Below are 57,671 nucleotides of genomic sequence, written 5' to 3' on the forward strand. Positions count from 1 at the left end.
GAACGATCACTTGCACGGTTTCGGTTCCGGCAGCCGACGGCCCTTTCACGGAAGCGATCCGCAATACTGTTGCACTGACCAATCTCGTAGGAAAATTCAACCTCTCCACAGCGGCAGTCATTACCCCGCAGGACGGTGCTCCGACATTGGGTTCACCCGGTGATTTTTCTACCACGCGCAGATACCTGGTAAAAGCCGCCAACGGCACAAAGAAAGATTGGACAATCCAGATCACTGCATTGAATAAGTAACCTATATATTTATATCCTTAGATCTGAAATCCTGAGGCTGTCCGACCCTGTATGAGGACGGACAGCCTTTTCTCTGTAAACAAACGAATGTAAAAATGAAGAAGATGAAGAAAACTCAGTTATGGCTGGCATGTTTTGTGTTCATGCTTGCCAGCCAGTCCTTATTCTCCCAAGGCCTGTCGAAAGAGTCGTGGCGGGAGATCTCCGGTGAGAAATACGACTGGACGAAGACGATGCAACCCGAACAGGCTTACATGCATCCCTACCATCAGATGCAATTGATGAAGATCATGCTTTCGTACCCCGATGAAAAAGGAGACCCGGTGCTATGCTATACCTTCGAGCAAGTCTTGTCGCTCGTCAAGCAGATGGATGCCGTGACAAGGGGGCTACCGAAGACCCTCTATCTGGTAGGCTGGCAATATAAAGGGCATGACGATAAATACCCCGCCTGGTTTGAAGTGAACAACACCCTGAAAAGAGACTGCGACGCCACCGGCCGTGAATCCTTGCTATGGCTGGCCGAAGAAGCAAAGAAATACAACACCCATATCAGCGTCCACGTCAATATGACCGATGCCTACGACGACAGCCCGTTATGGGATGAATACCTCGCTAAAGGCTTTATCTCCCGCAACACCGATGGCACTCCGATGCAGATAGGTGTATGGAACGGACGCAAAGCCTATCAGATATGTTATAAGAACGAGTGGGAGAGTGGTTATGCCGTGAAGCGTATCGACGCCTTGCTGGAGCTGCTGCCTTTCCTGAAGGATGCCGGATCGATCATGATCGACGCCTTCTTTGTACGCGACAACCCCTATGAAAAGATCTCATGGGAAGAAGAAGAGAACTACCAGCGAAGGATCTTCCGTTACTTCAGGGGGAAAGGGATCGATGTCACGCACGAGAGCTTCAACCGTCTGCGGGAAGGGAAAGACCTCTTTATCGGCCTGACTCCGTGGTACCTCTGGTTTGAAGCCACAGAAGCGGACTATATGAAATACCCCGCTTACCTGACCACCGGAGGAGCTTCCTACCTCTTCGCCAAACAGTTTCCCGACCTGACCCGGGAACAACTTCAACTGGGCTTCCTGTTCGGCATGAGCGGCCGGGGAGAAGACTGCTTCGGCGGAGTTGACAACGACTTCCTGCCCGCACCCGACTGGATCGACAAATACCGCTACCAGTTCTATACCGGAACCCTCCCTTACGTCTACCTGAACCGTTACAAACGGGAGAACCTGACCGGAAAAGGAGAAAACCGTATCGCCTATTATAACGACGACCTCACCGTATCGCTGAAAGACTCGACCATCACCCACCATAAGCGGCTGTTGCGGGATCACGACGACCTCTTTATGCCTGTCCTCTGGCGTGCCGGCCGCGAATACATGGCCTATTCCGTCAAGGGATATACAGACAAGACCTGGCAACTGCCACCCGACTGGTCGGATGTGCACAGTGTGGATATCTATCGGATAACCCCTGCCGGTATCTCCTATAAAACAAGTGTAGCCTGCGAAAAAGGAACTGTCCGCCTCTCCCTCGAACCGGATGAAGCTGTCTCCGTTTTCCCTTCTACCGGCCGTTATAAATCCGAATTGTAACACCTTTAAATTATACCGAATGAAACACTCATTATTATCCGTGCTATTCGCCTGTCTGGGAATGTCCTGCGTACATGATACGCCACAGGCACCATACACCTATACCGTAGCCGAAACCCAATGGGAAGAAGCCCTGGGAAACCACCGTGCCGTACTGACTGTCGATAACCCCGCCGAAGCCGTGCAGCTCTCTTTCGACTGGCGGCGACCGGACAAGGACGTTGAAAACCGCCGTCTCCTGATCGTACAGGCGGAAACCGGCGACACCATCCCCAACATCCGGCGGATAAAGGTCGACAACGAACAGTGCCAACTCGTCTTCGGCCCGGTCAAAGCGAAAGGAACCTATTATTTCTATTATCTCCCTTACCGTGTGCAGGAAGGGTGGGGGAACTATCACCGGGGTTATTACCCGCAGGAGGAAGCTCCCGACCCGCAATGGCCAGCCGTTTCAGAAGGACTCCCGCAGGCAAAAGTAACCCGTGTGGAGTCGCGTACCGCCTTCGACAGCTTCTATCCGATGGAAGTGATCGCAACGGCAAACGAGAAAGATAACTATCGCAAGGCCAACCCCGGCCGCTTCCTCGTCTTTCCCGAAGACCGTACCCACCCGATACGCATGAGAGCCCATATCCCTTATAAATGGCTGCAAAGCCCGGATCATTCCACCTTCAGGGGAACGGCCATGCCGAACGAATACTACGCTTTCCAGTTGGGTGTCTGGGCAGGAAAAGAGGAGCTCAAAAGCGTCATCTACGAAACATCCGGCCTGAAGAGCGGCAATAACATCATCCCGGCGGAAGCAATCACCTGCTTCAACCGCAATGGGGTAAACCCGTTAGGCAAACCTTTCACCAAGGAGATAAGCGTCGCCCCGGATGCCGTGCAGCCCCTCTGGTTCGGTATCGACCTGAAAGAAGACCAACCCGCTGGCACCTATAAGGGAGTCATCGTGATCACGGACGAAACCGGTTACGCCGTCCCTGTCGACATCGAACTGAAAGTGTCCGGCAAAGCCCTGGCCGATAGGGGAGACAACGAACCCTGGCGGCACAGCCGTCTGCGCTGGCTGAACTCGACACTGGGCATCACCGATAAACCGACAACCGGTTACAGCAACCTCTCGCTCGAAAGCAACACGATCTCCTGCCTGGGACGTACCGTCAGTCTCGACATGCCCACCGGCCTTCCGTCCTCTATCGACTCCTGGGGACATGAGTTGCTGGCTTCCCCCGTGCGCTTCATCATCCGGACGGATGCAGGTGAGAAAAGGCTGAACGGTACGGTCGAAGTCACCGGCCAGTCCGCAGGCAAAGTCACCGGACGCTGGAGAGCCGAAGACACCGACCTGTCGCTGACCTGCCACACGACGATGGAGTTCGACGGCTGGATCAACTACGTCTATTCCATCTCCCCCAAAAAAGATTTACAGATCAAAGACATCCGCCTGGAGATACCGATGAAAAGCGCCGCTGCCCCTTATTTCATGGGACTGGGCTTGCCGGGACAGGAAACCCCCGACAACTATACCGGCGGCTGGGAAACCCGGGGAAAGACCGTGCACGACTACGCCGTCTCCATCCCCACCTCTAAAAGCACTTCCTGGCTATGGCCTTTCGACAGCTTCTGGTGCGGTTCCGAGAAAGCCGGTATCCATTGCGAACTGCGTGGTGCTTCTTACACCGGCCCGCTGCTGAACCTCTACCGTCCGGCCTATCCGGCAAGCTGGTACAACGACGGCAAAGGCGGTTTCCGTATCAACCGCAGTGCCGGCCAGACCGTCGCCACCGCTTATAGCGGCGAACGAACCCTGAAGGCAGGCGAAGATCTTGCATTCGATTTCTCCCTGCTCATCACTCCGGTAAAAGAGATAGAGCCCCGCCGTCAATTCACCGACCGTTATTATCATAACAGTTTCGCACCCGCTCCGGAACAAGAGAACCTCGACGTCGGCGTCAAGATCATCAACGTACACCATGCCAACGCACTTAATCCGTTCATCAACTACCCGTTTATCACTGCGGATAAGATAAAAGACTTTACGAAAGAATGGCACGCCAAAGATTGTAAGGTGAAGATCTACTACACCATCCGTGAGCTGACGAACGTACTACCCGAGGTATGGGCATTGCGTAGCCTGGGCGACGAGATACTGCAAGGCGGCAACGGCGGCGGTTTCCCCTGGTGCCGGGAACATTACGTAACGGACTATACTCCCCAGTGGTACCAGCACCTCGACGGCCAGGGCTTCGGCATCGCCGCCGATGCATCCGTCCTGACGGCTACCGGCGATTCGCGCTGGTACAACTACTACATCGAAGGACTGGCCTGGCTGGTGAAGCACACCGACATCGACGGCCTCTACCTGGATGACGTCGCTTTCGGGCGCGACATGCTGAAACGTATGCGTCATGCGATGGACGACGTGAAGCCGGGTTGCATCATCGACCTGCATTCGAACACCGGCTTCTCCCGCGGCCCGGCTACCCAATATGCCGAATACTTCCCCTATGTGGATAAGGTATGGTTTGGCGAGAGCTTCATGTACGACGAGATGTCGCCTGCCAACTGGCTCGTGGAAGTCTCCGGCATCCCCTTCGGACTGATGGGCGATATGCTGCACGGTGGCGGCAACAAATGGCTGGGTATGCAATACGGCATGACCGTCCGCCAGCCCTGGGTTACGGAAGGTGTCTCCTGTGATCCCCGCTTCATCTGGAAGCTCTGGGACGACTTCGGCATCATGGACGCGCAGATGGTTGGTTTCTGGGAGGATAACCCGCCTGTCACCTCTTCCGACAAGGAGGTCAAAGTAACCACCTACATCAAGCAGGGCAAGACCCTTCTCTCGGTCGGTAACTATTCTACCGCCCCGAAGCAGGTTAAACTCAGCATCGACTGGAAGCAGCTCGGCCTCGATCCGTCGTCTGTCCGTATGGTAGCCCCGGCAATCACCGACTTCCAGGAAGCGCAGGAATTCGCCCCCGGTACCCCGATCCCGGTCGATCCGAAACGGGGTTGGTTGATTGTCCTTTCGGAATGATGCGAATAGTCCACCGTCTGCGGATAGGTCTCACCGCTACTGTATGAGAGGTGTCATCACCCTCGTGTAGGTAGTAGCACTATTTATATATACAAACAATTTATCATCATGAAAGCACTTTTTTATATTCTAACACTATTCCTCTTCCTCTCGTGCAGCACGCAGGGTACGCTGGAGAAGATAGACATCCAACTGGATAAGGAAACCCTGAACCCTGTGCGTAATCCCGGCGAACGGGGAACTATTCAGATCACAGGGCATTACTCCAATGGCAAGACGATTGACATCCCCTTGTCGGAAGTCGCTCTGGCTGTCCGCACGGTCAGTGCGAGTGGCAACGTGGAAGTCGTGGCACTGTCGGGCGACCAGTTGCTCCCGAAAGAGGGAGGCCTGGCCGAAGTCACCGCCATTTACCAGAAAGACGGTACGACTTACGCTGCCGCGAAGCAGGTCGTAGTGGCTCCTTACTACCGCGACTATCACCAGACACTCGTTATGAAACTCTTCGTGGCATACGACGGCGAACTCAACGAGCCCGACCCGAATAACGTCATCTTCCAGCACAAAGACCCTTCGCGCCTGTGCACCTTCAGCGAAGCTCTGGATGTGGTCAAGCGGATCGACAACCTGACGCGCGGCATTCCGAAGATCATCTATCTGGTGGGGTGGCAACGTGGCGGACACGATCACCTGTACCCCGACTGGAGTATCGTCAACCCCAACCTCAAACGGGAGGAAGATGCCACCGCCCTGGAAAGTCTCCGCTGGCTGATCCGCGAAGCACGGGCTTATAACACGACCGTCAGCCTTCATATCAATATGGTCGACGCCTTTGAAGAAAGTCCCCTCTGGGACACTTACATCAAGAACGACATCATCGCCCGCGATGCCAACGGCAACCTGAAGTCGATCTGGGAATACATCAAAGGCCATAAAGCCTATCACCTGAGCTATACGAAAGAGTGGGAGAAAGGTTTCACCAAACCCCGTATCGACCGGCTGATCGACATGATACCCGAACTGAGGGACGGCCACACCATCCATATCGACGCCTTCATGGCTTACTGGCAACCGGAAAACCGTCCGTTGAGCCCCTGGCATGCCAAGCCTGAGAACGGCGGGATCGACTGGTACAAGGAGGTGGAAACCCAACGCAAGATCTTCAAATACTGGCGGGAGAAAGGCTTCGACGTCACGGGCGAAGGCATCTTCTGGGCGCATCCTCCCGGCGAAGGTTTCGTGGGATTGCAACCTATGTCGTGGTGGTTCCCGGCGGATATAGGTTTCCAGATGCAGATACCCGAAAGGCTGTCGGCACGCGGACGTACGCACCGGGACGGACAGGGCGATTTCCGTTTCGGTTCGAGTATGCAGGGGGAAGAGATCCTTCAGAAAGATAAGGAGAATATGCCCGGTTTCTTGTCGCAGTTCTGCACGATGACGCTGCCCTGGTATTACCTGAGCCGGCTCGACCGGGTTGCTTTTATCGACGAAGCCCTCTATTACAGCAACGGTGTCGTGGCACGTGTGGAAGACGGGAAGAACATCATCCGCAAAGGTGATTTCATCCTGCGTGAGAACGACAACCTATTCGTCCCCGCCCTTTGGAACGACAACGAGATCATCGCTTATTCGGGCGACGGATACGAAGGCCGCAGCTGGCTGATGCCGGAAGGTTGGGAGAAAATATCTTCCGTGGATATCTACTCCATCTCCCTGACCGGTTCTACCCTGAAACAATCCGCCGTCCCCGTACGCAATGGCCTGCTGATGCTCACGCTGGGGAAGGAGGAAGCCGTTTCGATCGTTCCCGCCGGACAAGCGCTTCAATAGCATGGGCTGGGTTAATTTCCTTTGAAGAATTCTTCTTCCCTGTAATACTGCAGCCTCTCTTCGGCAGCGTCTTTCAGCTTTTGCATATAGCCGGATAGCTTTTCGCGCCGGCTGATGCTGTCGAGGAAGAGCTGGTAGTATCTGACCGCATTCTTGTTGTCTTTCAGTATATCGTAGGCATAGGCGATGTGGTTGAGGGTGACGGACGATTGCGGGTTGTAAGATAGCGATGTCTTCAGAGCCACGATCTCCTCTTTCAGTTCACGGCGCATCACGAACCCTTTGGCCAGCGTGTTATACAGCGAGAACATCAGTGTACTGTCCGGCATGATCAGCTCGATGGCCTTTTTCGTTGCCTCGATTCCCTCGGTGGCATATCCGGGCATTTCGATAGCTGTAATCCCCAGGTAAGTGAGTATCTGTGGGTTCTTTTCCTTTGCTTTCTTGTTGGCCATGTCCAGGCATTCGTAGGCTTTCAGCAGGCTGTCGTTTTTCAGGTAGCAGAGTCCCAGGTAATAGTTGGTGTTGGCCGTGTTATCTCCCAGTTGCGAGAGGTTCCGGTATTTGTCGAGGGCCGGCCGGAACTGCTCTTTCTGGAAATAGGCGAACGCATTTACCCGGTTGACGGGCAGGTTCAGGGAGTCCAGTGCGATATACTCGTCGGTGTACCGGATCGCTGCATCCACAGAGTCCATTTCCAGGTATAGGTTTGACAGGCGGAGCACCGCCGCATAGTCTGACGAGTCCCTTTCCAGTGCCCGCTTATAGATGAAGAGGGCGGAGTCCGGTTGTTCCGTTTTCCCGTAGCAATCGCCCAACAGGCGTAAGGCATATTGGGTGGTGTCGCCGGCCAACATGGTTTCGGCCAGGGCTTTGGCTTCTTCGTACTGCTCGTTGCGGAAATACAACTGTCCTATCTTTGTCCGGATGTAGGTGTTGCCGGGAGCCAGTTCCAACGCTTTTCCGTATTCTTCCAGTGCTTTGTTATCGCTGTTTTGCATCAGGTAGCAGTTGGCGCGTTCGATGTACAGGTGCGTGTTCAGCGAGTCGGCCGCGATCATTTCGTTGAGCAGGCGTACTGCGTCGCTATACCGGTTCAGTTCCTTGTAGGCGGCTAGCTTTTTCCGTTGCAGGTCGGGAGTCACTGAGTCAAGGCGGCCGATAAGGTCGATGGCCTGCCGGTAGTTGTAACTGTTTATTGCTTCCTCTATGGCCTGCAAAGATACATCCTGAGCCTGTACCGGAAAACCGTATGTGCACAGCCAGCAAAGGATAACGAATAAATAAGAGTTTCTTTGTTTCATATTCATGTTTTATCAGTTTTGAATATAGTGTCGTTGATAGGAGCGGTTCGCGAACCGCCCTTACAAGGCCTGTTATTTCAAGTCCCGAACCGTGACGTATCCACCGCCTTCACTTTCTTCTCCTTGAAACCGCCGAAGCTGTAACGGACTGTCAGCGATACCGACCGTACGTCCTGGAACAGTTCCATCCGGCTTTTCTGCCCCTGCTCGTCGATATGGGTGAGGGGCTTCTGGCTGTTCAGTAGGTCGGTGCCCTTGAGGGTGAAGCGGAGTTTCTGCCGGGGGAGCGTCCATACCAGGGCGGCATCGATACCATATAGCGGGTCGATATCGTAGATACCTTGTATGGCGGGCGAACTATAATCGCCGCTGATGTCGAGCGAAAGGTTCTTGTCGCGTGTCAGGAAGATCGTATTGGTCAGCATCGCCCGTCCGAACAACTTCTTCCGGTCGAAGGAGACGTCTATCAATGTGCCCTTGTCGTGAATGGCAAAGCCCATCAGCGTCAACCGCGAACTGAGCACTTCCCCCGCATGGAAGGGAACGACAGCCATCAATCCGAACATATTATGTACATCCAGGTTGATCGTATGGAATACCGATTGCAGGCGGTCGGGGCATTGGTACGACATCTGCAGTATCCTGTCCGGCTGGAAATTGGCGAAAGCCCCCAGCACGTATTTGTTCTTCATCACATAAGTTAGCTGCATCGAATAGTTCAGTTCCGGTTTCAGATTAGGGTTACCTTTTATCACACTATACACATTCATATAATAGGTATTAGGCGTCGTAGCCCAGTAGGAAGGATACTTCCGGTTGCTCGACAGCGAGAACTGCAACATATTGGATCGGTCGATCCGGTAGACCGCAGACAACGACGGGAACAGGTCGGCTTTGTCCCACAACGTACTTTCCATTCCCGCCGAGTCGACCGAAGCCTTGTAATACCTCACCGTCAGCGAAGCATCCAGCGAGAACTTCTTCCCGAACGCATACGATACCCCGGCGAAAGCACCCACGGAATATTCCTTCTGCTTCAGGTCGAACGTACCTTCACTTTCCTGCTCGTTGTCGAGAAGCGCGTTTGCCTCATTAGTCGTACCAGACAGCGAAGCTTCCAGGCCGTAGGCTATCTTCCATTTACCGGCTGTCGTGACGGAATGGTTCAGGTACATATTGGCCCGTTGTGCCTGCTGACGGCTTTCGTTGCGCCTGTTTTGCTTATCGGCATCTTCAAAATTGTTGACCAGCTCCTGCAAGGATTTATCCTTGTAGAACGTATAGTCGATACCCGCATTGAGATTCTTATGGCCGTTATAGTCGGCACGTGCACTGTGCAGGGAAGAAGGGCCGGTAGTCCGGCTGGTTGTGTTCACTGTTTCGATGTCCGTGAAATCCGTCCGTCCGCCCCGGTAGGAAGGGGGGGCGTCCTGTGTGTACCGTCCGGTGTAGGAGAGGGACAGCTTGTCTTTGTTGTCGAAATCATACTCGAAGGCAGCCCGCAGGTTGTGGGTTATGCTTTTGTTTTCCGACCAGTTCTTTTGCAGGATATCGTACTTCACACCGTTCACGGTCGGTTCGGCATGCATATCTTCCGTAGAACGCCCGTGACGGTAACCGGCCGAGTAGGAGAGGTCGGCCGCATATTTCTTTCCGGTGTACGACAGGTTCACCAGCCCCGAAGGAGAGAAATAATAAGCCTGCTTTCCGGTCAGCGACACTTCCCCTTTCAGTTGCTCTTTCAGGCTCCTGTCGTTTTCGATGATCACGTTGATCGACGCACCTCTTACGCCGTATTGGGGCGGGGTACTGTACATCACCTCCACCTTCTTCACCTTGCCCGAAGGGGTGGCTTTCAGCATATCGGCCAGCTGTTCCGTCGTCATGGAGCTTTTGCGGCCGTTGATAATGATGGTCGTCTCCGATGTACCCAGCAGGGTGATGTCGTCGCCGCTTTTGCCTACCCCCGGCAGTTCGCCCAGGATATCGAACGCGTTGTCTACCGGCTTGCTCTTTATCAGGTTGGGGATGTCGTACTCCAGTTTCCCGGCGGCCATCTTCACCAACGGGCGTTCGGCTTTCACGAATACTTCCGGTAAGTCCAGCGTGATACTGTCGTTCACCAGGAGGGTGCCGGAAGCGGTTTTCGTCTGTGCCAGCATCCCTTCATGCAGAGGGAAGAGGCCTGTAATTATCCATAAGTACCAGATCTTTTTCATGGCTTTGTGTTTTCCGGCGAATGTAGACGGGGGAAACGGAATATCCAAAAAAGCCCTTCATTTGGTAAGACTAAATAACATTCGCCCGAAACTGTGTTATTTTGGTTTAAAGCGGAGAGCGGCAAACCGGAGAATACCTATATTTGTTTGCATGAAATCATCGTTCAAATATATTATCCTCCTGGTGATCCTGTCGTTGTCGGGTATCTTCGTCTATCAGCTGTTCTGGATCAGCGGGCTCTACCGTTCCCTGCAAAGGCAGAACCGGGAATACATCACCCAGGCTATCCGCAATGCCGATCATGTCGAGTTGTTCAGCCGTGCCGACTCTATCGGCAAGTTGGCCAATAAACGGCGGGAGACGATTTCTTTTGCCGATGACTTGGGCGGTACCGCCTTGACTACCCGTTTCCGTGACAGGGACTCAGTAGTTCCTCCCGTCCGGATCATCGATGAGAGAGCCGGGATTCCCTATTCACAAGGTATAAGTGAGGAAATGAAGAAAGTCCTGCAAGACGGTAATGTCAAAGTGGGTGAAGACTTCAGTTCGCTGGGCGAGTTGGGATTGCAGATGCAGCGCAGCCTCCACGAAGTGCTCGACACGAACTTCCCGGTCGACCTTGTCCGGTTCGACAGCCTGCTGTCGGCCAACCTCCGGGAGAAGAACCTCCACCTACGCCATTTCACGGAGATACGGTCGCTTACCGACAGCACGGTCATTGCCAGCTCCGTTCCTGCCGGGGAAGACACCGGCCGTTACCGGTTATATACGTGGGAATATACCACCTACCATCCCAAGGCTTTCTACGTCTATGTGGAGTCCACCCGTATGGCTTCGCTGGCTGGGATGAGCGGGATACTCGTCTCCTCCTTCCTGATCCTGCTGATCCTGGCCTTGTCGTTCGCCTATATGATCTGGTTCCTGATTCATCAAAAGACCGTGGAGCAACTGAAAGATGACTTCACCCACAATGTCACCCACGAACTGAAAACACCGATCGCCATCTCCTATGCCGCCATCGAGTCGATCATCCATTACAACCTGCTCGACAACAAGGCGAAGGCCGACAAGTACCTGCATCTCTGCCACGAAGAGCTGGAGAGGCTGGGCGGCATGGTGGAACAGATACTCTCCATTGATCTCGAACCGGAGAAAGAAATGCGCTTGCAGAAAGAAACGATTCCGGTTGCCGGTATGCTGGACAAGATACGGGAGCAACAGAAGATCAAGTCGCCGCGTCCTTTCCGTATGGAGATCGATTGCCGCCCGCCGGATATCTCCCTGAAAGCCGACCGGATGCATCTGTTCAATATCCTGTCCAACATCATCGATAATGCCCTTAAATATACGCCCGGTGAGCCGGAAATACAGATACAGGTATCGGCCGAAGAAGGAAAGGTGCAGTTCCGTATCCGCGACAACGGCCCCGGCATTGCCGCAGAATACCAGTCGCATATATTCGATAAGTTCTACCGGATACCGGGCGAACGGCGCACGGCCGTGAAGGGATACGGGATCGGCTTGTTCTACGTCAGGACAATGGTGGAGAAGCACGGGGGAACCATCACCGTCGAAAGCGTGCCCGGGGAAGGCTGCTGTTTTATTATCATTTTACCTCAATAACCGGAAGATATGGATTATATATTATTAGTGGAAGATGACGCCTCGCTGGCGATGATCATAAAAGACGCCCTGGAGGAAGAGGGTTTCGGGGTACTTGTCGGACGCGACGGGTTAGACGGGATCGAGCAGTTCTTCCGTCAGTCGCCGGCACTGGTCATTGCCGACGTGATGATGCCGGAGATCGACGGTTTCGAAATGGTTCGCCGCATACGCCGTGCCGACAAAGAGGTGCCTGTCCTTTTCCTGAGTGCCCGGTCGAGTGTGGACGATATCGTGCAGGGGTTCGAATTGGGTGCGAACGATTACCTGCGGAAACCTTTCAGCCTGCGTGAACTGATAGTCCGCGTGAAGGCCCTGATTGCCAAAAACAACCCGGAGTCTGTTCCCGCCACTTTCCATGAGATCGGGTTGTATACCTTTTTCCCTTCGCGGCAGATACTGGAAATAGCCGGGGAGGAGACGGAGCTTTCGTTCCGGGAGTCGGAGCTGCTGAAGATGCTTTGCGAAAGCGGCAACCATCCGGTAGACAGCAAAGACATCCTGTTGAAACTTTGGGGCGACGACAGTTTCTATAATGCCCGCAGCCTGCATGTCTTCGTCACCAAGCTGCGTCATAAGCTGGAAAAAGACCCCCGGATCAAGATTCTGAATGTCCGGGGGATCGGGTATAAGCTGATCAGATGACAGGATGGCTCCCACTGCCGCCATCGCTACTTCCGTCTCCTTCAGGATCAGGGCTGTCAGGGCTATGATGGTCAGGAAGGGCGTGATCCGGATGGCAGTGCCTCCCGTTGCCTTTTCCGGGAAAGATGATCTTTACGACGGAAAGGATGAAATCGAAAATTACTTTGAGTGTTGACATAAAGAGGTTGATTTATCGGTCGTCAGACCGTAAAAAGGTTCTCGATAATTTGATTATCTGCTTGTTAATGAGTATATTTACGTATTGTAAAACAAGCAAAAACTAAGAGTTATGTCCGACAAGAAACAGAACTTCAAGCGTGTGTGGGGCTACCAGGAGCTGGCCCTGTTATACTTCCCCGACAGCAAGCCCGAATGTGCTTCCGTGCAGTTGCGGCGCTGGATCAAACTGAGTGACGAGCTGACCTCCCGGCTGACGGCCTGTGGCTGGAAAGCCGGAAGGAAGGTGCTTACCCCCAAGCAAGTGGCTTGTATAGTCGATCATCTGGGGGAACCTTAGGCTACTCGATCACCGGCCTGTCGTCTTCGCCACCGCCACCTGCCGGCGGGGTGGAAGGCGTTGCGCCGCTGGTGTAGCGCTCCGTCTTGAAGTTGTCCGCCATTTGCTTGAGCAGCTTGCCGGGACGGAAGAGGATGCGCCGGCTTTTGATCATATTGGCGGTGAAGTCCTTTTCGGTAGCCGCTCCTTTGCTTCCCAGCACAGCCTGGATATATCCCAGTTCGCCGAGTTGCACGGTCTGCCCCTCCGGTAGTTTCTGTTGCAGGACATGCATGATGCCGTCGAGCACGAGTTTGACATCACCCGCAGTAGCCGCCGAGCGGTCTGCAATAATTTCACACATCTGGTTGGTGTCGCACATACCTGTCGAACTGCTTACCGCATACACCAACTTGCCGTCTTCCGGCGCATCCTTACTCATGTCCTTCCTCAGGACTAAACGATATTTTACTGCCATGATTAGAAAAGTTTTAATAGTGAATAACTTTGTTGCCTGTTGTAATATTACACTACAAAGCTACGACATGGCCGATGCGGGCAGTTCGGGGGTGTTCGGGTGGGTTGGCTTGTGTTTGGATAATCGTGTTATTTAATGCGTTTAGCTAATTTAGCAGGTTCACGACGGGTATCCCACATATCTGCAATTTGTATGATACCTTTATTTGTTATGTAATATATTAATTTGAAGTGATCGTGTATGATAAGACCCCGGTAATTACGTTTACGGTTCTGAAGTAAAGGCTCGGGAGGGCCTAGTAAAGGATTTTTAGATAAACGTTTTTCATAGTCGCTTAGTTGCCTGTAAAAGCGTATCGCAATGCGTTCACCGAATAAATCGACACATTGGTTGATGATAATATCTAATTGTAGTAAGGCTTTGCGAGACCAGTTTATTTGCATAACCAGGGATATTTTTTCTCTAATATGTCATGTACCTGTTCGCTTGTATAAACCCTTCCGGCATCAATATCGTTTTCTGCTTCGTCTATGCGGGCATTTAATTCATCCAGGGTATATTGTGATTGTAAGAGTTGTTCCGCAGCATCACTTAATCCATAGGACACTATGGGTTCATTGATCGTGGAGCCGGAAGTTTCTTTCACCTTATGGGAGTAATTCTTTTTTGTCATGGATTTGGTTCCTTTCTTTATTTGAATGATTGTTTCCACAAAGGTAATCAATTATATGAATTTAATACTGTAGGGGAAGAAAAACTTTTCCCTTCCCTCAAAACCACCTCTCCCCAACCGCTGCCGTGCGGCAGGTCTGGCGGGTGATTTCGGTGAGGAGGCGGAGCTGGTTGCCGAAGGCGTGGAGGAGGGGCGGACGGGAGGATGCCGACTGGCAGTGGAGATGGTTGCGCAAACGACGGGCGGAAGCCATGATCCTTTCCTCGTAGTATTCGAGACAGAGGGTATGCAGGACGGCTTCGGGCGACAATATATCCTCCGACTCGAGCATCCCTTCCGGCACACCGGGCACGTCGGGCAGCGGAGGAAACAGGACGGGCAGGAGCGACCGGAGGAAGGAGGCGAAGACGGCTAGCTCCGACGGGAAACCGTATGAGGTGTCGTCTGTCGTCCCCGTGCCGCTGCGTAGCTGTGCGAGGGAGAGGTGGCGGAGCAAGTCGTTGTAGTCGCTGTCGGGGAAGGGCATGTCGTCCGCTTCGAGCATCCGCGTGAGGTGGGGAGCCAGCGAGGGGTAGCGCAGGCAATATCCTAGCAGGCGGCGGGCACAGAACCGGCCTTCCGCCGTGAGGTGGCGGATATAGGTGCGGAAATCCGTTTTCCCCAGGCGGCGGAACAGTTCGTCGGGATCTTCGGCGGTCGGGATCATGAAGGGGCGGACGGTGAAGCAACCTTTGCGTTCGCGGGTAATCTTTGCGGCGGCATTACGTCCGGGGAGGTCGCCGTCCAACAGGAGATAGAGGCCGGAGGTATAGCGGGCGAGAATCTCCGCCTGCCCGTCGGTCAGCGCCGTGCCGCAGAGGGCGACGGTGTTGCAGTAACCGGCCGCGTGCATGGCCAGCACATCCTTGTAGCCCTCTACCAGGAAGACGAAGCCCGCCCGGCGGATCGCCTCGGTGGCACGGTGGATGCCGTAGAGCGTGCGGCTCTTGTCGAAAAGCGCGTTGTTGGCGGTGTTGATGTATTTCGGGGAGTCGGAGGCGGTAGCAGCCGGGGAGTCGCCATCCTTTCGCCGTGCCCCGAAACCGGTCAGGACACCTGCTGCGTCGTAGATCGGGAAGATGATACGTCCCCGCATGGCACGGAAAGCGTCGGGCACGAAGGACGGGGCAAGCCCGACACCGAAGTCGAGCCAGGTAGGCGACAGTTCGCTGTGGCCGGAGGCGAAAGGGAGGAGGGAGCGGAGGAAAGTCCGTTGTTCTTCGGATAGCTTGTCGGGATGGCTGTGGCACACCTCCTGCCTCCTTTCGGGAGGGGAAACAGATACCTTTGCATCGCTATCGATAAGCTTATTTGTGCTGTGTGTTTCTCCCCCTAGCTTCTTCACCGCTTCTGCGAACGAGCACCTTTCCATCCCCATCACCAGCCCGATCACATCGCCGCCCGCCCCGCAGGCATGGCATTTGAAGAACTGCCTGCCCACATGCAGCATGAGCGAAGGATGGTGGTCGTCGTGAAACGGACACAGCATCTTAAAGTTTGCACCTGCCTTCTGAAGGCTTCCGTAACGTGCCGCCACCCGTTCGATCGGGTTGGCGGCTTTCAGTTGTTTAGTGTTCATAATGAATTGTTTTTATATGCATAAATCTGTGTCAGGCAATTATTGTAGCGGAAGCGGACTTCGCCGGTGGCTCCGTTGTGGTTTTTGGAGATGAAAAGCTGGCCGACGCCCCGCATATCTTCCTTCGTGGCCTTGTCGTAGTATTCCTGGTAATGCTCGGGGCGGTAGACGAACGCGATACTGTCGGCTATCTGCTCGATCTCGCCCGAGTTGCGCAGGTCGCTCATCACCGGGACATGGTCGGTGCGCGCTTCGCAGTTGCGATTGAGCTGTGCCAGCAGGAGACCCGCCACACCGGCTTCCATCACCAGGTTCTTGATGCGGCGGCACACGTCGCCCAGTGCCAGATCCATCGTGTCTTTCACCTCTCCCCGGGCTGCGGGGTTGATCTGTATCAGGTTCAGGTAGTCGATGACGATCAGGTCGAGTGCCGTGCGGCGGTGCAGCGCCATCGTCTTGGCACGTATCTCCTCGAAATTGCAGCCGCTGCAATAGTTCAGGAACAGCGGCAAGCGGTCGAGCTCCTCGCTGGCCGCACCCAGCCGGGCACGCTCGTCGGCATTGAGCAACTTAAACCGCAGCTTGTCGGGTTCCACCCCGCTTATCGTGCAGAGCAGGCGGCTTATCAGTTGGCGTTCGGTCATCTCGAGGCTGAAGAAACACACCCGTTTCCCTTTCCGTGCCGCCGCCAGTGCCATGTGGAGCGCCAGTGCCGTCTTTCCCATCGAAGGCCGCCCGGCCAGCACCAGTAGCTCCCCTTTGAAAAGGCCGCCCAGCCCGCGGTCGAACTCGTCGATACCCGTCGTCACCTGCAATTCTTCGCCGGCGGCACGCGCTTTTTGTTCACCGTAGATCTCTTCCAGCACCCGGCGGCTCACCTCTCCGGCCCGGCGGGTGGTACTGCTCACGGCAAAGAAATCCTCCAGCTTCTGCACCCCTTTGTGGATGCCGCCCAGGAGTGTCACCACGTCGACGGCCGGGTCGTGCGCCTTCAGGGTATGCTCCTGCATGTCCGCACAAAGGCGGCGCAACACCCAGCAACGGATCACCGAGGCGGCATAGGTGCGGATATGTGCCGCGTTGCGTACGGTCAGCATCCGGTCGGCGATGAATCCGAGGCCGTTGAGTTCCGCGGCCTGTGCGGGGTCGAGCAGGCGCATTTCGTTTTCGATGCTCAGCATGTCGATGTCGGCTTCGCGGTCGCGGAGGGCGGTCATGGCACGGTACACCAGGCGGTAGGCGGGGTTGACGAACATGTCCGGCAGCAGGCGTTCGGCCACGTCGGCAATGGCTCCGCTCTGGGCGATAACGGCCATGATGACGGCCAGCTCCATCTCTTCCGATGCAGGGATCGGGGCGGGTAGGGGTGGCTGGAAAGTGCTTTCTTGTTTCATAATCATACTTGTTTATGTGTTTGACATTAATCAGCGAGACGCGGGTAATAAATCCTTGCCGCCACCGGGGCGGACGGTTTGCCCGGCAAGACGGGCGGGAAAGTGAGGGGTGTTTTCATCATGTCATCGTAGCGGACGATGGTTATTACCGTAAAACGGGAAAAGCGTCTGACTGTTATCAGCTCCTTGTTGACCAATATGTCCAGTAACATACTGATACAACTTATCGAGATACCTGTTTTTTCTTCGATCGTCCGGTAGGTCGTCACCCATTCACCCCGTTTGCAGGGGACACACAGCTTGCCTATTGTAATCATTCCATCTGCGAAATAAGCATGATAGAGCAGGCAGAGATATAATTTGCCGCACAACCGTGTGATAACGTTATTTGAATAGATATCTTCCAGAACGTCATTCGGTACTTTCAGAAAACCTTTTGAAAGTATCTTAAGTGATTTAATTTTAGACTGTTTCATGACTGTATTTTGTTTAGGTTCCACATGCTGTTTATTTCCAGAACGATTCTCAGAACGAAGTCAGAACGCTGAAAAATGTTTGTAAATATCCGTTGATCAGTCTGTTATACCCGTCTCAAAAAGAGATTCAGAACGATCTTGGAACGATCTTTTGAACGCTCTCTTAATATAATAAGACTTATTTCTCTATAAAGACATAAAAGGGCATCTGCTTTTCGTTTTCAAAGATACAACGGGGGATAGCTACTCCGTATAACCCGATTTTGGAAAGGTAAGAGTTTGGTTGTTAGTTGTGTAGGTTTTGAAAACAGGCTCCTGCGTACAAAAAACGGTAATTATGGTCGGCAAAAAAAGTAAATAAACACCTCTCCCGGATTAAATACTAGATATTCTTTGTGATATGCTTTGCCAACTCTTCAACCTTTATGTAAATATCCCCATATTCCGGTTGTGGATTTTTGAGTCGGTTGACCATTCCTGCCTGGTCGTAGTCCGTATCGAGGATGCAGACCAGTATGCGTGCAAGCCGTTTGATGGTTATATCGCCCAGATAACCCGCTTTACGTGTGGCGTTCATCATTTCGATCAGGAATTGCTCCCACACCTTGGTTTGTATGCGCAGATGATCGGGTAGAACCTCACTGCATCCGGAGTTGGAAGCCAGTTCGCGGGCATAGGTCTCGAAAAATTTATTTTTAAAGGCTAACAGTCTCTTATTCGGATTCTTAAGGTGTAGAAGGTGGTTGGCCGTCTCGTTTAGTACCTTTTTTCTGTCTGTTTGATGCTTCAGATACTTCTGGAAAAGAGCGAACGTTGGTTTGCTCTCATTGAAAAAACTTATTGTTATTGTCTTTTTCATGATATGTAAAATTGAGGGAGAGGCGTTTGGTATGAATTTGTCATCTGTTGTCGACAGAAGCAAAATGCTCGATTTGATCGTGATAAATAGGTAATTAATACTACTGTGTCACCAATTTGTCACCAAAGTGATGGGGGCATAGCACTACTATGCTGAAGAAGTAAAGACCATATATTATTGTTTATAATTTGCGGAGTGGAGGGGTTGACATACGGAGTGTCAGCCGCAAATATAACTTATTTTTACTATCTGCAACAATAAAAACGAAAGATCGAAAATGACTGTTCGGGCGTTTTTTCAGCGTTTGAAAAGGGAGGCGGGAAGGGGTGAGTCTTGTAAGAACTACGATACTTTTCTATTGCAGGAAAAGATATGCGTATAACTTACTGATTACATATTGTTTAAATCATATATATAATTTCACAATAAAAATAGGGTATCAACCAGGTTTCTTTTATTGATATAGATTTAAAGAACAAAGGCTTAATAAGTGAGGTAAATGACCTTTTCACTCTTGAAAATGTCGGTAAAAGAATCTTACCTCAATGATTAATATTTTATATAACAATGCAAACATAAGTAAAAATTATGAATAAAACAATACTTGAACTAATTAATTTGTAACTATAATCAATTGAATACCCGACTTTAGCATTATTTGCGACCTCTTTATTTACGTACATTATATAGCATTCCGTATCTGTGAGTATATGTTAAATGCAGATGGATAAAAGGATCTCTCCTCTCAAATCGACGTAGTTCTTACAAGACTATGTTAAAAGACAAGCAATATAAATTTTCTATGTTAATCTGAATTAAACAAGTGTGTCTATGAAGAAGCGATTTACATTTATCATGCTATTCTTCTTTGCAAGTATAAGCATGGTGCTGGCCCAGACAATGAAGGTAACCGGAACGGTGACCTCGGGCGATGACGGAGAACCGATTATCGGTGCTACCATTCTGGTAAAAGGGACGAATATCGGTACTATTACCGATCTGGATGGAAAATTCTCCCTGGATGTCCCTGAGAAAAACAAAATTCTACAAATCTCTTATGTCGGTATGACGATGCAGGAAGTGGCCGTAAAACCGCAGGTTACGGTCGTACTTCAAGCAGATGTGACAGATCTGGACGAAGTGGTGGTTACTGCACTCGGTTTGACACGTGAAAAGAAATCACTCGGCTATGCCTTGCAGGAAGTAAAGTCCGACGAGTTGACCAAGGCCGGACAGCTGAATGTGGCAAGCTCATTGGCGGGTAAAGTGGCCGGTGTGCAGATTACTTCTGCCGGCGGACAGGTAGGTGCTTCGCAACGTATCGTGATTCGTGGTAACTCCTCACTCGGAAGTAATGAGCCGTTGATCGTTGTGGATGGTGTGCCTATAGCCAACGACCAGTACCGTACGGATCAGGCGGTAGATTATGGTAGCGGTTTGCAGGATATCAACCCGGAAGATATTGAGTCTATCTCTGTTCTGAAGGGGGGATCGGCAGCCCTTTACGGTATGCGTGCCGGTAACGGGGTAATCCTGATCACCACCAAATCAGGTAAGATGAAGGATAAAGGTATTGAAATACGCTATGACGGGCATTTTGCCGTAGACCAGATGTATAACCTGCCGAAGATGCAGAATAAATACGGCCAGGGTTACGAAGGTAGCGAATACGACTATTCGGTACGTCAGGCAAACGGTTTTACGGGATCTTATCAGGACTTTGCCTCCAAATACGGTTTTGCTTACGGTGGCGTGAACGGCGGTGCCGACGAGAGCTGGGGGCCGCGTTTGGATGTAGGCCTGATGTTGCCGCAGGTAAACAGTCCGGTTGTAGACGGTGTACGCCAAGCTACTCCCTGGGTATCACATCCTGATAATATCAAGGATTTCTTACAGTTGGGAACTTCAATGAACCATAATCTTTCATTTCTCAGCCAGACGGAAAAAGCTTCTACACGTGCTTCGCTCGGCTATCGTGACCAGACCGGTACGATCCCGAATACCGACCAGAGACGCTATTCCGCCCAGTTGAACACACAGTTGAAGTTCAACAAATATATCGATTATGATCTCTCTCTTAACTATACACGAACCGAAAGCGATAACCTTCCCCAGGGGGGATACAACGAAGGGAATCCGATGCAGTCGCTTATGCAATGGTTCGGACGCCAAGTGGATATGAAGGATTTGAAAGAAAACTGGGATAAGACCGACCCGGTTACTGGAAAACCTTATTCATGGAACCCGGACTATCATCAGAACCCTTATTATACGGTGAATAAAAACCTGAACAAATACCAGCGTAACCGTTTGTTCGGAAAGACTTCTTTATTTTATAAACCGTTTGAGTTCCTGAAATTTGAAGGACGCTTGGGATACGATTATTATGATACGCAGGCTAACCAGCATTATGTTTACAATACGGCATATCCCGACGGATGGTTCCGCCAGTATAATCAGAAGCAGACGGAGTTGAATGCCGACTTCATTGCTTATTTCAATAAGAACATAGCTGACTTCTCCATCAGCTTGCTGGCTGGTGCCAACTACCGTAATGTGAACTGGGAAAGAGAAGCGATCGGTGGTAACATGCTTACCGTACCGGGCTTGTTTACTATGGGGAATGTGAAAGGTAGCCCTATTACCGAACAAGATCATTCACATATCCGTTCGAACAGTATCTATGCCTCGGGATCGTTTGGCTATAAGAGCATGCTTTACCTGGATGTAAGCGTACGTAACGATTGGAGTTCGACGATTGAAGATCCGTTCTTCTACCCCTCTTTCAGTGCAAGCTGGATACCTACCGCCACATTCGAAGGGCTACAGTCGGATGTCCTGAACTTCCTGAAGATCAGAGGAGGATGGGCAAAAGTAGGTTCAGCTACTACCGCTTATCGGTTGGGTAAGTATTATGGTGCGGTGTCCGATCGGATTTTTGGCAATTCGCAGTTTGTGTTGCCGACGATTTTCCCGCCTTCCGGTTTGCGTCCGGAGTCGGTGAAAACAGGTGAGGCCGGTATCGAAGCCAATTTATTCGATCATCGCCTGGGGATCGATCTGGCTTATTATCATAAGATCACAACCGACCAAATCATGGAGGTTGCCACCTCTAAGGCGACCGGTTATAATAGTATGTTGATTAATGCCGGTAAATTAAGAAACAAAGGTTGGGAGTTGCAGTTAACCGGAACTGTGATCCGCGAAAAAGATTGGGATTGGACATTGACGGTGAACTGGTCGAAAGACAAGAGTAAGATTGAAGAACTGTATACTGATCCGGTAACCGGACAATCGCTTACACAATATACGATCGGCTCCGAATGGAGTACCTACCTGTATGCCAAACCAGGCGAATCATGGGGCTCTCTTTACGGAACGGGTATGATCAAGAACGATAAGGGTGAATATATTATCGGTGCGAACGGTCTGCCGAAGACGGAAAGTATGAAGATCGGTAGCGTAGCACCCGACTGGCTGGCTGGTTTCCGTAGCGAATTGCGTTGGAAAGACTTGACATTCGGCTTCCTGCTCGATTTTCGTAAAGGTGGCGATGTTTTCTCTGTGAGCCAGATGTGGGGTAGCTATACCGGTCTCCTCGACTATACCGCTGAAGGGGATATCCGTGAAAAACCGATCATTGTCGGAAAAGATGTACTGGCCGATATGGGTACCTTCGTGAAAGAAGACGGTACGCCAAACGACCTGACAACGGATGCTAAGTCTTTCTTTTACTCTTACTACTTGAGTAATCGTCAGTTAAACGTGTTCGAAGGATCTTACCTTAAGTTGCGCGAAGTGCACCTGACTTATACCTTCCCGAAAGAACTGATGAAAAAGACACGCTATATCAAAGGTGCAAACGTATCGCTAATCGGTAACAACCTGGCGATCCTCTGGTTGCATTCTTCAAATAAAGCGCATATCGATCCGGAATCAAGTACAAGAAGCGATAACAACGGAGTAGGTCTTGAGTCGGGCTCTTATATGCCTTCACGTAGTATGGGTATTAAAGTTGGTCTTACATTTTAAAAAATCAGAAGAGTATGAAAAGATATAAATTGAAACTTTCGATAATTACAGCCGGAGTAACTTTCCTGATGGGAATGGTAGGTTGTACGGATTCATTTGAAAGAGTGAATACCGATCCTGACAGAACCAATGAAGCTCCGATAACGAACCAGCTGGCGTACGTTATCCGTTATGCTTCGACAACATTGTTTGATCCATGGAATGATATGAACGAACCTAGTACCTATGGTGGTCATCTGACCAAGATACAGTATATCGACGAGTCGCGTTATGAATTTCGTACCGGGGTGGTGGAGAATAAATGGTATTATGTATACCTGACCCTCAATAACGTGAAGGATATCCGCAGACGTGCGGCAGAGGGGGAACTGGTCAATATGGAAAGCGTCGCCAAAGTTTGGGAAGCGATGCTGGTATCGATTGCTACCGATACCTGGCGGGATGTGCCATACTCGGAGGCGGCACGTATGGATGAAGGTATTTTGCTGCCGCGCTATGACAGGCAGGAAGATATTTATCCGGCTTTGCTGGAGATGCTGGCCACGGCTGCGGATGGGTTTGCCACGGGCGCTTCCGATCCACTGGGAGATGGTGATATATTGTTTAGCGGCGACGTGCTGAAATGGCAGAAGTATTGTAATTCGATGCGTTTACGTCTGGCGATGCGTATTTCCGGAGTAGATGCCGGACTGGCTAAATCGACTGTCGAGCAGATCATGGGAAATCCTGCAAAATATCCGGTTATGGAGGATAATAAGGATAATGCATTTTTTGTATGGCCGGGCGAAACACCTTATATCGAGCCTTGGGCAAATGATAGTCGTACACGTGACGACCATGCCGTGAGTGACGTGTTGGTAAACCTGATGAAATCGCTGGATGATCCTCGTTTGCCGTCCTATGCCCATCCGGCTTCAGACGGTGAGTTTCGCGGAGGTGTGATCGGTGCTGCTTCGGTAGAACCGGATCTAAGCCTTTTCTCGCGTATCGGAGCCCGTTTCCGTGATGAATTTAAAGGATTTACCCCGTATTATCGTTCGGCAGAAGTTTATTTCCATCTGGCTGAAGCGGCTAAGTTGGGATGGTCGGTCGGCATGTCTGCCAAAGAAGCTTACGAAAGAGGTGTGACTTTGTCATTGCAGGAAAACGAGGTGGAAGATGCTACGGCTTATCTTGAAGGTAAGGCTAAATTCAACGATACGTTGGAGCAGATTTACGAACAGGAATGGATCGCTTTGTTCAAACAAGGTATGGAAGGCTGGTCATTGTACCGTCGCACAGGTGTACCTGCAACCAATTATCATGCACCGGGCTCACATTATGTAGGCCATAATACTCCGCCTTTCAGATATCCGTATCCGATCAATGAATCGAGTCTGAACGGTGCCAACGTGGAACCCTTCAAAGCGGAAATCAAAGATGATTTCTGGGGTAAGCAGATGTGGTGGGATACACGTACAGGAGTTAATTGATAAATGACACTTTTTTATTTATAATATCAACAAGCTAAAATGAAGTATTAAAGCCAAAACCGGAGAGAACCTAAACAAGACACATCTTTTTTTTAAACCAGGATGGACAGGGATGTTCGTCCTGGTTTGTACATTATCTCCCGAGGTTACTCGTAAGATATAGAAACCGTCCTTTATAGAGGAGGTACAGGGCGCATAACCTCTACTTTTTTAGCATATGCTAGAGTTGTGGTACCATCCGCATTTTCTGCACTACATTGTATCCAAAAAACACCATATTGTGCAAACTTTACCAAAATCTTGGAGCCAAGGTTATAAATTATTGTTGCCGAAGAAGGTACAGTCCAATTATATGTTACTCCTGGTACACTAAAATCTAATACTGCCTCATAAAAAACCTCTTCTCCAACTTCTGGTCTTTGAGGACCATTTATGCTTATTACCCTTGGTCCATTTGTATCAACCGCATAACTTCCTTCTCCTGATGTGATAGTTAAACCTTCTTCACTACAGCCAAAGCTTGATATACTTGACGGTGCATTACCCTGGGCGTTTATTTGCAAAAATGCAAAAGACAACAACAAAATAAAGGTGATTTTCTTTCTCATGACGTTTGATTTTTTAGGTTAATAAATGAAGTTAAAACAACGCTGAAGATATAAAAAATAAAGTATGTGATAAAATTACCCCGTGTGTTCTATGGCATGTTTTTTATCATATTCTTGTCCGATGGGGAAATACTATTTTGGTAATTATTTTGGTGTTGCTGGGTGTTGTCTGTTGGGTGATTGTAAAATGAAGCCGGGATAATCAATTAACAATTGCAGGCTTATTAAGGTCTTCTTTGAATGTTACCGGAATAGTGTATTTAACTATTTGGTATTCACGGTACTGTCTTTTGTTGTATCCTTCCGGAACATCCTCGAATTTCCAGTCGGTTGTTTCACGTGGTTGATTTTTTCCAACCGCCCAGGCCGGCATTTCACTGAGAAGGCGTATGGCTTCTTTATCCATTTCCGGGTACTCGTTTCCGCCACGTATGATTTTTATATTATCGACCATACCGAATATATTTATATCGAAACTACAAGTCAGGCGTTTGCTTATTCCACTTCCTTTCAGTGATTCGGGGTAACGGATATTCTTTTGCATATATTTAAGTAACATTCCTTGGCCGCCGGGGAATTCGGGCATACACACAAATCTACCCTGTCCAAAGATGTATCTGTTGTTCTCCCGCCATTCTATTTCTTTTATCATATCCTCTTTTCTTTTCCTATGATATGCCCGGTAAGCGTTCGGGGAAAACTTGATGGACAGTTCGTATTTATACGGAACCGGTTTCCCGTCTCTGACGGCTGGTCGGATTCTGGGAAACGACTGGATAATACGAATTGCTTCTTTGTTCAATAGGGAGTGGGCCTTTTGTAATAACTTGATATTCTTTGTTTCTCCATCTTCGGTAATTGTGAATTTGCACGTAACAGTTCCTCCGGTGTCTTCTTTCAATAGGGAAGGGGGATAGATTGTGATCTCATTGACTATAATATTTATATCATCAGGGAAGGCTGGTGGCATATCACCTTTCGGGATTGCTGTGGGACGTTTATACTCCGGCTTATCACTACTGTGGGATTGTGTTATAGCGCCTGTATTAGTGATGGATAAAATGACTAATAACAGGATAGCCGGTAGGAATGATGTTCGTTTCGTTTTCATGGCCCGGATAGTTTAGATGTCTTTTCCAAAGATAAGAAAAAGATTTGTTATAAACACTTCTGGGCCATGAATTTTCTACATCTCTATCACTTTCCCTTCTTTCCTGCTCCTCTCCGCCGCAAACGCGATCAAATGGCTTTCGAGCGACTTGTCGAGCGGGGTGCTCATCAGGCTGGCATCCTGTTGGCGGATGGCTTCGATCCAGTCGCGGATCATGCCGGCATCGCCGCCGCCGTGGCCTACGCCTTCGTAGTTGAGGGCGTCTTCGGCGTTGGCGTTGTATGTTTTCGAGACGCCGGTGGCAAAGTCGGTGTGGGTGAACGTCTCCATGTCGCCGACGATGTCGCCGCGTGTCCCCATGATACGCGTACGGCGGCCGCCATAGGAAGTGAACCCCTCGATCGAGAAGTTGACCGTTACGCCGCCTTCAAATTCCATCAGCATCATATAATGGTCGGGCTGGTTGTTCTCGCAATGGTAGACACATTTGCCGTACGGGCCTGTCTTCAGGTTTTCGAGGATCACGTCACCCTGCTTGTCCGGGTCTTCCGGGAGGTCGAAGACGTACAGCCAGGTGCGGTCGCGGTAATAGATCTTCAGGGCGGAGAAGGGGCAGGACGCTTCGGCCGGGCAACCGTCGGTACAACGGGCAGGAGCACCTTCGGGAGCATTACCGGCCTTGAAATGCGACAGGTCACCGAAGGCAACTACTTTCTTACAAGGTTTGCCGATGATCCAGTGAAGGATATCCAGGTCGTGGCTCGATTTAGCCAGTACCAGCGGCGTACTCGCTTCCGCATTGCGCCAGCTTCCGCGTACGTACGAATGGCTCATGTGTACATGTTCCACCGGTTCGAAATGCTGGATGCTGACCAGGTCGCCGATCGCTTTGCTGCTCACCATCTCTTTCAGCATCCCGAAATAAGGCGAATAACGCAGGACGTGGGTGAGACCTACGATCTTTCCTTTTTCTTGGGCATAAGCTACCAGGCGGCGGCATTCCTCGTCGGTCTGCGCGATCGGTTTTTCGAGCAGGATGTCGTATCCCAGGTCGAGCGCCTTCATGCAAGGGGCGTAATGCAGATGGTCGGGAGTGGCGATGATGACGGCATCGGCAAACTTGGGACGGCTGAGTATCTCTTCCCAGGTGGCGACACGGTTTTCCCGGGGGACATGGTATTTGTCACCGTATATATTGCGGCGCAATTCCACCAACTCGGCAATACCGGTGATTTGCAGGTCGTCCGGATGTTCCAGTGAATAATCGCCGTACAATTTACCTCTTCCGCTGGCTCCCAGAACGATGGCTGTTACGGGAGTGGTCTTTTCTGTGTTCATGGTCTGAAAGATATAATAGATTAATATTTTTCAAATATAGGATAATTTCTTTATAAACCGTTCATATGGCAGTTTATCAGTCAATTTTTAATGCCTGGCAGCTAACAGTGTGATGATATGGAGTGTTACGTTCCTTTGTAACAAAAAGGTAAATATATCTTCATTTCTTTGTTGCGGTTTTGTAATATGGCACCTCTACATTTGCAGCATAATTTAATAGAAAAAAGAAATCGTTATGAAAAAGAGTTTAGTGTTATTAGTTGTTTTATTGGGTACTTCGTTCTCTATGCTGCATGCCGTGACAGTTGCCGATGGAGATAACGACAAGGCAAGCAAAGCAAATGTGGAAGCAGCTCCTGTCGAAACGTGGGAGTTCTATTCTGCCGTGCAGGAACCTACTGCTGAAGAACTGGCTAACGCAAACAATCATAAGTTCGGCAAAGAGGTCGGATGCTTGTACAATGCGTTCATGGATATGTATGTAGTCAAAGAGGAAATAGTACCGGGCGACCCGTCACGCCGTACGGTGATCCGTAAACCGGGTATCTATAATGCCGTCCGTTCGATCGAGAAACAGCTGAACAAAGATGTAAAAAGCAAGAAGCTGACGAAGGAAGAGGCGTCGGACGAATTCGCCAATGTGCTGAAGATCGCCCTAGCCGCTATCGACTCCGATACCAATACGTTTGAAGAAGCCCTCCAGGGTAACAAGAAAGACTCGTCGCGTCTGCTGGCTATCTTTGATAACGTCAAGCTGAAAAGCCTCTACTAATTTTCCCCTCTCTACTCCCCATCCCCTTATATTTTAGTGGAAACGAATGTTTTAGGGCAAGTCCGAGACCTTGCCCCGGGACTTCGTGCATGTACATCAATTAATGTTTATATATGAAAAGCAAATTTTACTTATTGATTTGTAGCTTTCTGATTTGTTCGACTCTGGCCTTTGCCCAAGCGGTGAAAGTGACCGGGACGGTAACAGATAAACTGGGCCCCGTGACAGGAGCCGCAGTAGTGGTTAAGAATTCAGTTGTCGGAACCGTAACGGATATAGATGGTAATTACGAGATCGAAGCACCGAAGAACGGTACACTGGTCTTTTCTTTCGTAGGATATGAAACGGTGGAACGCCCGATAGGCAACCTGAAGGTTATCAATGTGGAAATGTCGGACGACGTGAAGCTGATCGACGAAGTGGTGGTGACTGCCATCGGTATCAAGCAGCAGAAAAAGAAACTGGGATACACCACCCAGCAGGTGAGTACCGAAGCCTTGGAGCAACCCGGTACGGTCAACGTGGGTAACGCACTTTCCGGGCAGGTGGCAGGCCTGACGGTCAACAATCCCACCGGCATGTTCCAGGCACCCAGCTTCTCCCTTCGCGGCAAGACGCCGCTGATGGTGGTGGACGGTATTCCTGTCGAGTCGGATTTGTTCGATGTCTCTCCGGAGAATATCGAGAGTATCAACGTGTTGAAAGGGACGGCAGCGGCTGCCTTGTACGGTTCGCGTGGTAAAGACGGGGCGATCCTGATCTCTACGAAACTGGCCAAGGAAGAAGGACTGGTGGTCACTGCTGGTATCTCCAGCATGGTGACAGCCGGTTTTACGGTATTTCCTGAGACACAGAACGAGTTCGGTTCCGGCTCGAACGGACAGTATGAGTTTTGGGACGGTGCCGACGGTGGTATCTCCGATGGCGATATGACCTGGGGGCCTCGCTTTGAAGGGCAGAAGATAGCCCAGTGGAACAGTCCGATCCGCGACAAGCAGACGGGAGAGGTGATCCCTTGGTGGGGTGATGTGGCCGGATCGGTTTACGACGACCGTACCCGCTACGAGCGTGTGCCGACCACCTGGGAAGCCCACGATAACCTGAAAGACTTCCTTCGTACGGGTGTCATCACCAAGGCTACTTTCTCGGTGGCGAACAAGACGAAAAAGGCGAACTACAATTTCAACGGCGACTTCTCCAAACAACGCGGGCAGGTTCCGAATACCTCTATCTATACAGGCGGCCTGAACTTCAACAGTATGTTCAACCTGAGCAACACGGTGACGTTGTCGGCCAACCTGTCGTACAACAAGGTCTATTCGCCCAACTATCCCCGTTACGGCTACGGCCCGAAGAACCATATGTACACTATCCTGCTCTGGATGGGTAACGATGTGAACGGCAAGGAATTGTCCGAACATATGTACCGTCCCGACTCGGAAGGTACACGCCAGGCAAACTACAACTACGCCTGGTACAACAACCCCTATTTTGCAACCAACGAGTTGACCCAGAAGCATGACCGCAACACGACGAACGGGCAGGTGAAACTGAACTGGGACGTATTGCCCGGCCTGACTGTGCAGGGGCGTGCCGCCGGACGTCTGGAGAACACGTTCGAAGATATGAAAAGCCCGAAGTCGTACATGAACTACGGCGACTCCCGTAACGGTGACTACAAGACCTGGAACACCGACCAACTGGATATCAATGCCGATGCCCTCGCAACCTATACGCAGGCGGTGAGCAAAGACTTCGCTTTCACGGCCAACCTGGGAACCTCCCTCTATTACCGCCAGATACGTAAGGAAGCGCAGGCAACAGATGGTCTGATCGTTCCGAAAGTGTACAACCTGGGTAACAGCCTGAACCCGGTGAGCGCAACGAACTCGATGAACGAGAAGGCGATCGAAAGTATCTACGGCTCCGTCAATATCGACCTGTTCGAGTCGGTCTTCCTGACTTTTACCGGACGTAACGACTGGTCGTCTACCTTGTCTGCGGCAAACAATTCTTATTTCTATCCCTCCGTTTCCGTCAGTACGCTGGTAAACGAATATGTGAAACTGCCCTCCTGGATGGATTACCTGAAGGTGAACGGGGCATGGGCACAGGTGTCGAGCGACCTCGACCCGTATGCTTTGCAGGCCACTTATGCGAAAGGTATCCTCTACGGAAGTACGCCTTCGGTGACTTATCCCAATGCTGTGACCGATCCTTCGGGTTCCGGTACGGTTACCGCCCTGGTTAATCCGGATATCCTGCCGCAGAAGACCTCTTCTTTCGAAGTGGGTATGTCTACCTCATTCCTGCATAACCGGCTGGGATTGGATCTGACCTATTACCGTATGCTGGATGAGAACAGTATCATCAAGTTGCCTATATCCGAAGCATCCGGTTTCCCTTACCGTTTCGTCAACGGAAATGAATACACGACAAACGGTTTCGAGTTGATCGTTAGTGCTACTCCGGTGCAGAACAAGAGCTTCACCTGGAACCTTTCCACCAACTGGAGCAGCAACATCCGCAAGCTCACGAAGATCTACGGCGGACAGGAGAAGTTCGGCGACCTGAAAGTGGGCGACCGTGCAGATGCCATGTACGCTACCGAATGGGAAAAGACTCCCGATGGGCAGCTCATCCTCGACAGCAACGGCATGCCTACCCAGAGTGCTTTCAAGACCCACGTAGGCAACCAGTCGCCCGACGTACGTTATGGCCTTCAGAATACATTTAAGATCAAGAATTTCACGGTCAATATCGATATAGACGGGGCGATCGGCGGTACGCTGATCTCTACGACGACCCAGAAGATGTGGTGGGGCGGCAAGCATCCCAAGTCTACTATGTACCGTCAGGAAGAATACGATAACGGCGGTAAGGCGATCTATGTGCCGGACGGAGTGAATATCGTGAGCGGCGAAGTTACCTACGATGTCAACGGGAATATCCTCTCCGATACCCGCCAATATAAGAAGAATGAAACGGCTGTCAATATCCAGACCTGGGCGCAGAACTATCCCTACCGTGCCGTGGTACGCACCGCCGAAAGCGAATTGTTCGCCAATACATTCAACCGTTCTTACCTCAAACTGCGCCGTGTGGCTGTTTCCTACGATCTGAAGAACCTCTTCGAGATGAACAAGATCAAAGGACTCGAAGTGGCCCTCTTCGGTAATAACCTGGGAGTATGGAAAAAGACCCCGTACCTCGATCCCGACTTCGGTGCAAGCGACAGCGACCTGCAAGACCCGTCGGCACGTTATATAGGTATCAGCGCATCAATCAAATTATAATCACAGATAAAACAATGAAGAAGTATCTAAAATATATCGTTGCCGGTGCCGCATTGGCGTTTACCTGCAACTCCTGCATCGACCTGGAAGAAATGAATATCGACCCGAACAACCCGACAACCACTGATCCGGCGTTATTGCTTACCGGCTTGTCGTTTACCACGTTCGAAGAGTCAAGCGCTTTGGTCTGCCATGCCACGAAAATGTTGATCCTGACTTCCGGCGAGAGCACCTACCAGGTGTACAAATGGACACGCGGCGGTTTCGATTATTATAACAACCTGCGCAACGTAGCGAAGATGAAGGAAGAAGCCGCCAAAGGCGACCAGTCAGCATATGAGGCATTGGCTCTTTTCTTCGAAGCCCATTATTACTACATGCTCACGATGCAGTTCGGCGACGTGCCATGCAGCGAAGCCATGCAGGCGGAAACAAACGGCTTGTACCAGCCTAAATACGACTCGCAGGAGACGGTACTCGCCACGGTGCTTGCCAAACTGGAAGAAGCGAACACCTTGCTGACCGACAATAACAGTATCATAAGCGGAGACATCATCTACAGCGGCGATCTGATGAAATGGCGCCGTCTGGTCAACGCCTACCGCCTGCGTGTCCTGATGTCGTTGTCGAACAAGCAAACCGTAGGCAGCCTGGACGTGAAATCGACCTTCGCCCGTATCTCGCAGAACGAACCGCTGATGACAAGCGATGCCGACAACGGCCAACTGGTTTTCCTCGATCAGCAGGACGACCGTTACCCTTACTTCAACGACAGCGACTTCGGTTCGGGACGTTATATGGACTCCACCTATGTGGCTGCCCTGGCTACCCGCAAAGACCCGCGCCTGTTTGCTTTCTGTACCCAGACCCCGGCTGCGGAGAAGGCCGGCCTGGCTATTGACGATTTCTCTTCCTACGATGGGGGAGACCCTGCCATTGCCTACAGCCTGGTGAACGACAAGGTGACGCTGGGCGGTTGTTCTAAGCCGGCCACCCGCTATTACCAGCATGCAACGAACGAACCGATGATCCTGCTGGGCTATACGGAGCAGCAGCTGATCCTGGCGGAAGCCGTCGTGCGTGGTTGGATTTCGGGTGACGACCGGGCTCTTTACGAGTCTGCCGTCAAGGCTTCTTTCCGCTTTTATGAAAAGTATGCACCCACTGTGGCCGGTTACCTGGATGAGGCGGCGGTTACGGCTTACCTGCAAGGCGAGAAAGTGGCTTATAGCCCTTCGCTTACAAAGGATCAGAAGATAGAACGTATCATCCTGCAGAAATACATACCGACCTTCCTGCAAGGCAGTATGTGGATGCCGTATTACGACCAGTTGCGTACGGGTTATCCCGAATTCCGCAGGGCTACGGGCGTAAACCTGCCTTACCGCTGGATGTATCCGCAGAACGAATATAATAACAATGCCGCCAACGTAGAGGCCGCCCTGCAATCGCAGTTCGGGGGCAACGACCGGACATCCGACAAACCGTGGTGGATTAAATAAGTTATAGTGAAATGAATAGAAAAGAATTTTTACGGACATCGGGGCTTTTGCTCCCGGTGTCTTTTCTGGGAATATCCGGCACGAAAGCTGCCGGAAAGGAAACGGCAACCGTAACGGGTGCGACAGGCGCTTCTTACCTGGACAGTCCGTTGTATAAGGCACATGCCGGCAAACTGAAGTTCCGTGCGGACGGTACGTTCAAGATCGTACAGTTTACCGACATCCACTGGGTGCCGGGCAATCCGACTTCGGAAGAAGCAGCTGAACGCATGAACGAAGTGCTGGATGCCGAAAAGCCCGACTTCGTGATCTATACCGGCGATATCGTATTTGCCAAACCGGCAGCAGAGGGTTTCCGGAAAGCTTTCGAGCCTGTCATCTCCCGCAATATCCCGTTTGCCGCTACGCTGGGTAACCATGACGACGAGCACGATATGACCCGCCGCGAGATCTATACCTTTATCAGTGAAATGCCGGGAAACCTGACCGGAACGGTGGAAGGTATAACCGGAGTAACGAACTTTATCCTTCCCGTGAACAGCTCGGACGGTTCAAAGGAAGCCTTTCTCCTCTATGGCTTCGACAGTCTGGCCTATTCTGTAAAGGAGGAGACTAAAGGTTACGACTGGATCAAGCCCGATCAAATCGACTGGTACAGGAAGAGCAGTGCCGCCCTGACTGCAAAGAACGGGGGAAAACCGCTTCCTGCACTGGCCTTTTTCCATATCCCGGTGCCCGAATACAACCAGGCTGCTTCCGACGAAAATACGTTGCTGATCGGCGTCCGTAAAGAGAAAGCCTGTGCACCCTTTGTCAATTCCGGACTGTTCACGGCAATGCTGGAAGCAGGCGATGTAATGGGTACGTTCGTCGGTCACGATCACGTAAACGATTATGTGGCCAAATGGAAAGGCCTCTTACTGGGCTACGGACGTTTTACCGGAGGAAAAACCGTCTACCATGATGTGCCCGGAGGAAACGGTGCCCGTGTATTCGAACTGATGGAAGGCAAACGCTCTTTCAAGTCATGGATACGCCTGAAAGATAACAAGGTCATTTCATCCATCCATTATCCGGCAGACTTTGTGAAGGGTGGGGATACGAATCCGTTCGGCTAGGCATGTAGGAATAGTTTCACTAGGGAGAAACAACTGTTTCATGCTGATGGAACAACTGTTTCACCTTAATGAAACAACTGTTTCGAGCAAGGGAAACAATGAACTTATTCCTGACTGGTCTTCGCTGTCAGCTGAAGCCAAAGGAACAATGCTCCCGGAACCATAATAATTGCAGCCGATGCCAGCAATGCGACCTGCAACGAGTACATATCGTTCAGCCAACCGATGAACGGCGCGATGGCTGCAAACATCAACCGGATGATAAAGTTACGGATGGAGAGGACGGTAGCCCGCATCTCCGAAAACGTCATCTGGTTGATATATCCTTTTAATATAGGTGTGGCAAACCCTCTGATCACATAGAATACCATCAGGATTGCCAGTCCGAAATAGGTCAGGTTGAAAGCCAGGGCGATATAACCGCCTGCCACGAAAGTAAGGATCAGTATCCCCATCTTCTTAGGCCCGAAGTAACTGTCTACCCGGTCTGAGTAAAGGGCGGCAATACCTACCGTCAGGTTCAGTACTGTCCAGATCACACCGAACCACGAGGTCGGCGTTTTCATATACATCAGGTAAGGTTGCACGAACCAGGCCATCGTCAGTGTAGCAGCCCCGATAATCCCCGAAAACATAATGTTATAGCATAACCGCCGGTTGGTGACAAGGGAGTATTTGATGATCCGCACGATCTCATTCACAGGGCTTTGTATCTTACTTTTTATCTTCAACTCCTGCAGGGCAAAGGCCGCTGGAATACCGCTGAAAGCAATGAGTGCCTGTGCATAGAACGGGTAACGCAGCGAATAAGCTGCCAGCAATCCACCGAAGATACCGGCAATGGCCTCCGCAAAATTCCCGATCATCGTGATCCGCCCCTCATACCGCAGGTAAAGGTTTTCCTTTTTATATTGTACGGTCGTATCGTACAGCAAAGCCGAGTCCGCCCCGTTCACCAGCGTCTGCCCCGTTCCCAACAGGATTTCCGCTATAACGAATGCTGCAAAAGTGGAAGTAAACGAATAGCAGAGATATCCGAAGAAGAAAAGAATACACCCCAGTATCAGGCATTTGCGCCGTCCCCACACATCCGCCAGATAACCCGAAGGTATCTCCAGCGCCACGGCGGCGATCGAATAAACGCTCTTCAATATAAATACATCCTGCAATCCCAGCCCGTGATCTTCATAGAAAAGCACGATGATAGGCATCACGAGGGTAAACCATTTGGATAGTTTAATAATGTATAGTGCAAGTATGTTCCGTTTCATTAGGGAAGCCTTTATTATTTCGGCACACAAAGATACATAATTTGTTATAATATGTAGGTCGATAGGGGAAACGCCTTATCTGTATTTCTTCGCAGGCGTTAGTAGTCTTAGTATTACGAATGTACTGAAAGAATTACGAAATAATCGTATTTTGCTTGTCTCTTTGAAATATAATACTTTTATTTGTACAATGTTGTATTAAATTTATAGGATTATGAAGAAGATATGGTTATGTTTGGCAGTTGTGGCATTGTTGCCGGGGTTGAATGGATGTCGGGGGAAGGCCGGAAGTGAGGGGCCGTTGCCTGTTTTGGATTTTCGGGCGGATATTCCTAAAAAGGATGTTGCCTTGCAGGAATTGGGGAAAGTGCGTTATTTCCGCTTGCAAACGCCTGAAAATGTCTTGTTGGGCGACCAGATGAAACTTGTACCCAGCGAAGCCGGCTTATTCTTTTTCGAACCTTCCACCGGTGATGTGATAGGTTTCAATAAAAAGGGGGAGATGATCAGCCGGTTCAACCGTAAGGGGCAGGGTGGCGAAGAATATGCCAGGATACGCCATATCCTGTATGATGACCAACGCCGGGAAGTCTTTTTGGATGGCTTCACGCAAATGCAGGTCTATGGACTGGACGGAAGTTACAAGAAATCCTTCAGCTTTCCGGACTCCTTGCAAATGGATGTAGTAGAATCACTGGATAAGAACACAATGGTCTTTCTGGATATGAAAGGTGTCCCGTTCGTGAAAGAAGGAGAGACCGCCGACCTGGGTGAGCGGCAGGAATCGAGCAATCGACCTTATGTCCTGATGGATAAGGAGACGGGAAAGAAGATCGAACGCCTGCCTATCGTCTCCGACAATCGTTACCGCAGTATGATCATAACCACTCGCGACGGACGTCCTTTTGTCCTGCTTAACCGTATGAGGAACCTCTTGTCCTGCAACGGCGGAGGCTGCCTGATCAGCGAACCGGCAGCCGATACGTTATATCAGTTGTCATCTGACCGTCAGTTGAAACCTGTCTTTTCCAAACTGCCGCTATCGACTGGAAAAGAGGGGAAGATAGCTTGCGAGATCCGGGCATTGACTCCGAATCAAATGCTTGTCAACGCCGTCTTTCTGAAAGATGAAGGTGAAATGAAACTGCGTAATGAGCTTTATTTATATAATGTGGCGGAAAACGCATTCTCACAGGTCAAACTGACAAATAAAGACTGGCAGAACGGCGACATGATGAACTTTGTCTTCAATAATAACAAGCTCTATTATACCTTATATCCTTTTACCCTGTTGGAAGCAATGGAAAAGAACGAACTGGATGGAGAGTTGCTGGAGATAACCAAAACATTGGACGAAGACGATAATCTGATCCTTATGGAAGTAAGTCTCGATTGATTTGACAGTATTATTTATTGCCAGTTAGTAAAAAAGTTCTTACTTTGCGACAGATTTAGACTACTAACATTTAAAAGATAACAAACTGATACCATGATTTGGAATGAGACTATTGAATGTATGGACCGCGAAGAAATGCGGAAATTACAGAGTATCCGGTTGAAACGGGTTGTAGAACACGTTTATCATAATACCCCCTTTTATCGTAAGAAAATGCAGGAAATGGGTATTACCCCGGATGATATTCAATCTATTGAAGATATATCCAAGTTGCCGTTTACGGTAAAACAGGATTTAAGAGATAATTACCCGTTCGGGCTGATGGCCGTGCCGATGTCCGAGATCGTTCGTTTACATGCCTCTTCTGGTACGACCGGGAAACCGATCGTGGTGGGATATACCCGTAAAGACCTGTCTATCTGGTCGGAAGTGGTGGCACGATGCCTGACGGCTTATGGTATTACGAAAGACGACTCCGTGCAGGTGTCTTACGGCTACGGTTTGTTTACCGGTGGCCTGGGCGCACACGGAGGAGTGGAGAATATAGGCGGTACCGTGATCCCGATGAGTAGCGGTAACACGCAGAAACAGATCCAGTTGATGCACGACTTCGGGGCAAAGGGCTTGGCTTGTACGCCTTCGTATGCCTTGTACCTGGCCGAAACGATCCACAGTTCGGGTATTCCCCTGGAAGAATTCCAACTGAGGGTAGGAGCCTTCGGAGCGGAACCTTGGACGGAAAACATGCGTAAGGAACTGGAGCAGAAACTGAACATTAAGGCATACGATATCTATGGCCTGACAGAAATATGCGGCCCCGGTGTCGGTGGCGAATGCCAGTGCCAGAACGGTACGCACCTTTGGGAAGACCATTTCTTCCCCGAGATCGTCGATCCGGTAACCTTGCAACCGGTTGAGCCGGGCGAACAAGGTGAGCTGGTATTCACTACTCTGACCAAGGAGGGTATGCCGATGATCCGTTACCGTACGCGCGACCTGACGCACCTGATCTATGAAAAGTGCGAATGCGGCCGTACCGCTGTCCGTATGGGACGTATCCTCGGCCGTAGCGACGATATGATGATCATCCGTGGTGTTAACGTATTCCCGTCGCAGGTGGAATCTGTCTTGCTGGAAATGCCGGAATTCGAACCGCATTACCTGATCGTGGTAGACCGTGTGAACAACACCGATACCTTCCAGATCCAGGTGGAAGTACGTCCGGACTATTATTCGGACGAAATGAACAAAATGATCGCGCTGAAGAAGAAGATCGCCGCCCGCATGCAGAGCGTGATCGGTATTCAGCCTGATATAAAGATTGTGGAACCGCGCAGCCTCGAACGCAGTCAGGGCAAGGCTAAACACGTGATCGACAATCGTAAGTTAGTTTAAACCTAAAAAAATAAAGTGCTATGTTAATTAAACAGTTATCTATCTTTCTTGAAAACAAGAAAGGCCGTTTTACGGAAGTGGCAAAGATTTTGGGTGAGGCAGGAGTGAACATGTCGGCCTTTACGGTGGCAGAGAATTCCGATTTCGGTATCCTGCGTCTGATCGTATCAGATACGGAAAAAGCAATTCAGGTACTTCGCGAAAAATTATATGCAGTGAGTGTGGCGGATGTCGTATGCCTGCATTGCCCCAACCAGCCGGGAGCATTGGCTAAGGCAATGGAGATCATCACTTCAGCCGGTATATTTGTTGAATATATGTATGCATTCTCGCAGGGAGAGGCCGCTAATGTGATCATCCGCCCCGACAATGTGGAGAAGTGTGCGGAGGTTCTGAAAGCCAACAAACTGGAGCTTATTGCTGCCAGCGATTTATATAAGTTGTAAATATTAACGTTATGCGCTTCGTTATTTTGCAATAAAAAATGTAACTTTGCGCGCTAAAAGTATGTGAATGAAAAAGGTTGTATTTTTATTGATGATGATTACGGTCTTGTTATCCTCTTGCGGGGAATATAACAAGATATTGAAAAGTACGGACTATGAGTTGAAGTATTCGTATGCAAAGAAGTATTTCAATGCAAAGCAATACAACAAGTCCGCTACCCTGCTGGATGAACTGGTTACAATCTTTAAAGGAACTGCTTATGCCGAAGAATCCCTGTACCTGCTGGCCCAGAGCTATTACGGACAGAAAGATTATCAGACGGCTTCGCAATACTTTAATACGTATTACACCACCTATCCGAAAGGCGAGTACACGGAGTTGTCACGCTATTATTCGGGATATGGTTTGTATCTGGACTCTCCCGATCCGCGGTTAGACCAGACACAGACGTATGAAGCGATCAACCAGCTACAGCTCTACCTGGAGTATTATCCGCAGAGCGAACGGGCTGCCGAAGCACAGAAGATCATGTTCGAATTGCAGGAAAAGCTGGCCTACAAGGAGTTATTAGCAGTCAGACTGTATTTTAACCTGGGTAATTATATGCGCGATAACAACTTTTTATCTGCTGTAATTACTGCTGAGAATGCATTGAAGAACTATCCTTACTCTAAATACAGAGAAGAATTCATGTTCTATATATTGCGTGCGAAGTACGAACAGGCTGTGTTAAGTGTGGAAGAAAAGTTGCAGGGTCGTTATCGTGAGGTGGTAGACGAATACTACACCTACATGAACGAATATCCGGAAGGCAAATACGTAAAACAGGCACAGAAGTTCTACGATTATGCCAGCAAAAGAATTACAGATGTGTATTAACGATATTATTTAATCAATAAAGTAAAATGGATTACAGAAAGTCTAACGCCCCTTCGAATACGGTTACCCGTGACATGATGAAGTTATCGTCCGACACGGGAAATGTGTATGAAACAGTAATGATCATTGGTAAACGGGCTAACCAGATTGGTGTTGAAATGAAGCAAGACCTGGAAAAGAAACTTCAGGAGTTTGCTTCTTATAACGATAACCTGGAAGAAGTTTTCGAAAACAGAGAGCAGATCGAGATCTCCCGTTATTATGAAAAACTTCCGAAGCCGACATTGATCGCTGCTCAGGAGTATGAAGAAGGTAAGGTTTATTATAAGAACCCTGCTAAGGAAAAGAATAATTTCTAAGAAGAAATATTGTTTAAAACATGAAAAGGCTGACCCTGATAGAGTCGGCCTTTCCATTTAAAACGAACTAATAACCATGTTACAAAGAATACAGACAGTTTACTTACTTATCATCGTGGCCTTGATGGTCGCTACGTTATTTTTACCGTTGGCCATGTTTCAGGCTGGCGACCAGTTTTACTCTTTCGATGCGACAGGCATCAGCACCATCGCTGCAACGCCCGAGCTGGTCTATCCGACCTGGGGACTTTTTGCCCTGACGGCTGTGATCTCTATCCTGGCATTGGTTACCATCTTCCTGTTTAAGAAACGTATGTTGCAGATCCGCCTTTGTATCTTTAACGGGATACTGATGCTGGGTTTCTACGGCCTTTTCGCTTTCTTCGTATGGGTATTGAAAGACCAGTTGAACGATGCCGCACTGAGTGTGAAGATCGCCCTCTCTTTCCCGCTGATCAGCTTGATCCTGGATTATCTGGCCATCCGTAATATCGGAGCCGACGAAGCATTGGTGCGTTCGCTGGATCGTTTGAGATAAGATAAGAGATATTGTCCGTAGCGGACAGAAAAAGTTATATATAAGCGCAGTCATGTAGTAAATACATGGTTGCGCTTTTTTATTTGTTAACCTAGTCCGGATTTAACCGTAAACACTCCAAATATATCCTGTACCTCTGTCTAACGCTTGTTGTTCAGTCGATTTAATAAATAACGAAAATACTTTAGACGATTTCAAACATTTAATGCCCCTCGTATTAGTTCTTTTGCTGTGTGAAATAAACAAAAAATTGCCTATGATTTAAAAACGAAAACAAGCGTTGAACAAAAGGGAAAACCACCCTTTAAATTAAAAGAGAGAAAAGTTACCTAGAAGAAAAAAACTTAAAGAAAAAATGACATTAAACATGAATAGAGAGAATTTCCGGGGAATGAAAAACTGGAATGTGGCCTTCGCCCTTCTTTTTTTATTCTCTGCCGCTCCATCGAAAGCGGACACAGGAAAAGGTTCGATTGCCTTGAATCCTACTATTAAAGAAAGTGCCGGCATGCCGGTCAGCCAACAAAGTGAACGTATCATTAAAGGTGTTGTAAAAGATGCTACAGGTGAAACGGTGATTGGAGCCAACGTTTCTGTTGTTGGTTCAACTAATGGTACAGTAACCGATATAGACGGCAACTTCTCATTGAAAGTACCGGCAGGGGCTACCCTGAAAATATCCTTTATCGGTTATAAAGATGTAAACGTAAAAGTCACCAACCAACAATCGCTGAATATCGTTCTGGAAGACGATTCACAAGCATTGGACGAAGTGGTAGTCGTTGGTTTCGGTTCACAGAAAAGAGTGAACTTAACCGGAGCTGTAAGTACAGTAAAGGCAGAAGCACTCGAAGCACGTCCTGTAACCAATGTTAGCCAAGCATTACAGGGTGTTGTACCGGGTTTGAACTTTAGTGTGCCCATTGGCGGTGGAGAGTTAGATAATAATATGAAGTTCAATATCCGTGGTGTCGGATCAATCGGCTCTGGTTCAAAAGCCGAACCGTTAGTATTGATTGATGGTATGGAGGGGGATATGAATGCTCTTAACCCTCAGGATATTGAAAACATATCAGTATTGAAGGATGCGGCGGCTTCATCTATTTACGGGTCGCGTGCTCCGTTCGGTGTTATCTTGATTACAACTAAGTCTGGTAAAGAAGGACGTGTAAGTGTAAATTACAATAATAATATCCGTTTTTCCGATCCGACTAAGGTTCCTAATATGATGAACTCTTATGACTTTGCCCGATATTTTAATGAAGCATCCGGTAATGGCGGTGGTAGCGGTATATTCGGACAGGAAGTAATGGATCGTATTATCGCTTACCAAAAGGGAGAAATTACAGATGGAACTGTTGCTAATAACAGTGGTAACTGGCAGGAATATGGCGGTGCTAATGCCAATACAGACTGGTTTCAGGAACATTATCGCCATTGGACTCCTTCCCATGAACATAATATTAGTGTAAATGGCGGTTCTGAGAAAATTAAATACATGTTGTCTGGCAACTTTATGGATGAACGTGGTTTGTTGAAACATTCGGATGATAGTTTTAAGCGCTATTCAATGAATGCTAAAATCAATGCTACACTGACAAAGTTCTTGACTGTGAATTACACTTCACGTTGGATCCGTAACGATTATGACAAATCCTATTATCAGAACGGATTATTCTTCCATAATCTGGCTCGTCGCTGGCCGAGTATTCCAGTGACTGATCCGAATGGACACTATATGGAAGGTAGTGAAATTATCCAGTTGGAAGATGGCGGTCGAGACAAGACGCAAAAGGACGATTTCACTCAGCAACTTCAGATGATAATAGAGCCTGTCAAAAACTGGCGTATTACGGTAGAAGGAAACATGAAGACGGTCGAAACATTCAGAAATTATAATGTTCCTTTGGTTTACAGGTATAACGATAGAAATGAACCTGTTCCTATGAAATTTGACGAAGGCCATTATGCAGGTGTTACCGAAGCTTATGAATCAGCAAACAAACGTAATTTTTATACGGTCAATGCGTTTACCGATTATACTTACGAAACAAAAAGCGGTCATTATATTAAAGGTATGGTTGGTTTTAACTCAGAGTTAAATCGTTACAGAGGCATTTCTGCCTCACGAAAAGGTTTGATTACGGGTGATGTTCCTTCTTTGCCGACAGCTGTAGACGATATGCAGAATAACGGTGAAATAAATGAATGGGCTACTGCTGGTTTCTTCGGACGTATCAACTACAACTATAAGGAACGCTATTTGGCTGAAGTGAATTTGCGTTACGACGGAACTTCCCGCTTTATCGGCGACCAGCGCTGGGGAGTTTTCCCTTCGTTCTCTTTAGGTTGGAATGTTGCCAAAGAAGATTTCTGGGGTGATTTGAACCAATATGTAAGTACATTGAAGCTGAGAGGATCCTGGGGTGAATTAGGTAATCAGAATACTACCAGTTTGTATCCTTTCTATCCGAATATGGACATCAAAACCAAAGACGGAGAATGGTTGGTGAACGGACAAAAACCGACAACAGCTGTCATGCCGGGTATGGTCAGTGATATGTTGACCTGGGAACGGGTTCGTTCGTGGAACGTTGGCGTCGATTTTGGTGCATTAAATAATCGTTTGACCGGATCGTTTGATTACTTCAACCGTAAAACACTCGATATGGTAGGTCCGGCTCCTGAACTTCCTGTTATTCTAGGAGCTGATGTTCCTAAGATCAATAATGCAGATATGGAATCTTACGGTTTTGAACTGGAAGTATCCTGGAGAGATCGCATTGGTAATGTAAATTACGGTATCAAGGGTGTATTATCGGATGCTCGCCAGAAAGTGACACGTTATCCGAATGCAACAGACGATTTTTCTAACTGGTATGCCGGAAAGATGAGTGGTGAAATTTGGGGATATACCACTATTGGTATTGCTAAATCACAGCAGGAAATGGATGCCTATCTGGCTACTTTACCTAATGGCGGACAAGATGCGATAGGATCCGGTTGGGGAGCTGGTGATATTATGTATGCCGACTTGAATGGCGATGGAAAGATTGATGGTGGTGCTGGTTTGCTGTCAGACAGCGGTGATAAGTCCATTATCGGAAATAGTACACCTCGTTATAATTATGGTATTACATTGGATGCAGAATGGAAAGGTATAGATATCAGCATGTTTTTCCAGGGCATAGGCAAACGTGAAGTGGAAGTGGGTGGTCCTTATTTCTGGGGAGCTGTAAGTAATGAATGGCAGTCTGCCGGTTTCGACGAACATTGGGATTTCTTCCGTGAAGAAGGTAACTCGTTGGGTGCAAATCTAGATGCTTATTATCCCAAGCCCATATTTAATAGTAATAGTTTGATTGCAGATCGTAACCATCAGACACAAACCCGTTATTTGCAAAACGGAGCTTATCTTCGTATGAAGAATATCCAATTGGGTTATACATTCCCGAAAAAATGGATGAATACTATAAAGATTCAATCTTTGCGTGTGTATGTTTCCGGTGATAACTTGCTGACATTTACTAAAATGGCTAAAATGTTCGACCCCGAAACGGTGGATGGACGTGAATGGTGGGACACCGATACAAATCAATCTTCTAAAACCGGTAACAACGGTAAGGTATATCCGCTATCAAAGGTTATTTCTTTTGGTATAAACGTTAACTTCTAAATAGAATATAGAGATGAAATATATAAAGAATAATATCATAATTGCGTGTATGGCGGTCGGTATGTTGTCGTTGGGAGCATGTAATGACTTCCTTGACAGAGAACCGCTTGATAAAGTAACAGCAGAATCTTATTTGAAAAGTGAAGGTGATCTGGCTGCATTCGCTATCAAGCAATACGAAATACTCCCAAATGTAGTCAATCAGTATAGCGTAGGACCTATTGGATTAGGTGATGACCATACGGATAACCAGGCGAAAGCCAATGGTGAGTTGAAATATTGGCAACCCGGTCAATGGCGTGTAAGAGAAAAAGAAGAAAAAGAAGAATTGAAGGATCAGGAGTGGAGCTTTTACCGGATCAGAGCTTTTAACTTTTTCTTCCAACAGGTTTTACCGAAATATGAAGCTGGGGAGATTCAAGGAGTGAAAGCTAATATTGACCAGTATATCGGTGAAGTTTATTTTCTGAGAGCTTACGAATATTTCAAGCGTTTGAAAATGTTCGGCGATTTTCCAATCGTAACCGATGTGTTGGTTGATGAAAGGGAAATGTTGGTGGCTGCCAGCCAGCGCCAGCCGCGTAATAAAGTGGCACGTTTTATCCTTGAAGATTTGGACAAGGCTATCGGTCTGTTGAGCAACGATATAGGTAATAAAAACCGTATCACTCGCGATGCTGCATTATTATTCAAGTCGAGAGTGGCTCTGTATGAAGCCAGCTTCGAAACTTATCATCGCGGAACTCCCCGTGTTCCTGGAGAAGCCGGATGGCCAGGTGCTATGATGGAGTATAATAGTGGTTTTTCAATCGATCTGAATCAGGAAATAACCTTCTTTACCGATCAGGCAATGGCAGCTGCTAAAGAGGTGGCCGATAAGATTACGCTAACTTCCAATTCAGGTCAGAATACTCCCAATACAGGTCAGACTGCAGGTTGGAATCCTTATTTCGAAATGTTCGCCGCAATGGACATGAGTAGCTATAGCGAAGTGATTATGTGGCATAGCTTTGATGCAGGAGTAAATGTGGGTAATGCTATTATGAAATATGCATTGACAAGCGGTAGTAATACCGGATTGACCCGTGGATTTGTGGAATCTTTCTTAATGAAAAACGGTTTGCCTATTTATGCAAGTGGATCAAATTACTCAAAGATCGATTCGACATTAGATTTGGTGAAGAAAGACCGCGACGGCCGTTTGCAGTTGTTTCTGGCCAGTGAACATTCTATCCGTTCTGTATATACGGATGCAGATACTAGTAAATATCTGGGAGTACCTAATATAATTGATATAACAGAGCAGCGTAAAGTTACAGGATATACAGCTCTGAAAGGAGTGAACTATTCGTATGATGCCGACAATTTGCCGAGCGGAACATCTGAAGAAAGTGGTGCAATCATTTTCCGTGGAGTAGAAGCTTATTTGAATTATATCGAAGCATCTTGCCTGAAAAATGGTGGTAATTCGATTGACGGAACAGCACGTAGCTATTGGAAAGCGATACGCGAACGTGCCGGCGTTGATACGGATATCGACAAGACGATTGCTGCGACCAATTTGAGCATGGAGAACGACTGGGGTGTCTATTCAGGTGGTGTAGCTGTCTCTTCCATCATGTATAATATTCGTCGTGAACGCCGTTGCGAATTTATGTGGGAAGGTATGCGTTGGGATGACTTGATCCGTTGGCGTGCGCTTGACCAGGTGAAGGACTATATTATCGAAGGATGTAATTTCTGGGATAATATGTATAAAGCAGAAAGATTCTTTGACAAAGCTGCCAACGAATCTAAATTGGTTCCGGCAGGTACTCCTGGTAAGGTTGCCAATGTGTCGAGCAAAGAAAAGAGCGGAAAATACCTTCGCCCTTATCAGGTTGTAGAAAACAACAATGGTCTCTACAACGGTTACAACTGGATGAAGGCTAATTATCTGCATCCGATCTGTATTACACACTTGCGCATTTCTGCTAATGATCAGAATAATGTTACAACATCACCGATCTATCAGAATCCTTACTGGCCGATCGAACCGAATCAGTCGCAATTAGAATAATTCCATAGGTTTAGTCATCAACATAAAGTGATGTGGAAAGGTTTCCTCCTCTGTGAAGAGGGGGAGCCTTTAAAAAATACCTATTGAACTATATGATATGATTTTGTTTAATTATTCAGTATCAAACTTTTAAAAATTGAATGTTATGAAAAAGACAAAAGTTTTAATGTTATTACTTTCTTTCTTTGTATGTGGTGTTTGCTTTGCAACTCCGCAGAATATGGAAGAAGTAACGGATGGTAATAATTCCAGTGTAGCAAGTACAACTTATAAAGTTAGTTTTATTGAGAGATCTACAACTGGACAAGATGTTTCAGTAGCAGGACCTTTTTATATGGCTTCGTATAAAGATGATACCGGTTCACATGATTTTAACCATGATGGAATTGCAGATGTAGGGGCTAATGGGGTTGTATCGTTTTATACATATAAGGAGTCTAGTCAGACTGTTGTTCAAATTCTTGTCGATAATGGTCGTGTAACCTATGTACTTGGTACTTCTGGCGGTACTTATACACTTCCTCCGATTACATCGAATACAACGATCACTATTATTTATCAATTAGGTAGCGGAGGAAATTGATTTTTTACTCTTGGTTTATGTTCCACATTCTTTCGACATTGGTTCAAATGTCGTGCTTGAATGCCTTCTCATTTTGAAATACTATGTATTTTAGTTATAACTTTAAATTTATTTATCATGGCAATATTAATTAGAGCAATCCAGCGTGCTAATCCACGGGATAAGGATGCTCCGAAGAAATGGTATGCCGTTCAGAACTCCACCGGATTGGTCCCGGAAACGAAAGTGGCTGAACTCATTTCCGACGAGACGACTCTGAATCCGTCGGAAGCGTTGATGTCTATCCGCCAACTCCGGAAGATAATCGAACGTTTGATGGCAGACGGGCATAGTGTAAAACTCGGTGACTGGGGTACGTTTTCTCCATCCGTTAACAGCAAGGGCAAGGATAAGAAAGAAGATCTGAAGGCTACGGATATTAATGCTGTAAATATTAATTTCCAGCCCGGTGAAGAATTAAAGGCTGCTATGCAAAAAGTGGACTTTATATGGATCGACAAACTAATTGAAGGTAAGACGAATACTGGCGGCGGTTCAGGAGAAGATGATCGTCCGGTTATTGAATAATACTTATTTTCTGAATGAAAAAGACTCCTCTTCGGGTTTTCCGGAGGGGATTTTTTTATCTCTTTTAGTAAGATGAAGAAGTCATTTCCGAAACATGAAGAAACAAACTCCGAAACTTGAAGAAGTTTGTTCTGAAACATGAAGAAGTTTTTTTCGGGACTTGAAGAAGTCGGCTTTGTGAGATGAAGAAGTTTGCTTCGTGAGATGAAGAAGTTTGCTTCGTGAGATGAAGAGGTCGGCGCTGTGAGATGAAGAAGTCAGCACCATGTGATGAAGGACTTATATAAAGAAGAGCCGGAAGTAACATTTACTCCCGGCTCTTCCGGTATCTGTCGGAATATAGGATTATTCCACCGGCTGAATAACAAACTCAAACGTTGTCTTTTCTACCGGAACCAGATATTGCGGCAATACACCCGGGCCGCAGGTAGCTGTACCTACGCCTGCCTGCTCGGCGTCCAGATGGACGGTGACTATACCGCTTCTTCGCAGTTGGTTTATATGTGTGGAGGCGTCTATATTGCTGTCGCTGAAGGGAACCAGGCTGAACTGCCACGGACGGGCGGCGGTGACATGCAAGCCGCTACCCGATTCATTCGTGATCGTTGCCCAACGCATATCCGTACGGTTTCCGGTGGATTGCGGTTTCACGTAGTAGTGGAACATCCGTTCGGCATCCGTATGGTCGATGGCGATACGGCCACTCTGGATACGGTCGACATACGTCTCGCCGGTACGTCCCAGGTAGGAAGCCTGCGCATATTCAGCAGGCATTTCAAACGTCAGGCCGATACGCGCCAACGATTTGACGATGGACGTGTCGGGGGTGAAGGTTGTTGCTATCACTACTGTGCCGTCGGGGTTGAATCTATAGTCCTGCGTGGCTGTCCCTACTGTTTCGCCTTTGTCATTCAGTAGTGCTACCGTTGCCTGTACACTGTTTTTGCCTGTCCGGAAAGTTTTTGCCTGCTGGGTCAGTTTGTCCAGGCCGGCGGCTTTCCAGAGACGGGCACCGTTACGGTCGCGGTTGTCGTTGTCGGTGATCGGACGGTAAAGGCTGACGGTGACAGGGGTCGAAAGTAATTCCTTACCGTCGAGTTGGTAGGATGTCATGGCACCTGTCTCCGGGGAGAACGAGATACTCACGCGATCGTTTCCGAATGTGTTGCCGGATTGTTTCAGGGCAGAGGCTTTCAGCGACGGTTGTTTCGGCCGGTAGTTTTTGTTGGCTGTCAGCACGAACTGGTCGTATGCCACTTCATGGGTGACGGGGATGAAAGGGCGAGCCTGTTTAGGCGTCCAGCTCAGGTTGAGGAATACCTCTTTGCAATCCTTCGGCAAGGACGTTTTGCCGAGTGTCAGCGTCGTTGTTTCGTGGGGGAGACAGTCGACGGATTCCGTTCCCTGACGGATGATGCGGCCGTCGTCGGTTAGTAGTTGCCAGTTCAGCGAGTATTCGTTTAGGTTGCTGAAATCGTACCAGTTCTTGATGGAAAGCGTCAGCATACGTTCGTCTGTCAGCTTTGCTTTGATGTATTGGTATACCTTCTTCACTTCGTTCAGATGCGGGTGAGGGATGCGGTCGGCACCGATCAGGCCGTTGCAACAGAAGTTGTCGAAGCTGGGGATATCTTTGGGGCCGTAGTCGCCGCCGTATGACCAGAACCAGTTGCCGTCTTTGTCGATCTCGCGGAACGACTGGTCTACCCAGTCCCAGACGCAACCGCCCTGTGCCATCGGTTCGTTCTCGAATACATCCCAGTATTCTTTCAGTCCGCCGACGCTGTTACCCATTGCATGGACATATTCGCAGAGGATGAAAGGACGGTAAATTTGCGGTTCCTTCTGGTTCAGGTATTCTTTGATAACATCTACGCTGCGGTACATGCGGCAGTAGATGTCGGTGTTGTAGTTCTGTTCGGCACGCTCGTACTGAACGGGGCGTGTTTTCTCGACCGACTTCAGCCAGTCGTAGGTACGTTCGAAATTGATACCGTTACCCGCTTCGTTGCCCAGCGACCAGATTACGATGCAAGGATGATTCTTGGAACGTTCGTACATCCGGCGAGTGCGATCCATATGGGCAGGCAGCCAGGTCGAGTCTTTCGCCAGCGACTCGGGGCCGTAACCCATGCCGTGCGATTCGATATTGGCTTCGTCGATCATATAAAGGCCGTATTCGTCGCAAAGCTCGTACCACAACGGGTCGGTGGGGTAGTGGGAGTTGCGTACGGTGTTGATGTTATGCTGCTTCATCAGTTCGATATCTTTCAACATGAGTTCGCGGCTGACGGTACGACCCCGTTGTGAATGTTCGTGGCGGTTGGTACCTTTCACCAGTGTAGGTACGCCGTTCACGCAGAAACGTCCGTCTTTGATCTCCGAAGTGCGGAAGCCTACACGTCCTCCGGTAATTTCCGTTTCTTTTCCGTTCCCGTCTTTCAAGGTGAGGAGCAAGGTGTACAGGTTCGGATGTTCCGCACTCCAGGCTTTTACGCCGGGGATAGTTGCCTCTTTAAATGCGATCCGGTTGTTGTCTCCTGCGGGGACTTTCATTTCTTCTTTCAGGACGATTGCGCCATCGGCATCTTTCAGCTGGTAGGCGATACGGGCTTCCGGGTCGGAGGAACCGGCAATTTGTACATCGAGGTGGAAGATACCGTCTTTGTAGGTATGCTTGTCGAGTGTGGAGAGCACTTTGTAGTCGGCGATATACTGTTTAGGGGTACTGTACAGGTAGACGCTGCGTTCGATACCGCTTAGGCGCCACATATCCTGGCATTCGAGGTAGGAGCCGGAACTCCAGCGGTAGACCTCCAGCGCAACGGTATTTTCACCCGCTTGCAGCTTGTCGGTGATATCCCATTCGGCCGGGGTTTTAGAACTCTGGTTGTAACCGATCTTTTCACCGTTCACCCATATATAATAGAAGGAGATAACGCCTTCGCAGCAGATTACTACGCGGCGGCCGTCCCACTCGGCCGGAACGGTGAAGGTGCGGCGGTAGGAACCGACTTCGTTTTCGGCATAAGGTACGAGCGGGGGATTCTTCTTGAAGTTGAACATCGGGTCGTCGAACTCATACGTTTCGTTTACGTAGATGGCTGTTCCGTATCCCTGCCGTTCCCAGTTGCCGGGGACGTTGATGTCGGCCCATCCTCCGGTATAGAAGGAAGGTTTGTAGAAGTCTTTCGGACGATTGTCCGGGTTCTTTGTCCAGTGGAATTTCCATTTCCCGTTGAGGCTCCGGTACCAGGGCGACGATTCATGATCGCGGGCAGATACGGCTTGTTCGTTTCCGAAAGGCCAGACGTAAGCGTGAGGTTCCAGTTTGTTCTGTCCGATTGCGTACTGGCTTTGCCATTCGGGCTGGTTGTTGTCTGTTGCGCCTGAAGCAGCCTGGGTGGTTCCCAGGCAGATCAGAGCAAAAATAGATAACAGAGTTTTCTTCATGTATTTATAGAATTAATATGTTTCATTATTTCACTATTATTTCATCAATATAGACCCAGGTACCCTGTCCGGGACGGGTATGGCCTTCGGGGCATTTGCCGGGGTTTTTCAGGTCTACTTTCAGGTAACGACCGGAAGTCTTCAGGTTGTCGAATAGCTGGTCTTCGATGCGGATGCCTTCGCGGAATATCTGTTCCGGTGTGAAGCTGCGTTCTGCTATCGACGTGAATGTCTTGTTATCGTTGGAGACGGACACCGTTATTTTCGCCGGGATATGCGCCCCCATTCCGTAGTTGGTGATGCAGCCGAGTGTTATCTGTTGTATGTCCGTTTCTTTTCCCAGGTCTACCGTGAAGCCGGCATCCGTATCGTACCAGCCGCACCATTCGAAATCAGACTGTTTGTCGCTGCCACGGAGTCCGTTTGTCAGGCGGTAGGTTTGTCCGTTGCTGTCCGTTACCGGGCGTGCGGTCGCTTTGTTCCAGTGCAGCGGTAAGGTCAGTGTTTGGCCTTTCTGTTCGCCGTTGGCAAAGGTGGCGGCTTTGATCGTCAGGTCGTTTGTGATAACCAGTGAATCCTGGTAGAGGGCAGAGGTGGCCTGCGGTTCGCTGCCGTCTGTCGTGTAGCGCACTTCCATGTCCGGACGGATGCAGGTGAGGGCTACTTTCAGGGTGTCGTTGTCTCCCGTCACCAGGTGGTCGAGGTTGAACATCGAACGGGCATAATTCACTCCCATATAGTCGTAATGGCAAGCCAGTTTATCCAACCGTTTGAGGAAGCCGGGCCAGTCTTTGGCGTCTTTTCCCGACCAGGCGATTTCTGCCAAGGCAGCCAGGCGGGGGAAGAGAAGGTATTCGACATCGTTGGCCGAGGTACAGAATTCAGTCCACATACAGCCCTGTACGCCCATCAGGTTTTCAGCCACCTTCGGATCCCAGTCCGGTTGTACCGGCTCGTATTTATAAACGTTTTCCAACGTGTTGTTGCCGAAATAAGTACGCGGTTCGAACCATTGCGGGCCCTGGTAACGGATCAGGTAGAGTACGCGGGCAGGTGTCATGATGAAACGGTGTCCCAGTTGTCCGGCCTTGTATCCGGCGGTACCGAGTCCCTGCCAGCCGAGGATGATCGCGTCGTCGGGTATTTTGCTGTTGGTTAGTTCGTCCCAGCCGATCACCTGCCGGCCTTTACTTTTCACGTAGTCGGCCATGCGGTTCATAAAATACCCCTGTAACTCTTCGATGTCCGTAAAGCCTTCCGCTTTCATACGGGCCTGGCAGAGCGGGCATATTTTCCAGTATCTCTTGGATGCTTCGTCGCCTCCCAAATTGATGTATTGCGAGGGGAAGAGAGCCATCACTTCGTCGAGTACATCCTGAAGGAAAGAGAAAACCTTGTCGTTGCCGGCGCAGTAGACGATCTCAGCCGCATGCCCTCCCATACCGGGTATGACGCGGATAGGGTCTTTCACCACCGGGCAGGCCAGTTCGGGGAAAGCCGCCAGCGATGAGTTGGTATGTGCCGGCATCTCTATTTCGGGGATGATCTCGACTTGCCGTGCATGGGCGTAGGCGATGATCTCTTTCATATCTTCCTGTGTGTAGAAACCGCCTACAGGTGTCGGTTCGCCGGCTTTTGCGTTTTTGCGTTGGGAGAAGTCCTTTTCGCGTTCCACACGCCAGGCACCTATTTCCGTCAGCTGCGGATATTTCTTTATTTCCAGACGCCATCCGTTGTCGTCCACCAGATGCAGGTGGAGTTTGTTCAACTTCAACATTGACATGCAATCGATAATTTTGACCACATTCTCTTTGGGGATAAAACAACGGGACACGTCCAACAGCAGGCCGCGATATGGGAAACGAGGGCTGTCCTGAAGGGTCAGTGCCGGTACGTTCCATTGAACATTGAGTACCTGTTCCTTACTTTCTATAGTGGAGGGTAGAAGTTGGCGGATAGACTGTGTGGCATAGAAAAAACCGCCGTTGTCTGCTGCTTTAACAGAGATCAGGGAAGGGGTTATTTCCATTTTGTAGCTTTCGGCCGCCAGCGTCGTATCTGTGGAGAAAACGATAGAGGCGGAAGTGTCGGATGCCCCTATTCTTACAGTAGGAGTGAATCCTGCGGAGGTCGTGAACAAGTTGGCTAACAATTCGGCAACAGGTTGTTGTTCCTGGTTCTCCACCTGGATCACGGTGTGTTTGCTGAATGCGAAATGGCCGTTGCCGGATGTCTGCTGTTCCGGTTGTGGGATGATGTTTATTTCTGACGAACCGGAGGTTGTGCATCCGGTAGCAAGCCAGATAAAAAAGAAAAAGAATAAGAGCTTGTCTTTTTTCATTTGATATATTGTTGTGTTAACATTTCCTTGTTATGTTTCCTGGTATCTAGCTGCAAATTTAGAGGTATGCGCTGGTGGAGATGTCCGGTATTGTACAAAAATGTTCAATATTTGTCCAGAATAAGGGGATAAGCTTGTTTTTTAGGCGTTTCAGGGTGGGTGTTTAGTTCCGCAAGAACTCATGCCATTTGATAATAGACAAAGATATAAAAAGATTTATTTACACAAAGAGACTTTTCTTAGTCTTTATAAGACAGGCTATTATTTCATGTCTCTATTCCGTTGTAATTAAGAATACCTTAGTACGGAATTTGTACAACAACTAATACCCCCCCCTGTTTTATGCTCTTAAATAGGGGGTAATGGTTGGAAATTTATGGTTGAATATCTACCTGTAAACTACCGGACGGTTCTTAACCCATTTTAATGTATTAATATTCAGATAGCTAACTATAAATGGCATGAGTTCTTGCGGAACGATGTTATTAACGTACTAAACAAGCCTTTAAGATGTTAGCTATAACGAAATATATTTATTTGTGTTTTCTGTCTTTTTATTGTTTAACCGTACTACAAGCTGCACCGGAGTACCATTTCAAGCAGATTTCACTCAGGGAAGGATTATCAGAGTCTATGGTTAAATGTGTTTTGACAGACCATAAAGGAATAATCTGGATTGGTACCCATTTGGGGTTGAATAGCTTTGACCGGGAGAAAATAAAGACTTACTATCATGATAAAAAAGATCCCTGTTCTATCCCTGATAATAATATTCATTTTATGGTAGAAGATTCTTTACTTAACCTATGGGTTTCGACAGGACAGGGGATGGCCTTGTATGACCGTGAAAAAGACATCTTCCACCCGGTACTCTTCAATGAAAATCAATTAAAGATCCAGGCTTATGTGTCTGTAAAAGACGGACTCTTGCTTTTTGGGAAAGGTGAGTTTTATAAATATAACTATTCCGACAGGCAAATCGTCTCCTTGCCGATCCATGCTACAGAGGATGCCTGTATCTGGTTTGAAAAAGCGTGTGGCTATCATCAGTCGGACAACCTGATTCTGTTGGCATCCCGTTGGAACGGCTTGTGGGAGTACAATGACAGGACAGGAGCTCTGCGGCGTTCCTCTTTGGTAAAAGACTATCAGATTGCTGCACTGCTGATTGATTCTTCAGATAATCTATGGCTGTCACCCTACGGAAAAGGGCTTGTCGGGTACGACCGCACTAAGAAAGAGATTTGCCGCCTGCATGCTTCCCGGGATTTATCCAATGGGATCATTCTGGATATAAAAGAGCGGGAAGGCAAACTCTGGCTGGCTACAGATGGAGGCGGTATCAATATATATGATAAGGAGAATGGAACCGTAGATGTTATTAATCATGTTCCCGGCAAGTCTTCTTCTCTGCCTGTAAATTCTTTCTGGTGCCTGTATAATGATCCCGATAATAATATGTGGGCGGGTAGTATCAGAGGCGGCCTGATCGGAATGAAGGAGATCTATATGAGGACTTATCAGGATGTATTCCTTAATTCCGCTTATGGTTTGAGTGAGAAAGCCGTTAGCAGTATGTACGAGGATCTGGATAATATGATCTGGTTGGGTACGGATGGGGGAGGTATGAACCGTCTCGATCCTCATACCGGGTTGTTCCGCCATTACCCGTCCACCTATCCGTCGAAAATTGTTTCCATAATCGATTATAATGCGACGGAACTGCTCTATTCTGGCTTCGGAGAGGGGTTGTTCCTACTTAATAAGCAGACCGGAAAGGTGCGGGAATATCCGGTAATTAATACAGATAAACATAACACCTTGTTCAAGTCAGGTAAATCGGTACATCTGTTCCGTCTGGATGAAATGCGTTTTTACCTGTTGGCAGACAGTGTTTATCTGTACGACCAGTCTGCCCGTAAACTGACGACGGTGGATGCGGAGGTGGGTGGAGCGACGTTCTCTTCCCTCAATCTGATAACCAGGGAGAAGAACGTTAGTTATCTGTGGGGAGAAAATGACCTGTTCGTATTGGATCATACGAGGAATAACATACGGGTGCTCCATTCTTTTGCAGACTCGATAGGAGTGATTGCCGCAGCCACCAAAGGTCAGGGCGAAGATATATGGATCGGGACTTCGGTAGGATTGTACCGCTTTCATCCGGAAAAGAAAACGTTGAGCCCTATCGAGAACGACCGTTTCCTCGGTACTACCTCGCTTGGCTTCGACAAATCCGGCCGTTTATGGATCGGAACGCATAACGGGCTATACGCTTATATGCCGGATGACGGTAAAATCATGATGTTCGGCGAGTCTGACGGTGTGTATGCGAACGAATATATTGCTAAACCTCCGCTGATAACCGGAGACGGGGATATCTATATGGCCGGTATGATGGGACTGGTACATATCGAGAACGATCTCCCTTTTCCGGAAAATCCCGATCCCGTAATAGGTCTGCTGGATGTGATACTGAACGGGGCATCTGCCGGTTCGGCGGCAAGCCGGGATGGGAATATGATCTCTGTCCCCTGGAATTATACCTCGTTGATAGCTAAGGTGATTGTCAGGGAGAATGACCTGATGCGGAAGAAGCTGTTCCGCTATTATATAAAAGGTACGCAGGAAGAGATGGTGGAGTCGTCCAACCATACGATCGCGTTTCATGCCTTGTCTGTCGGTAAATACGAAATATGGGTGTCCTGCAGTAAGAAGAACGGGGATTGGAGCGTACCCGTCAAGCTCCTGTCTGTGGAGGTGATGCCGCCCTGGTGGCGTACAAACTGGTTCCTGTTCTGTTGCGTATTGGTGGCGGTGGCCGGCCTGTCCGTCGTTTTCTGGCTTGTTATGAAGAGACAGGAGACAAGGATGATATGGGCGATGAAGGAACATGAACAGAGGACATATGAAGAAAAGATCCGTTTCCTTATCAACCTGAACCATGAGCTTCGTACGCCCCTGACCCTGATCTACTCGCCGCTTAAACGGCTCCTCAATTCGGGAGAGATCGACAACGCCGCCCATAGCAGGCAACTGGAAGATATTCTGAAACAGACCCGCCGCGTGAAAGACATCATCGATATGGTACTGGATGTCCGTAAAATGGAGACCGGGACGGAAACGCTTTCCATCGGATCGCATAAACTGAATGATTGGATACGTGAGGTGGCAGATGCATTCAAAGAGGAGTTGCTTCATAAGAATATTAACCTGGAATATCAGTTGGACGGTTCGGTCGGGGAAGTCCCCTTTGATGCGGCAAAATGTGAGATAGTCCTGTCGAACCTGATAATGAATGCGTTGAAATTCAGTAATGCGAACACTTGTATTACCGTATCTTCCCATTTGGAAGAGGATTATGTGCGTGTCTCCGTTTCCGACCAGGGTATCGGGCTGGATAATGTCGATATAACCCGGCTGTTTGAACGCTTCTACCAGGGTACCCACGACAGGCACGGGACAGGGATCGGTTTGTCTTATGCCCGCTTATTGGTGGAAATGCACGGGGGACGCATCGGGGCGGCAAACAATGCCGGGAAGGGAGCCACATTCTTTTATGAATTACCCTTGAATAATACGACGACATCGATCGTTGCCAGGCCTTACCTGAATGAGCTGTTGGTTTCTTCCGGAGAAAAAAACGATACGGCTGTCGATTTCTCCGTCAGGAAATACTCCGTCCTGGTCGTGGAGGACGAGCCGGAACTGCGGAATTATCTGAAAGTCTCCCTGAAAGAGTCTTTCCGGCAGGTATATGTGGCGGGGGATGGTGTCGAGGGGTTCGATATGGCTATCCGCCATTTGCCGGATATCATCATCAGTGATGTCATGATGCCCCGTATGGATGGTTTTGAGTTTTGCCGGCTGTTGAAGAGTAACCTGGAGGTCAGCCATATCCCGGTCATCCTGCTGACAGCCCGTACCGATCAGGCCAGTACGGTACAGGGATATAAGGAAGGGGCGGACTTTTATCTGCCGAAACCGTTCGACCTGGAGTTCCTTCTTGCCATCGTCCGCAACCTTTTGAAGAACAGGGAAGCTGTCAAACTACGTTATAAAGAGGGTGGGGAGACTGTCTCGCCTAAAGAAGATACGATCAGCAACGCCGATGAACAGTTTGTGAAAAAACTGAACGACCTGATCAGGGAACAGCTGGAAAACCCGGAGCTGGATGTGAACTTTGTAGCTACGCAAATGGCCATGAGCCGGGCCTCGCTATACAATAAGCTGAAAGCACTGACGGGTGTCAGCATCGGCGATTATATCAATAAATTCAGAATGGCCCGTGTGATGGAACTGTTGGCCGATAAGGAACTGAGCCTTCTGGAGATATCCGAAAAGGCCGGGTTTACCAACCAGCGCTATTTCAGTACGGTATTTAAACAGGCCTATGGGACTACACCGTCTAAATACCGTCAGGAGCATTTTTCCTGATGAATTTATTTAATGATAGGCAACAGGTAAATGATACGGGCAGAGATTACCTGGCCGGATGCTTTGCTGAAATGGTCGCTTTTACGGGTGTTGTAGATATCTCCCAACGCATAGTAGTAACGCCCTTCGAGCAGGAAATAACCGATACCTGTGCGTAGCTCGATACCGGGGCCACCGCATAGTCCCCAGTCGAATTTCTTCTGGATAGGCAGATTATGTTGTGTATTGTCACCTGTATTCGGTGATTGACCGTTCAGGTTCTCACTGGTGCTTTCGCCAAAGGCATAGCCCAACTTCGGCCCCAGGTTCACATAGAACTTGAACTTGTTGCTACCGAAATAGATATGTGTGAAGAACGGTATTTCGAAGTAGTTGATCGTGCGGCTGTAGTTATATTTCGGATCGTCGAACTCCTCTTCCCAACCCTGCTGGCTGAAGTTGAGCTCGGTTTGCAGGCCG

The 57,671-nt window shown here is 49.0% G+C and carries 41 protein-coding genes (2 of these 41 cut by a window edge); 24 read left to right on the forward strand and 17 right to left on the reverse strand.

Annotation, left to right across the window (positions count from 1 at the left end; all coding sequences use genetic code 11):
- From HMPREF1536_RS17435 to HMPREF1536_RS17450, 4 genes are all read left to right on the forward strand, one after another.
- Nucleotides 1-251, forward strand: the 3' portion of a protein-coding gene (locus HMPREF1536_RS17435) for a DUF5018-related domain-containing protein (RefSeq protein ID WP_044191601.1). The gene continues 238 nt to the left of window position 1, outside the view; 251 of the gene's 489 nt are visible here — the last part of the coding sequence; its start codon lies beyond the left edge, outside the window; the stop codon is at nt 249-251.
- 104 nt (nt 252-355) lie between these two features.
- On the forward strand, nt 356-1,861 hold the full coding sequence (locus HMPREF1536_RS17440; protein WP_044191645.1) for an endo-alpha-N-acetylgalactosaminidase family protein: 1,506 nt from the start codon (nt 356-358) through the stop codon (nt 1,859-1,861).
- Nucleotides 1,862-1,880: 19 nt separating this feature from the next.
- Nucleotides 1,881-4,904, forward strand: a complete 3,024-nt coding sequence (locus tag HMPREF1536_RS17445; RefSeq protein WP_028726774.1) for a glycoside hydrolase domain-containing protein — start codon at nt 1,881-1,883, stop codon at nt 4,902-4,904.
- A gap of 108 nt (nt 4,905-5,012) precedes the next feature.
- Nucleotides 5,013-6,737: an endo-alpha-N-acetylgalactosaminidase family protein gene (locus HMPREF1536_RS17450; RefSeq protein WP_028726773.1), complete on the forward strand. Its 1,725-nt coding sequence runs from the start codon at nt 5,013-5,015 to the stop codon at nt 6,735-6,737.
- 11 nt (nt 6,738-6,748) lie between these two features.
- On the opposite strand, the gene HMPREF1536_RS17455 is transcribed toward HMPREF1536_RS17450, so the two are convergent.
- Nucleotides 6,749-8,041 carry a tetratricopeptide repeat protein gene (locus HMPREF1536_RS17455; protein ID WP_167331492.1) on the reverse strand — a complete coding sequence of 431 codons (1,293 nt, stop codon included), beginning with the start codon at nt 8,039-8,041 and terminating at the stop codon, nt 6,749-6,751.
- A 77-nt stretch (nt 8,042-8,118) separates the two neighbouring features.
- Nucleotides 8,119-10,260: a TonB-dependent receptor domain-containing protein gene (locus HMPREF1536_RS17460; RefSeq protein ID WP_028726771.1), complete on the reverse strand. Its 2,142-nt coding sequence runs from the start codon at nt 10,258-10,260 to the stop codon at nt 8,119-8,121.
- Nucleotides 10,261-10,411: 151 nt separating this feature from the next.
- On the opposite strand from HMPREF1536_RS17460, the gene HMPREF1536_RS17465 reads away from it, so the two are divergent.
- Both HMPREF1536_RS17465 and HMPREF1536_RS17470 read left to right on the forward strand, forming a co-directional pair.
- Entirely contained in the window at nt 10,412-11,884 is a 1,473-nt protein-coding gene (locus HMPREF1536_RS17465) for a sensor histidine kinase (protein WP_028726770.1), read from the forward strand.
- Nucleotides 11,885-11,893: 9 nt separating this feature from the next.
- Nucleotides 11,894-12,568 (forward strand): response regulator transcription factor, encoded by a 675-nt coding sequence (locus HMPREF1536_RS17470; protein ID WP_028726769.1) that lies wholly within the window; start codon nt 11,894-11,896, stop codon nt 12,566-12,568.
- On the opposite strand, the gene HMPREF1536_RS27695 is transcribed toward HMPREF1536_RS17470, so the two are convergent.
- On the reverse strand, nt 12,561-12,746 hold the full coding sequence (locus HMPREF1536_RS27695) for a hypothetical protein (protein ID WP_147337557.1): 186 nt from the start codon (nt 12,744-12,746) through the stop codon (nt 12,561-12,563). The genes HMPREF1536_RS17470 and HMPREF1536_RS27695 overlap by 8 nt on opposite strands.
- A gap of 111 nt (nt 12,747-12,857) precedes the next feature.
- On the opposite strand from HMPREF1536_RS27695, the gene HMPREF1536_RS17475 reads away from it, so the two are divergent.
- The gene (locus HMPREF1536_RS17475) at nt 12,858-13,085 is read left to right on the forward strand and encodes a DUF4248 domain-containing protein (RefSeq protein ID WP_028726768.1); all 228 of its coding nucleotides are present in this window, start codon (nt 12,858-12,860) and stop codon (nt 13,083-13,085) included.
- Between the two features lies 1 nt (nt 13,086).
- Here the strand turns inward: HMPREF1536_RS17475 and HMPREF1536_RS17480 are convergent, their stop codons facing one another.
- The 7 genes from HMPREF1536_RS17480 to HMPREF1536_RS17510 form a co-directional block, all read right to left on the reverse strand.
- The gene (locus HMPREF1536_RS17480; protein ID WP_028726767.1) at nt 13,087-13,542 is read right to left on the reverse strand and encodes an HU family DNA-binding protein; all 456 of its coding nucleotides are present in this window, start codon (nt 13,540-13,542) and stop codon (nt 13,087-13,089) included.
- Between the two features lie 128 nt (nt 13,543-13,670).
- Nucleotides 13,671-13,985 (reverse strand): type II toxin-antitoxin system RelE/ParE family toxin, encoded by a 315-nt coding sequence (locus HMPREF1536_RS17485; protein WP_028726766.1) that lies wholly within the window; start codon nt 13,983-13,985, stop codon nt 13,671-13,673.
- The gene (locus HMPREF1536_RS17490; RefSeq protein WP_147337558.1) at nt 13,976-14,254 is read right to left on the reverse strand and encodes a hypothetical protein; all 279 of its coding nucleotides are present in this window, start codon (nt 14,252-14,254) and stop codon (nt 13,976-13,978) included. Before HMPREF1536_RS17490 ends, HMPREF1536_RS17485 begins: the two co-directional genes overlap by 10 nt.
- Before the next feature lie 58 nt (nt 14,255-14,312).
- Complete coding sequence (locus HMPREF1536_RS26700) at nt 14,313-15,833, reverse strand: CHC2 zinc finger domain-containing protein (RefSeq protein WP_052349788.1); 1,521 nt, start codon at nt 15,831-15,833, stop codon at nt 14,313-14,315.
- On the reverse strand, nt 15,830-17,227 hold the full coding sequence (locus tag HMPREF1536_RS17500; protein ID WP_044191599.1) for a replicative DNA helicase: 1,398 nt from the start codon (nt 17,225-17,227) through the stop codon (nt 15,830-15,832). Before HMPREF1536_RS17500 ends, HMPREF1536_RS26700 begins: the two co-directional genes overlap by 4 nt.
- Before the next feature lie 26 nt (nt 17,228-17,253).
- Nucleotides 17,254-17,703, reverse strand: coding sequence for a hypothetical protein (locus HMPREF1536_RS17505; RefSeq protein WP_052349787.1), 450 nt, complete (start codon nt 17,701-17,703; stop codon nt 17,254-17,256).
- Nucleotides 17,704-18,085: 382 nt separating this feature from the next.
- Entirely contained in the window at nt 18,086-18,562 is a 477-nt protein-coding gene (locus HMPREF1536_RS17510; RefSeq protein WP_028726763.1) for a hypothetical protein, read from the reverse strand.
- An 831-nt stretch (nt 18,563-19,393) separates the two neighbouring features.
- Between HMPREF1536_RS17510 and HMPREF1536_RS17515 the strand changes: the two genes are divergently transcribed.
- Together HMPREF1536_RS17515 and HMPREF1536_RS17520 are read left to right on the forward strand one after the other, a co-directional pair.
- Nucleotides 19,394-22,594, forward strand: a complete 3,201-nt coding sequence (locus tag HMPREF1536_RS17515; protein ID WP_028726762.1) for a SusC/RagA family TonB-linked outer membrane protein — start codon at nt 19,394-19,396, stop codon at nt 22,592-22,594.
- Between the two features lie 14 nt (nt 22,595-22,608).
- The gene (locus HMPREF1536_RS17520) at nt 22,609-24,066 is read left to right on the forward strand and encodes a SusD/RagB family nutrient-binding outer membrane lipoprotein (protein ID WP_028726761.1); all 1,458 of its coding nucleotides are present in this window, start codon (nt 22,609-22,611) and stop codon (nt 24,064-24,066) included.
- A gap of 173 nt (nt 24,067-24,239) precedes the next feature.
- Here the strand turns inward: HMPREF1536_RS17520 and HMPREF1536_RS17525 are convergent, their stop codons facing one another.
- From HMPREF1536_RS17525 to HMPREF1536_RS17535, 3 genes are all read right to left on the reverse strand, one after another.
- The gene (locus HMPREF1536_RS17525; protein ID WP_028726760.1) at nt 24,240-24,674 is read right to left on the reverse strand and encodes a hypothetical protein; all 435 of its coding nucleotides are present in this window, start codon (nt 24,672-24,674) and stop codon (nt 24,240-24,242) included.
- 202 nt (nt 24,675-24,876) lie between these two features.
- Nucleotides 24,877-25,785: an energy transducer TonB gene (locus HMPREF1536_RS17530; RefSeq protein ID WP_028726759.1), complete on the reverse strand. Its 909-nt coding sequence runs from the start codon at nt 25,783-25,785 to the stop codon at nt 24,877-24,879.
- 75 nt (nt 25,786-25,860) lie between these two features.
- Entirely contained in the window at nt 25,861-27,123 is a 1,263-nt protein-coding gene (locus HMPREF1536_RS17535) for a Gfo/Idh/MocA family protein (RefSeq protein ID WP_028726758.1), read from the reverse strand.
- A gap of 235 nt (nt 27,124-27,358) precedes the next feature.
- Between HMPREF1536_RS17535 and HMPREF1536_RS17540 the strand changes: the two genes are divergently transcribed.
- The 4 genes from HMPREF1536_RS17540 (at nt 27,359) to HMPREF1536_RS17555 (ending at nt 33,811) form a co-directional block, all read left to right on the forward strand.
- Nucleotides 27,359-27,895 (forward strand): hypothetical protein, encoded by a 537-nt coding sequence (locus tag HMPREF1536_RS17540; protein WP_028726757.1) that lies wholly within the window; start codon nt 27,359-27,361, stop codon nt 27,893-27,895.
- Between the two features lie 113 nt (nt 27,896-28,008).
- Nucleotides 28,009-31,191 (forward strand): SusC/RagA family TonB-linked outer membrane protein, encoded by a 3,183-nt coding sequence (locus HMPREF1536_RS17545; RefSeq protein WP_028726756.1) that lies wholly within the window; start codon nt 28,009-28,011, stop codon nt 31,189-31,191.
- A gap of 14 nt (nt 31,192-31,205) precedes the next feature.
- Nucleotides 31,206-32,693: a SusD/RagB family nutrient-binding outer membrane lipoprotein gene (locus HMPREF1536_RS17550; RefSeq protein ID WP_028726755.1), complete on the forward strand. Its 1,488-nt coding sequence runs from the start codon at nt 31,206-31,208 to the stop codon at nt 32,691-32,693.
- An 11-nt stretch (nt 32,694-32,704) separates the two neighbouring features.
- A complete protein-coding gene (locus tag HMPREF1536_RS17555) occupies nt 32,705-33,811 on the forward strand; it encodes a metallophosphoesterase family protein (RefSeq protein WP_081693268.1) in 1,107 nt (368 codons plus the stop codon).
- Between the two features lie 104 nt (nt 33,812-33,915).
- On the opposite strand, the gene HMPREF1536_RS17560 is transcribed toward HMPREF1536_RS17555, so the two are convergent.
- Nucleotides 33,916-35,082, reverse strand: coding sequence for an MFS transporter (locus HMPREF1536_RS17560; RefSeq protein ID WP_028726753.1), 1,167 nt, complete (start codon nt 35,080-35,082; stop codon nt 33,916-33,918).
- 214 nt (nt 35,083-35,296) lie between these two features.
- On the opposite strand from HMPREF1536_RS17560, the gene HMPREF1536_RS17565 reads away from it, so the two are divergent.
- From HMPREF1536_RS17565 to HMPREF1536_RS17610, 10 genes are all read left to right on the forward strand, one after another.
- Nucleotides 35,297-36,478 (forward strand): 6-bladed beta-propeller, encoded by a 1,182-nt coding sequence (locus HMPREF1536_RS17565; RefSeq protein WP_028726752.1) that lies wholly within the window; start codon nt 35,297-35,299, stop codon nt 36,476-36,478.
- Between the two features lie 93 nt (nt 36,479-36,571).
- Complete coding sequence (locus tag HMPREF1536_RS17570; protein ID WP_028726751.1) at nt 36,572-37,873, forward strand: phenylacetate--CoA ligase family protein; 1,302 nt, start codon at nt 36,572-36,574, stop codon at nt 37,871-37,873.
- A gap of 20 nt (nt 37,874-37,893) precedes the next feature.
- Nucleotides 37,894-38,319 carry an amino acid-binding protein gene (locus HMPREF1536_RS17575; protein WP_028726750.1) on the forward strand — a complete coding sequence of 142 codons (426 nt, stop codon included), beginning with the start codon at nt 37,894-37,896 and terminating at the stop codon, nt 38,317-38,319.
- A 67-nt stretch (nt 38,320-38,386) separates the two neighbouring features.
- The gene (locus HMPREF1536_RS17580) at nt 38,387-39,199 is read left to right on the forward strand and encodes an outer membrane protein assembly factor BamD (protein ID WP_028726749.1); all 813 of its coding nucleotides are present in this window, start codon (nt 38,387-38,389) and stop codon (nt 39,197-39,199) included.
- Nucleotides 39,200-39,225: 26 nt separating this feature from the next.
- On the forward strand, nt 39,226-39,558 hold the full coding sequence (locus HMPREF1536_RS17585; protein ID WP_028726748.1) for a DNA-directed RNA polymerase subunit omega: 333 nt from the start codon (nt 39,226-39,228) through the stop codon (nt 39,556-39,558).
- A 76-nt stretch (nt 39,559-39,634) separates the two neighbouring features.
- Nucleotides 39,635-40,096: a DUF4293 domain-containing protein gene (locus HMPREF1536_RS17590; RefSeq protein ID WP_028726747.1), complete on the forward strand. Its 462-nt coding sequence runs from the start codon at nt 39,635-39,637 to the stop codon at nt 40,094-40,096.
- Nucleotides 40,097-40,463: 367 nt separating this feature from the next.
- The gene (locus HMPREF1536_RS17595) at nt 40,464-43,772 is read left to right on the forward strand and encodes a SusC/RagA family TonB-linked outer membrane protein (protein ID WP_028726746.1); all 3,309 of its coding nucleotides are present in this window, start codon (nt 40,464-40,466) and stop codon (nt 43,770-43,772) included.
- Between the two features lie 13 nt (nt 43,773-43,785).
- Nucleotides 43,786-45,831: a RagB/SusD family nutrient uptake outer membrane protein gene (locus HMPREF1536_RS17600; protein ID WP_028726745.1), complete on the forward strand. Its 2,046-nt coding sequence runs from the start codon at nt 43,786-43,788 to the stop codon at nt 45,829-45,831.
- A gap of 145 nt (nt 45,832-45,976) precedes the next feature.
- A complete protein-coding gene (locus tag HMPREF1536_RS17605; protein ID WP_028726744.1) occupies nt 45,977-46,414 on the forward strand; it encodes a hypothetical protein in 438 nt (145 codons plus the stop codon).
- Nucleotides 46,415-46,531: 117 nt separating this feature from the next.
- Nucleotides 46,532-46,981, forward strand: coding sequence for an HU family DNA-binding protein (locus HMPREF1536_RS17610; protein WP_028726743.1), 450 nt, complete (start codon nt 46,532-46,534; stop codon nt 46,979-46,981).
- 345 nt (nt 46,982-47,326) lie between these two features.
- Here the strand turns inward: HMPREF1536_RS17610 and HMPREF1536_RS17615 are convergent, their stop codons facing one another.
- Together HMPREF1536_RS17615 and HMPREF1536_RS17620 are read right to left on the reverse strand one after the other, a co-directional pair.
- Entirely contained in the window at nt 47,327-50,434 is a 3,108-nt protein-coding gene (locus HMPREF1536_RS17615) for a glycoside hydrolase family 2 TIM barrel-domain containing protein (RefSeq protein WP_028726742.1), read from the reverse strand.
- Between the two features lie 25 nt (nt 50,435-50,459).
- Nucleotides 50,460-52,775, reverse strand: coding sequence for a glycoside hydrolase family 20 protein (locus HMPREF1536_RS17620; protein WP_028726741.1), 2,316 nt, complete (start codon nt 52,773-52,775; stop codon nt 50,460-50,462).
- 780 nt (nt 52,776-53,555) lie between these two features.
- Here HMPREF1536_RS17620 and HMPREF1536_RS17625 point away from each other — a divergent pair.
- The gene (locus HMPREF1536_RS17625; RefSeq protein ID WP_225608015.1) at nt 53,556-57,212 is read left to right on the forward strand and encodes a hybrid sensor histidine kinase/response regulator transcription factor; all 3,657 of its coding nucleotides are present in this window, start codon (nt 53,556-53,558) and stop codon (nt 57,210-57,212) included.
- A gap of 5 nt (nt 57,213-57,217) precedes the next feature.
- Here HMPREF1536_RS17625 and HMPREF1536_RS17630 read toward each other — a convergent pair whose 3' ends face one another.
- On the reverse strand, nt 57,218-57,671 hold the 3' portion of the coding sequence (locus HMPREF1536_RS17630; protein WP_028726739.1) for a porin family protein. Its footprint extends 209 nt past the window's final position; only the last 454 of its 663 coding nucleotides appear in the window; the start codon falls outside the window, past its right edge; its stop codon occupies nt 57,218-57,220.

Source organism: Parabacteroides gordonii MS-1 = DSM 23371 (genome assembly GCF_000969825.1).
Lineage (GTDB): Bacteria > Bacteroidota > Bacteroidia > Bacteroidales > Tannerellaceae > Parabacteroides > Parabacteroides gordonii.

Bases quoted from the DNA above. Each gene is read 5' to 3' on its own strand.
- HMPREF1536_RS17440 (WP_044191645.1), top strand. From the start codon at position 356: ATGAAGAAAACTCAGTTATGGCTGGCATGTTTTGTGTTCATGCTTGCC.
- HMPREF1536_RS17445 (WP_028726774.1), top strand. From the start codon at position 1,881: ATGAAACACTCATTATTATCCGTGCTATTCGCCTGTCTGGGAATGTCC.
- HMPREF1536_RS17450 (WP_028726773.1), top strand. From the start codon at position 5,013: ATGAAAGCACTTTTTTATATTCTAACACTATTCCTCTTCCTCTCGTGC.
- HMPREF1536_RS17455 (WP_167331492.1), bottom strand. From the start codon at position 8,041: ATGAAACAAAGAAACTCTTATTTATTCGTTATCCTTTGCTGGCTGTGC.
- HMPREF1536_RS17460 (WP_028726771.1), bottom strand. From the start codon at position 10,260: ATGAAAAAGATCTGGTACTTATGGATAATTACAGGCCTCTTCCCTCTG.
- HMPREF1536_RS17465 (WP_028726770.1), top strand. From the start codon at position 10,412: ATGAAATCATCGTTCAAATATATTATCCTCCTGGTGATCCTGTCGTTG.
- HMPREF1536_RS17470 (WP_028726769.1), top strand. From the start codon at position 11,894: ATGGATTATATATTATTAGTGGAAGATGACGCCTCGCTGGCGATGATC.
- HMPREF1536_RS27695 (WP_147337557.1), bottom strand. From the start codon at position 12,746: ATGTCAACACTCAAAGTAATTTTCGATTTCATCCTTTCCGTCGTAAAG.
- HMPREF1536_RS17475 (WP_028726768.1), top strand. From the start codon at position 12,858: ATGTCCGACAAGAAACAGAACTTCAAGCGTGTGTGGGGCTACCAGGAG.
- HMPREF1536_RS17480 (WP_028726767.1), bottom strand. From the start codon at position 13,542: ATGGCAGTAAAATATCGTTTAGTCCTGAGGAAGGACATGAGTAAGGAT.
- HMPREF1536_RS17485 (WP_028726766.1), bottom strand. From the start codon at position 13,985: ATGCAAATAAACTGGTCTCGCAAAGCCTTACTACAATTAGATATTATC.
- HMPREF1536_RS26700 (WP_052349788.1), bottom strand. From the start codon at position 15,833: ATGAACACTAAACAACTGAAAGCCGCCAACCCGATCGAACGGGTGGCG.
- HMPREF1536_RS17500 (WP_044191599.1), bottom strand. From the start codon at position 17,227: ATGAAACAAGAAAGCACTTTCCAGCCACCCCTACCCGCCCCGATCCCT.
- HMPREF1536_RS17505 (WP_052349787.1), bottom strand. From the start codon at position 17,703: ATGAAACAGTCTAAAATTAAATCACTTAAGATACTTTCAAAAGGTTTT.
- HMPREF1536_RS17510 (WP_028726763.1), bottom strand. From the start codon at position 18,562: ATGAAAAAGACAATAACAATAAGTTTTTTCAATGAGAGCAAACCAACG.
- HMPREF1536_RS17515 (WP_028726762.1), top strand. From the start codon at position 19,394: ATGAAGAAGCGATTTACATTTATCATGCTATTCTTCTTTGCAAGTATA.
- HMPREF1536_RS17520 (WP_028726761.1), top strand. From the start codon at position 22,609: ATGAAAAGATATAAATTGAAACTTTCGATAATTACAGCCGGAGTAACT.
- HMPREF1536_RS17525 (WP_028726760.1), bottom strand. From the start codon at position 24,674: ATGAGAAAGAAAATCACCTTTATTTTGTTGTTGTCTTTTGCATTTTTG.
- HMPREF1536_RS17530 (WP_028726759.1), bottom strand. From the start codon at position 25,785: ATGAAAACGAAACGAACATCATTCCTACCGGCTATCCTGTTATTAGTC.
- HMPREF1536_RS17535 (WP_028726758.1), bottom strand. From the start codon at position 27,123: ATGAACACAGAAAAGACCACTCCCGTAACAGCCATCGTTCTGGGAGCC.
- HMPREF1536_RS17540 (WP_028726757.1), top strand. From the start codon at position 27,359: ATGAAAAAGAGTTTAGTGTTATTAGTTGTTTTATTGGGTACTTCGTTC.
- HMPREF1536_RS17545 (WP_028726756.1), top strand. From the start codon at position 28,009: ATGAAAAGCAAATTTTACTTATTGATTTGTAGCTTTCTGATTTGTTCG.
- HMPREF1536_RS17550 (WP_028726755.1), top strand. From the start codon at position 31,206: ATGAAGAAGTATCTAAAATATATCGTTGCCGGTGCCGCATTGGCGTTT.
- HMPREF1536_RS17555 (WP_081693268.1), top strand. From the start codon at position 32,705: ATGAATAGAAAAGAATTTTTACGGACATCGGGGCTTTTGCTCCCGGTG.
- HMPREF1536_RS17560 (WP_028726753.1), bottom strand. From the start codon at position 35,082: ATGAAACGGAACATACTTGCACTATACATTATTAAACTATCCAAATGG.
- HMPREF1536_RS17565 (WP_028726752.1), top strand. From the start codon at position 35,297: ATGAAGAAGATATGGTTATGTTTGGCAGTTGTGGCATTGTTGCCGGGG.
- HMPREF1536_RS17570 (WP_028726751.1), top strand. From the start codon at position 36,572: ATGATTTGGAATGAGACTATTGAATGTATGGACCGCGAAGAAATGCGG.
- HMPREF1536_RS17575 (WP_028726750.1), top strand. From the start codon at position 37,894: ATGTTAATTAAACAGTTATCTATCTTTCTTGAAAACAAGAAAGGCCGT.
- HMPREF1536_RS17580 (WP_028726749.1), top strand. From the start codon at position 38,387: ATGAAAAAGGTTGTATTTTTATTGATGATGATTACGGTCTTGTTATCC.
- HMPREF1536_RS17585 (WP_028726748.1), top strand. From the start codon at position 39,226: ATGGATTACAGAAAGTCTAACGCCCCTTCGAATACGGTTACCCGTGAC.
- HMPREF1536_RS17590 (WP_028726747.1), top strand. From the start codon at position 39,635: ATGTTACAAAGAATACAGACAGTTTACTTACTTATCATCGTGGCCTTG.
- HMPREF1536_RS17595 (WP_028726746.1), top strand. From the start codon at position 40,464: ATGAATAGAGAGAATTTCCGGGGAATGAAAAACTGGAATGTGGCCTTC.
- HMPREF1536_RS17600 (WP_028726745.1), top strand. From the start codon at position 43,786: ATGAAATATATAAAGAATAATATCATAATTGCGTGTATGGCGGTCGGT.
- HMPREF1536_RS17605 (WP_028726744.1), top strand. From the start codon at position 45,977: ATGAAAAAGACAAAAGTTTTAATGTTATTACTTTCTTTCTTTGTATGT.
- HMPREF1536_RS17610 (WP_028726743.1), top strand. From the start codon at position 46,532: ATGGCAATATTAATTAGAGCAATCCAGCGTGCTAATCCACGGGATAAG.
- HMPREF1536_RS17615 (WP_028726742.1), bottom strand. From the start codon at position 50,434: ATGAAGAAAACTCTGTTATCTATTTTTGCTCTGATCTGCCTGGGAACC.
- HMPREF1536_RS17620 (WP_028726741.1), bottom strand. From the start codon at position 52,775: ATGAAAAAAGACAAGCTCTTATTCTTTTTCTTTTTTATCTGGCTTGCT.
- HMPREF1536_RS17625 (WP_225608015.1), top strand. From the start codon at position 53,556: ATGGTAGAAGATTCTTTACTTAACCTATGGGTTTCGACAGGACAGGGG.